This window comes from Noviherbaspirillum sp. (assembly GCF_036563305.1).
GTDB lineage: Bacteria > Pseudomonadota > Gammaproteobacteria > Burkholderiales > Burkholderiaceae_D > Noviherbaspirillum.
This window is the reverse complement of sequence record NZ_DATCMQ010000017.1, coordinates 169100-225544: the sequence shown is the minus strand read 5'-3', so window position 1 is coordinate 225544 and position 56445 is coordinate 169100. Positions and strand designations below refer to the sequence as shown.

Annotated in this window: 54 protein-coding genes (2 of these 54 only partly in view); 16 read left to right on the top strand and 38 right to left on the bottom strand. The window is 66.2% G+C overall.

What is annotated here, in order from left to right:
- Positions 1-1908, bottom strand: the 5' portion of a protein-coding gene (locus VIM12_RS20735; protein ID WP_331944328.1) for a bifunctional diguanylate cyclase/phosphodiesterase. The gene continues 765 nt to the left of window position 1, outside the view; 1908 of the gene's 2673 nt are visible here — the first part of the coding sequence; it begins with the start codon at positions 1906-1908; its stop codon lies beyond the left edge, outside the window.
- 281 nt (positions 1909-2189) lie between these two features.
- Between VIM12_RS20735 and ppnN the strand changes: the two genes are divergently transcribed.
- Positions 2190-3560 carry a nucleotide 5'-monophosphate nucleosidase PpnN gene (ppnN, locus tag VIM12_RS20730; RefSeq protein WP_331944326.1) on the top strand — a complete coding sequence of 457 codons (1371 nt, stop codon included), beginning with the start codon at positions 2190-2192 and terminating at the stop codon, positions 3558-3560.
- Positions 3561-3588: 28 nt separating this feature from the next.
- On the opposite strand, the gene VIM12_RS20725 is transcribed toward ppnN, so the two are convergent.
- The gene (locus VIM12_RS20725) at positions 3589-5913 is read right to left on the bottom strand and encodes a DUF1631 family protein (RefSeq protein WP_331944324.1); all 2325 of its coding nucleotides are present in this window, start codon (positions 5911-5913) and stop codon (positions 3589-3591) included.
- A gap of 129 nt (positions 5914-6042) precedes the next feature.
- Positions 6043-6759, bottom strand: a complete 717-nt coding sequence (locus VIM12_RS20720; protein ID WP_331944322.1) for a pseudouridine synthase — start codon at positions 6757-6759, stop codon at positions 6043-6045.
- 112 nt (positions 6760-6871) lie between these two features.
- On the opposite strand from VIM12_RS20720, the gene VIM12_RS20715 reads away from it, so the two are divergent.
- The 6 genes from VIM12_RS20715 to fnr all read left to right on the top strand — a co-directional run bounded on the left by VIM12_RS20715 (position 6872) and on the right by fnr (position 12148).
- Positions 6872-7360, top strand: coding sequence for a hypothetical protein (locus tag VIM12_RS20715; protein ID WP_331944320.1), 489 nt, complete (start codon positions 6872-6874; stop codon positions 7358-7360).
- Positions 7357-8694 carry a GAF domain-containing protein gene (locus tag VIM12_RS20710; RefSeq protein WP_331944318.1) on the top strand — a complete coding sequence of 446 codons (1338 nt, stop codon included), beginning with the start codon at positions 7357-7359 and terminating at the stop codon, positions 8692-8694. Before VIM12_RS20715 ends, VIM12_RS20710 begins: the two co-directional genes overlap by 4 nt.
- A 132-nt stretch (positions 8695-8826) precedes the next feature.
- Positions 8827-9789, top strand: a complete 963-nt coding sequence (locus VIM12_RS20705) for a thiamine pyrophosphate-dependent dehydrogenase E1 component subunit alpha (RefSeq protein ID WP_331944316.1) — start codon at positions 8827-8829, stop codon at positions 9787-9789.
- 10 nt (positions 9790-9799) lie between these two features.
- On the top strand, positions 9800-10795 hold the full coding sequence (locus tag VIM12_RS20700; RefSeq protein ID WP_331944314.1) for a pyruvate dehydrogenase complex E1 component subunit beta: 996 nt from the start codon (positions 9800-9802) through the stop codon (positions 10793-10795).
- A gap of 16 nt (positions 10796-10811) precedes the next feature.
- Positions 10812-11219, top strand: coding sequence for a hypothetical protein (locus VIM12_RS20695; protein WP_331944312.1), 408 nt, complete (start codon positions 10812-10814; stop codon positions 11217-11219).
- Between the two features lie 134 nt (positions 11220-11353).
- Positions 11354-12148 (top strand): fumarate/nitrate reduction transcriptional regulator Fnr, encoded by a 795-nt coding sequence (gene fnr, locus VIM12_RS20690; RefSeq protein WP_331944310.1) that lies wholly within the window; start codon positions 11354-11356, stop codon positions 12146-12148.
- Positions 12149-12176: 28 nt separating this feature from the next.
- On the opposite strand, the gene VIM12_RS20685 is transcribed toward fnr, so the two are convergent.
- The 12 genes from VIM12_RS20685 to VIM12_RS20630 all read right to left on the bottom strand — a co-directional run bounded on the left by VIM12_RS20685 (position 12177) and on the right by VIM12_RS20630 (position 24381).
- Entirely contained in the window at positions 12177-12416 is a 240-nt protein-coding gene (locus VIM12_RS20685) for a hypothetical protein (RefSeq protein WP_331944308.1), read from the bottom strand.
- A 190-nt stretch (positions 12417-12606) separates the two neighbouring features.
- On the bottom strand, positions 12607-13173 hold the full coding sequence (locus VIM12_RS20680) for a FixH family protein (RefSeq protein ID WP_331944306.1): 567 nt from the start codon (positions 13171-13173) through the stop codon (positions 12607-12609).
- 14 nt (positions 13174-13187) lie between these two features.
- On the bottom strand, positions 13188-14588 hold the full coding sequence (gene ccoG / locus VIM12_RS20675; RefSeq protein ID WP_331944304.1) for a cytochrome c oxidase accessory protein CcoG: 1401 nt from the start codon (positions 14586-14588) through the stop codon (positions 13188-13190).
- A 61-nt stretch (positions 14589-14649) separates the two neighbouring features.
- Positions 14650-15585 (bottom strand): cytochrome-c oxidase, cbb3-type subunit III, encoded by a 936-nt coding sequence (gene ccoP / locus VIM12_RS20670; RefSeq protein ID WP_331944302.1) that lies wholly within the window; start codon positions 15583-15585, stop codon positions 14650-14652.
- Complete coding sequence (locus VIM12_RS20665) at positions 15578-15760, bottom strand: cbb3-type cytochrome oxidase subunit 3 (protein ID WP_331944300.1); 183 nt, start codon at positions 15758-15760, stop codon at positions 15578-15580. Before VIM12_RS20665 ends, ccoP begins: the two co-directional genes overlap by 8 nt.
- Before the next feature lie 2 nt (positions 15761-15762).
- Positions 15763-16380, bottom strand: coding sequence for a cytochrome-c oxidase, cbb3-type subunit II (gene ccoO, locus VIM12_RS20660; RefSeq protein WP_331944298.1), 618 nt, complete (start codon positions 16378-16380; stop codon positions 15763-15765).
- A 24-nt stretch (positions 16381-16404) separates the two neighbouring features.
- Positions 16405-17832 (bottom strand): cytochrome-c oxidase, cbb3-type subunit I, encoded by a 1428-nt coding sequence (ccoN, locus tag VIM12_RS20655; RefSeq protein WP_331944296.1) that lies wholly within the window; start codon positions 17830-17832, stop codon positions 16405-16407.
- A gap of 293 nt (positions 17833-18125) precedes the next feature.
- Positions 18126-18305 carry a cbb3-type cytochrome oxidase assembly protein CcoS gene (gene ccoS, locus VIM12_RS20650; protein WP_331944294.1) on the bottom strand — a complete coding sequence of 60 codons (180 nt, stop codon included), beginning with the start codon at positions 18303-18305 and terminating at the stop codon, positions 18126-18128.
- Positions 18306-18315: 10 nt separating this feature from the next.
- Complete coding sequence (locus VIM12_RS20645; RefSeq protein ID WP_331944293.1) at positions 18316-20817, bottom strand: heavy metal translocating P-type ATPase; 2502 nt, start codon at positions 20815-20817, stop codon at positions 18316-18318.
- On the bottom strand, positions 20817-21599 hold the full coding sequence (locus tag VIM12_RS20640; RefSeq protein WP_331944291.1) for a sulfite exporter TauE/SafE family protein: 783 nt from the start codon (positions 21597-21599) through the stop codon (positions 20817-20819). The genes VIM12_RS20645 and VIM12_RS20640 overlap by 1 nt, the downstream gene beginning before the upstream one ends.
- A 49-nt stretch (positions 21600-21648) precedes the next feature.
- Positions 21649-23079: an oxygen-independent coproporphyrinogen III oxidase gene (gene hemN, locus VIM12_RS20635; RefSeq protein ID WP_331944289.1), complete on the bottom strand. Its 1431-nt coding sequence runs from the start codon at positions 23077-23079 to the stop codon at positions 21649-21651.
- Positions 23080-23226: 147 nt separating this feature from the next.
- Positions 23227-24381: a nitronate monooxygenase family protein gene (locus VIM12_RS20630; protein ID WP_331944287.1), complete on the bottom strand. Its 1155-nt coding sequence runs from the start codon at positions 24379-24381 to the stop codon at positions 23227-23229.
- 207 nt (positions 24382-24588) lie between these two features.
- Between VIM12_RS20630 and VIM12_RS20625 the strand changes: the two genes are divergently transcribed.
- Complete coding sequence (locus tag VIM12_RS20625; RefSeq protein WP_331944282.1) at positions 24589-25917, top strand: NAD(P)/FAD-dependent oxidoreductase; 1329 nt, start codon at positions 24589-24591, stop codon at positions 25915-25917.
- 21 nt (positions 25918-25938) lie between these two features.
- Here VIM12_RS20625 and VIM12_RS20620 read toward each other — a convergent pair whose 3' ends face one another.
- Positions 25939-26517 carry a Spy/CpxP family protein refolding chaperone gene (locus VIM12_RS20620; protein ID WP_331944276.1) on the bottom strand — a complete coding sequence of 193 codons (579 nt, stop codon included), beginning with the start codon at positions 26515-26517 and terminating at the stop codon, positions 25939-25941.
- A 218-nt stretch (positions 26518-26735) separates the two neighbouring features.
- On the opposite strand from VIM12_RS20620, the gene VIM12_RS20615 reads away from it, so the two are divergent.
- Complete coding sequence (locus VIM12_RS20615; protein WP_331944274.1) at positions 26736-27455, top strand: response regulator transcription factor; 720 nt, start codon at positions 26736-26738, stop codon at positions 27453-27455.
- On the top strand, positions 27452-28798 hold the full coding sequence (locus VIM12_RS20610) for a sensor histidine kinase (RefSeq protein WP_331944272.1): 1347 nt from the start codon (positions 27452-27454) through the stop codon (positions 28796-28798). Before VIM12_RS20615 ends, VIM12_RS20610 begins: the two co-directional genes overlap by 4 nt.
- 28 nt (positions 28799-28826) lie before the next feature.
- Here the strand turns inward: VIM12_RS20610 and VIM12_RS20605 are convergent, their stop codons facing one another.
- The 8 genes from VIM12_RS20605 to mltG form a co-directional block, all read right to left on the bottom strand.
- Complete coding sequence (locus VIM12_RS20605; RefSeq protein WP_331944270.1) at positions 28827-29531, bottom strand: ankyrin repeat domain-containing protein; 705 nt, start codon at positions 29529-29531, stop codon at positions 28827-28829.
- The gene (locus VIM12_RS20600; RefSeq protein ID WP_331944268.1) at positions 29531-30313 is read right to left on the bottom strand and encodes a TatD family hydrolase; all 783 of its coding nucleotides are present in this window, start codon (positions 30311-30313) and stop codon (positions 29531-29533) included. The genes VIM12_RS20605 and VIM12_RS20600 overlap by 1 nt, the downstream gene beginning before the upstream one ends.
- A gap of 153 nt (positions 30314-30466) precedes the next feature.
- On the bottom strand, positions 30467-30877 hold the full coding sequence (locus tag VIM12_RS20595; RefSeq protein ID WP_331944266.1) for a cache domain-containing protein: 411 nt from the start codon (positions 30875-30877) through the stop codon (positions 30467-30469).
- 141 nt (positions 30878-31018) lie between these two features.
- Positions 31019-31516 (bottom strand): N-acetyltransferase family protein, encoded by a 498-nt coding sequence (locus VIM12_RS20590; RefSeq protein ID WP_331944264.1) that lies wholly within the window; start codon positions 31514-31516, stop codon positions 31019-31021.
- A gap of 46 nt (positions 31517-31562) precedes the next feature.
- Positions 31563-31958 carry a PilZ domain-containing protein gene (locus VIM12_RS20585; RefSeq protein ID WP_331944262.1) on the bottom strand — a complete coding sequence of 132 codons (396 nt, stop codon included), beginning with the start codon at positions 31956-31958 and terminating at the stop codon, positions 31563-31565.
- Between the two features lie 7 nt (positions 31959-31965).
- Entirely contained in the window at positions 31966-33009 is a 1044-nt protein-coding gene (locus tag VIM12_RS20580; RefSeq protein WP_331944260.1) for a DNA polymerase III subunit delta', read from the bottom strand.
- A gap of 19 nt (positions 33010-33028) precedes the next feature.
- The gene (tmk, locus tag VIM12_RS20575; RefSeq protein ID WP_331944258.1) at positions 33029-33637 is read right to left on the bottom strand and encodes a dTMP kinase; all 609 of its coding nucleotides are present in this window, start codon (positions 33635-33637) and stop codon (positions 33029-33031) included.
- A 61-nt stretch (positions 33638-33698) separates the two neighbouring features.
- The gene (gene mltG / locus VIM12_RS20570) at positions 33699-34688 is read right to left on the bottom strand and encodes an endolytic transglycosylase MltG (protein WP_414691818.1); all 990 of its coding nucleotides are present in this window, start codon (positions 34686-34688) and stop codon (positions 33699-33701) included.
- A gap of 110 nt (positions 34689-34798) precedes the next feature.
- Between mltG and VIM12_RS20565 the strand changes: the two genes are divergently transcribed.
- From VIM12_RS20565 to VIM12_RS20555, 3 genes are read left to right on the top strand one after another with little or no spacing between them, the layout of a single operon-like run.
- Positions 34799-35851 carry a folate-binding protein gene (locus VIM12_RS20565; protein WP_331944254.1) on the top strand — a complete coding sequence of 351 codons (1053 nt, stop codon included), beginning with the start codon at positions 34799-34801 and terminating at the stop codon, positions 35849-35851.
- A 46-nt stretch (positions 35852-35897) separates the two neighbouring features.
- A complete protein-coding gene (locus VIM12_RS20560; protein ID WP_331944252.1) occupies positions 35898-36185 on the top strand; it encodes a DUF4936 family protein in 288 nt (95 codons plus the stop codon).
- Complete coding sequence (locus VIM12_RS20555) at positions 36176-36907, top strand: NRDE family protein (RefSeq protein ID WP_331944250.1); 732 nt, start codon at positions 36176-36178, stop codon at positions 36905-36907. Before VIM12_RS20560 ends, VIM12_RS20555 begins: the two co-directional genes overlap by 10 nt.
- On the opposite strand, the gene VIM12_RS20550 is transcribed toward VIM12_RS20555, so the two are convergent.
- The 10 genes from VIM12_RS20550 to VIM12_RS20505 form a co-directional block, all read right to left on the bottom strand.
- Positions 36900-37328, bottom strand: coding sequence for a GNAT family N-acetyltransferase (locus tag VIM12_RS20550; RefSeq protein WP_331944248.1), 429 nt, complete (start codon positions 37326-37328; stop codon positions 36900-36902). The genes VIM12_RS20555 and VIM12_RS20550 overlap by 8 nt on opposite strands.
- Positions 37325-37762, bottom strand: coding sequence for a thioesterase family protein (locus tag VIM12_RS20545; RefSeq protein ID WP_331944246.1), 438 nt, complete (start codon positions 37760-37762; stop codon positions 37325-37327). The genes VIM12_RS20550 and VIM12_RS20545 overlap by 4 nt, the downstream gene beginning before the upstream one ends.
- A 77-nt stretch (positions 37763-37839) precedes the next feature.
- Positions 37840-38736, bottom strand: coding sequence for an alpha/beta hydrolase (locus VIM12_RS20540; protein WP_331944244.1), 897 nt, complete (start codon positions 38734-38736; stop codon positions 37840-37842).
- Between the two features lie 11 nt (positions 38737-38747).
- On the bottom strand, positions 38748-39653 hold the full coding sequence (locus VIM12_RS20535; RefSeq protein ID WP_331944242.1) for an SDR family oxidoreductase: 906 nt from the start codon (positions 39651-39653) through the stop codon (positions 38748-38750).
- A gap of 24 nt (positions 39654-39677) precedes the next feature.
- Positions 39678-40607: a glutathione S-transferase family protein gene (locus VIM12_RS20530; RefSeq protein ID WP_331944240.1), complete on the bottom strand. Its 930-nt coding sequence runs from the start codon at positions 40605-40607 to the stop codon at positions 39678-39680.
- 25 nt (positions 40608-40632) lie between these two features.
- On the bottom strand, positions 40633-41628 hold the full coding sequence (locus tag VIM12_RS20525; RefSeq protein ID WP_331944238.1) for an NADP-dependent oxidoreductase: 996 nt from the start codon (positions 41626-41628) through the stop codon (positions 40633-40635).
- A gap of 75 nt (positions 41629-41703) precedes the next feature.
- Positions 41704-42138, bottom strand: a complete 435-nt coding sequence (locus tag VIM12_RS20520; RefSeq protein WP_414691814.1) for a PaaI family thioesterase — start codon at positions 42136-42138, stop codon at positions 41704-41706.
- Entirely contained in the window at positions 42138-42923 is a 786-nt protein-coding gene (locus tag VIM12_RS20515) for an SDR family oxidoreductase (protein ID WP_331944236.1), read from the bottom strand. The genes VIM12_RS20520 and VIM12_RS20515 overlap by 1 nt, the downstream gene beginning before the upstream one ends.
- 27 nt (positions 42924-42950) lie before the next feature.
- Complete coding sequence (locus tag VIM12_RS20510) at positions 42951-44765, bottom strand: acyl-CoA dehydrogenase (RefSeq protein WP_331944234.1); 1815 nt, start codon at positions 44763-44765, stop codon at positions 42951-42953.
- A gap of 107 nt (positions 44766-44872) precedes the next feature.
- Positions 44873-46051, bottom strand: coding sequence for an acetyl-CoA C-acyltransferase (locus VIM12_RS20505; protein WP_331944232.1), 1179 nt, complete (start codon positions 46049-46051; stop codon positions 44873-44875).
- A gap of 316 nt (positions 46052-46367) precedes the next feature.
- Between VIM12_RS20505 and VIM12_RS20500 the strand changes: the two genes are divergently transcribed.
- Complete coding sequence (locus VIM12_RS20500; RefSeq protein ID WP_331944230.1) at positions 46368-48032, top strand: MFS transporter; 1665 nt, start codon at positions 46368-46370, stop codon at positions 48030-48032.
- Between the two features lie 448 nt (positions 48033-48480).
- Here the strand turns inward: VIM12_RS20500 and VIM12_RS20495 are convergent, their stop codons facing one another.
- The gene (locus tag VIM12_RS20495; RefSeq protein WP_331944228.1) at positions 48481-50913 is read right to left on the bottom strand and encodes a penicillin acylase family protein; all 2433 of its coding nucleotides are present in this window, start codon (positions 50911-50913) and stop codon (positions 48481-48483) included.
- 124 nt (positions 50914-51037) lie between these two features.
- Between VIM12_RS20495 and nadB the strand changes: the two genes are divergently transcribed.
- Positions 51038-52639 carry an L-aspartate oxidase gene (gene nadB, locus VIM12_RS20490; protein ID WP_331944226.1) on the top strand — a complete coding sequence of 534 codons (1602 nt, stop codon included), beginning with the start codon at positions 51038-51040 and terminating at the stop codon, positions 52637-52639.
- 73 nt (positions 52640-52712) lie between these two features.
- Here nadB and nadC read toward each other — a convergent pair whose 3' ends face one another.
- Entirely contained in the window at positions 52713-53579 is an 867-nt protein-coding gene (gene nadC / locus VIM12_RS20485) for a carboxylating nicotinate-nucleotide diphosphorylase (protein ID WP_331944224.1), read from the bottom strand.
- A complete protein-coding gene (gene nadA / locus VIM12_RS20480; RefSeq protein ID WP_331944222.1) occupies positions 53576-54715 on the bottom strand; it encodes a quinolinate synthase NadA in 1140 nt (379 codons plus the stop codon). The genes nadC and nadA overlap by 4 nt, the downstream gene beginning before the upstream one ends.
- 320 nt (positions 54716-55035) lie before the next feature.
- Here nadA and VIM12_RS20475 point away from each other — a divergent pair, with 320 nt between their 5' ends.
- On the top strand, positions 55036-55587 hold the full coding sequence (locus tag VIM12_RS20475; protein WP_331944220.1) for a hypothetical protein: 552 nt from the start codon (positions 55036-55038) through the stop codon (positions 55585-55587).
- Between the two features lie 11 nt (positions 55588-55598).
- Here the strand turns inward: VIM12_RS20475 and VIM12_RS20470 are convergent, their stop codons facing one another.
- On the bottom strand, positions 55599-56445 hold the 3' portion of the coding sequence (locus VIM12_RS20470) for an ABC-F family ATPase (protein WP_331944218.1). Its footprint extends 752 nt past the window's final position; the window shows 847 of its 1599 coding nt (coding positions 753-1599); the start codon falls outside the window, past its right edge; its stop codon occupies positions 55599-55601.

Genomic DNA, 56445 nt, shown 5'->3' with positions numbered 1-56445 from the left:
GCGGGACTCGAGCGACAGCCGCTGGCTCATCCGCTCGTTCATCGCCGGCGTATAGAACTGGAAGTTGTTGCGGCCGCTTTCCTTGGCGCGGTACATCGCGGCATCGGCATTGCGCAACAGGGTGTCGGCATCATGCCCGTCGCGGGGAAAGAAGCTGATCCCGATGCTGCAACTGATGAAGAATTCGTGTCCGCTGACGCTGAAGGGCTTGCCGATAATGGAAAGTATGCGTTCCATGAGCTGCGTGATCCCGGCGTCGTCGTGCTGGCCGAGCAGCACGAAGGCAAACTCGTCGCCGCCATACCGGGCGACCGTGTCCTGCTCGCGAATGCAGCCGGCAAGGCGGGAAGCGACCTGCTTCAGCAGCTCGTCGCCCACGTTATGGCCGAGGCTGTCATTGATGAACTTGAAGTTGTCGAGATCGATGAACCCGACCGCCACCAGTTCACGGTGACGCGCCGCGGTGGCAAGCGCCTGCTTGATCCGGTCCTTGAGCACGCTCCTGTTCGCCAGGGCCGTCAGCGGATCGAAGTTGGCCTGCCGCTCCAGCTGCTCCTCGTAGCGCTTGAGACTGGTGATGTCGTTGAGCACCCCGACAAAATGACTCACTTCGCCTGTATGCGTCCGCACCGGCGCAATATGGACGTCGTTCCAGAACAGCTGGCCGTCCCGCCGGTAGTTGCGCAGCAGTGCCCCGCCTTCCTCCCGCCGCTGGATTGCGGTGCGGAGTACGTCCACGCCCGGCTGCTGCCGGTCGTCGTCCTGCAGGAACCGGCAGTTCCTCCCAATCGCCTCCTCGGCGCGGTAGCCGGTGATGCGCTCGAACGCCGGATTGACGTGCTCGATGTTGCCATCGAGGTCAGTGATGATGATCGCGTTGGTGCTTGCCTGAATTGCCCTGTCGCGCAGCCGCAGGGTCTCCTCGGCCTTGCGCCGGCGGGAGATGTCGATGCCCATGCCGGCAACGCAAGGAAGCCCGTCGATCTCGATCCGCAGGCCCGACAGGAAATACGGGATGGCGCGGCCATCGCGCGTGACGATCGATGCCTCGCTTTCGGCGCTGCCGGCTTCCAGCACCCGTGCCATCCGCTCCAGGATCAGTTGCCGGTCCGGCGGCGCAAAGAACTGCTCGGCATGCGCGTTGCGCAGATCGTCCGCGCTGCATCCCAGCACCTTTTCGAGGTTCCGGTTCCAGCGCAGGAAGCGGCGGTCGGCGCCAATGACATAGAAGATGCCGGGCAGGCTGTCGACGATGGCCTGCGCCGCCGCGGCTTCCCTCGCCCGTTCGTCGCACCGCATCTGCAGCGCGACGTTGGCGTCCTTCAGATCCAGCGTGCGCTCATGCACGATCTGTTCGAGCTGGCGATGGGAGGACAGCAGCAGTTTCTGGGCGCGGTCGCGCTCGACCAGCGTGCAGGCCTGCTCCCGCAGGCTCTTGCGCAATTCCAGTTCGGTCATCACCTGCCGCCCGAAGACCCGCAGCGCCTGTTGCTGCAACGGCGTCAGCGTCCGCGGGCGCACGTCCATCACGGCCAGTGAACCGACCGCATGGCCATCGGCAGTGAGCAAGGGCATGCCGGCGTAGAAGCGGATGCGGGGCGGGCCTTCGACCAGCGGGTTGCGTGCAAAACGGGTATCGGCCGCGGCGTCCGCAACCACGAACAGGTCAGGGCCGCCGATGGTGTGGTTGCAGAACGCAATCTCGCGCGGCGTCTCGATCACGTCGACCCCGACCTTCGACTTGAACCACTGGCGCCGCTCGTCGATCAGCGTGATGACCGCCATCGGGGCTTCGCAGATCGCTGCGGCGAGGGCGGTGATCGCGTCGAACTGCGGCTCCGGTCCGGTGTCCAGTACCTGGAACCGTCCAAGCGCTTCGAGCCGTAGGTCTTCGTCAGTTGCGGACATTGCTGGTCGCTCTCCAGTGCGGCGGCGCCGCCCGGCGCGGCCTGCGGTTCATTGTAGTCCCGGGCTGCCGCAAAATGCATATTGGATGTACGCCGGCCACGCTCATTCCTCCTCAAGCGACGGCATATGATCCATGTCATTCCGCCCTGGCCGGAAGAATGCTGCTTGATCCGTGTCTATCGGCAATCGGTCCCGCCTGTCCCGCCGGGCAAATATGCGTGTAAGCTAAGTGCCACAGGGATATCGTTTCCGCACCATCACCATTTCAAACAAGAGTCCGTATGGAACACCACGTAGTCGACACACAAATCTCTCCCGAAGGTCGCCTCGAAATCCTCTCCAAGGCCGAAGTCGCCAAGCTCCTCGACTCGAGCCAGGGCGGGCTGTACCAGGTATTCCGCAATTGCTCGCTGGCGGTGCTCAACAGCGGCAGCACGCTCGACGACGGCAAGGAACTGCTGGAGCGCTATGCCGCGTTCGACATCAGCATCCTCCAGCGCGAGCGCGGCATCAAGCTCGACATCAAGGGCGCGCCTGCCAGCGCCTTCGTCGACGGCAAGATGATCAAGGGCATCCACGAGCACCTGTTCGCGGTGCTGCGCGACATCATCTACGTCAACGACGAAATCCTCGGCAACCCGCGCTTCGATCTGGCGACGACAGAAGGCGTCACCGACTCGGTCTTCCATATCCTGCGCAACGCGGGCGTGCTGCGGCCGATGACCAACCCCAATCTGGTGGTGTGCTGGGGCGGCCACTCGATCTCCCGCGAGGAATACGACTACACGAAGAAGGTGGGTTACGAACTCGGCCTGCGGGCGCTGGACATCTGCACCGGCTGCGGCCCGGGTGCGATGAAGGGGCCGATGAAGGGCGCGACCATCGCTCATTCCAAGCAGCGCATCGCCAACGGCCGCTACCTCGGCATCACCGAGCCGGGCATCATCGCCGCCGAATCCCCGAACCCCATCGTCAACGACCTGGTCATCATGCCCGACATCGAGAAACGCCTCGAAGCGTTCGTCCGGGTCGGACATGGGATCGTGGTGTTTCCCGGCGGCGCCGGTACGGCCGAGGAAATCCTGTACCTGCTGGGCATCCTGCTGCACCCCGACAATGCCCACATCCCGTTCCCGCTGATCTTCACCGGCCCCGCCACCGCGGGCGAATATTTCGAGCGCATCGACCAGTTCATCGGCCGTACGCTGGGTCCGCAGGCACAGCAGCGCTACAAGATCATCGTCGACGACCCGGTCGCCGTGGCGCGGGAAATGCATGCCGGGATCAGGCAGGTGAGGGAATTCCGCAAGGAGCGCAGCGACGCCTACTACTTCAACTGGGGCCTGCGGATCGATCCGGAATTCCAGCGGCCTTTCCACCCCAGCCACGAGAACATGCGCAACCTTCACCTGCACAAGAATCTGGAAACGCACCTGCTGGCGGCAAACCTGCGACGCGCCTTTTCCGGCGTGGTCGCCGGCAACGTGAAGGACCAGGGGATACGCGCGATAGAGCAATACGGGCCGTTCGAGATCCACGGCGACACCAGCATCATGGAGCCGATGGACGCCCTGCTTGCGTCTTTCGTGGCGCAGCACCGGATGAAGCTGCCCGGCAAGCAGTACAACCCCTGCTACCGCGTCATCAGGTAGACCCGCGCCGCCGGTACGGCGGGCGGCGTCAGGCGGGCTGCGACTGCAGCCTGCCGGCGCCGAACAGCAGGGACTCCACCGCCCTCTCGAACACCGGCGCGTACTCCACCGGCATCAACGCCTCTTCGCGCAACGCTTCCAGCAGCGAAGCATAGGTATAGACCGCGAGGCCGTCCTTGCCCTCCTTGCGAAACAGGTAGAGCGAGCGGTGGGTGCTGATCCATACCAGCTTCCCCGGTTGCGGCTCCGCTCCCGCGGCCGCAAAGGCAACGCGCGTACCGAGCAGGTAAGTCTGTGCGAGGAACTCGCGGTCGGCCTGGCTGGCGCTAACCGCGCTGATGCCCAGGTGCAGCTCGGCGGGAATGCCGCGGCCGGCGAACACCTCCTCGATCAGGGCGCTGCGCGGCTGGGGCGGTTCCGGCTGTTCCCAGGACACCCGTTCCCAGCTCACCACCACCCGCGCGAACTCCTGGCGCAACTCGTCGAGCGACTTCTGCTGGCGTATCTCGCCCTTCGGATTGCCGCGCAATACCTGGGTGTGCATGTCGACCAGCAGGTCGAGCATCGCCTGGGTTTCCGCCTCTTCGGCCTGAATCAGGGCGAGGCCGCCGCGCAGGCGCTTGACCAGGCCGGGCAGCAGCCGGATGAGTGTGTTGCGTTCCAAAGGGTTCTGTTTCTCCTGCACGCTCCAGAGCAGCTCCGGCAGCAGGTCGTGATACTGGCGGTACAGGCTGTCGGGCTGGTCGCCTGCACGTCCTGCCTCGACATCCTGCCAGCAGGCATGCACCAGCACATGCGGCCATGCCTGGATGATGAAATCGGAAATCCGCTTGTCGACGTTGAGCGGCAGCAGCACGTCGCACAGCATGCCGGTCGTGCGCGTCAGCAGGATGCTGAACTTCTCGGCTGCCTCGACCGCCTCGGTGGCGCGCAGCGCCAGGCCATCGTCCTGCTTGAGATGGCCCGCCAGGAAATCCTCGAAGTCCTGCACACAATGGGCGAACACCTCGCTGTCGGCATCGAAATCGCTGAGCACCCGCTGCACCACCTTGCCGATCTCGCCGGCCAGCGCCTGCGCGCCCTCGTCCTGTTCGTTGCAATCCAGCGCCGCCGAGCTCAGGCGGTTGAGCAGCCGGCGCGCGGGATGTCCCTCGTTGTGCAGCAGGTCCGGCTCAAGTACGGCGGCCTTCAGCAGCGGAATCTGCAGACGTCCGATGGACTGGCGCAGCGCAGCGGGAATCTTCTCGTCCTCGGTGATGAATTCGAACAGCATGGATACGACATCCACCGTCATTCGCTCCATGACGGATGCCTTGTCGAGGCTGAGTTTCTCGCGTACGGCCGCAAGATCGGCGCTTGCCGTGCCCTCGCCTGATCCGCCGTCCGCGCTCAGCTTCTGGTAGCGGCCGAGTTCGGCGACGAGGAGATTGACCGGCTCCGGTGGCGGCGCCGCGCGCCCGAGGCCGGACAGGCCCTGCATTGCCCGTGGCGCGCTGAACATGCGCCGGATGAATTCCTGGATGTCGGCCGGCTGTCCCGGCGGGGCGCCGGCAGGCGCGGCGCCGAAGGAGACGGCGCCCTGCGAGGCCTGGAGCGTCTCCACCATTCGTTGCAGGCCGGGGACCAGGCGGGCCATCGCCGCCTCTGCGCCGGCGAATCCGGAAGCGCCGGCGCTGCCGTAGTGGCGTGCATTGTGCGCGTGGCGGGAACGCTGCGTGACGTACTTTCCCTGCACGCCGAAGGAGCCGAAGGTCTCCCGCACGGACTGGTAGAAGCCGGGCAGGTGCTGGACCAGCGCATTCGACAGGAAATCGAACAGCAGCCTTGCCCTCGCCTCGTCGCCGGCGGACTCCTTGATCGCCTCGTAGACCGCGCGTGCCAGCAGATACGGACGGAACGGATTCTCCCGTTCGCGCGCTTCGGTCTGTCCGTGCAGTTGCGCAACGATGACATTGAGCCGGCCGATGGTTTCCTCGTTGGCTTCGCGCATCCGCTCCGCGAGCCTGCCGACCTCGATCTGGTGATTGACGACCTCGTCATCGATCAGGGAAAGCTCATCCGCGCTCACCTTGCGCATGCCGGGGCGCATGTCGACGTACATGGTCTGGAATGCGCGGTCGAGGTAGCTGCGGTAGAGCCCGTCCGCGCGGCGCAGGAAGCCGGCGCTGTCCTGCCGCAGGAAATGCCGGACCGCCGTCAGCGCGGACCGCTCCGTACCCGACCGCGCCTCCCCCTGTTGTTCTCCGACCGCGCGCTCCGCGTCCTGTATCGCGCGTTGGACGACGGCAAGGAAGCCGAACAGTGCACGGTCTTTCGCCGACTGGATGAGGCGCTTGTATTCGGTGTCTGCCATGGTGATGCGCGGTTCAGGAGAGGTGGCCTATATAGTATGCGGAAACGCACAGGCTGTTACAGTTTTAGTCCGGGAAACAACATTGCCTTGAGGCAAGTCATGCCCGTCCCTCTCGTTCCCCTTCCGGCATCAGGCATTGCCGAGCAATGCGAGGTGTTCCTGCTCCAGGTAGCACCACTCGCCCTCTTCCAGTCCCAGGGCCGCCAGTTCAAGGCCGCCGATGGCGACACGGCGGAGCGCGTCGCAATGATTGCCTGCCGCCGCCAGCATGCGCTTGACCTGGTGGTACTTGCCCTGCTCGAGCACGATCTCGACCTGGCGCTCGTCGCGGCGCAAGCAGGACAGCGCGTGCAGCGGCGCCGGCTCGTCATGCAGCTGCACGCCGGCGAGGAGCTGGGCGACCAGCTCGTCCGTGACCGGCGCATGGGTCGTCGCCAGGTAGCGTTTCGGCACGTGTCGCCGCGGCGAGGACTGTGCGTGGATGAAGGCGCCGTCGTCGGAGAGCAGGAGCAGGCCGGTGGTGTCGTGGTCCAGCCGCCCCACCGGCTGCACGTCGCGCCAGGCGAACTGCTCGGGGAGCAGCGTCAGCACGCCGGGATGGTGGCTGGGCTTGCGCGAGCACTCATAGTTGGCCGGCTTGTTGAGCGCGACGTACACGCGCTCCCGGTACGCCCATTCCTCGCCGAACACGGTCAGTTTCAAACCGTTGGTATCCGGGGTTTTGCGATAATCGGTCACCGCTTCGCCGTTGACCGCGACTTCCCCGTCCTCGATCAGTTCGCGGCACCACTTGCGGCTGCCGAATCCCTGCGACTGCAGGATCCGGTCCAGTGTCAGTTTTCCCATGGGCGGCACTCTACCAGAACCCCGGCAGGCGTCACGGGGGGCGCGCGTACCGGACCGAAAAATTCCCGGTTATCATTCCGGCCATGTACCAGCCACCGCGCCTGCCCGCCCGATGATGACCGACCCGCCCCTGATCGACGATCCGCATGCCGCTTTCCTGCAGGACGGCGTCTCCATGTCGATCGGCGGCTGCGGCCCCGGCGCGGCGCCGACCCTGGCGCGGGGTGTCGGCTGCCGTGTGGCGCCCGACCGCCGGCAGGTGACGGTATTCGTATCGGCGGCGCAGGCGGCGCCGCTGCTCGCGTGCATCCGGGCCAACGGCATGATCGCAGCCGTGTTCAGCCAGCCGTCCACGCACCGCACCGTGCAGATCAAGGGGCGTGACGCGCGGCTCGTCCCGCTTGCGGAAGGCGACCAGGCGCTGCTCGAACGTTACCGGAAGGCGTTTGCCGCCGACCTCGCCCCGCTGGGCTTTCAGGAAGTCCAGGTGCAGGCTCTGGTTACCTGCGCCGATGTGGTCGCGGTCGCCTTCACGCCGGCGGAAGCCTATGTGCAGACGCCGGGTCCCAACGCCGGCGAACGCCTGGGGAATGCGCGGTGACGACCAGTCTCGACGCGATCCGCGAATGCCTGGAGGGCGTGATTCCCGGCACGATGGCGACGGCGTCGGCAGACGGCCTGCCGAATGTCGCCTACCTGACCCAGGTGCACTTCGTCGACAGCCGCCACGTCGCCCTTTCCTGGCAGTTCTTCAACAAGACACGCCAGAACATCATGGTCAATCCGCATGCGGCGCTGGTCGTGACCAACCCGTCGACCATGCAGCAGTACCGGTTGCGCCTGGAATACCTGCATACCGAGACCTCCGGGCCGCTGTTCGAAAGCATGAAGGCACGGCTTGCCGGCATCGCATCCCATACCGGCATGAGCGGCGTGTTCCGCCTCCTCGGCGCCGATATCTTCCGCGTGCACGAGGTGCAGGCGCTGCCGGGCACCACCCTTCCCGCGCCGCCGTCCGTCCGCAACCTGCTGGCGGCGCTGCGCGCCAGCAGCGCCCGCCTGGCCGCCTGCACCGACCTGGAGAAGCTGCTGGCCGAGACGCTTGCCTGCCTCGACGGCGAATTCGGCATCCGGCACGCCATGCTGCTCATGGCCGATGAGGCGGCGAAACGGCTCTACACCGTTGCCAGCCGGGGCTACGAGGAATCCGGGGTGGGATCGGAGATCCCTTTCGGCCAGGGCGTCATCGGCGTCGCGGCCCGCGAGCGCGCGCCGATCCGCATCGGCCACATGAACGCCGAGTACGGGTACAGCCGCGCGATCCGGCAGAGCGCCGCCCACAGCGGCTGGGCCGACGCACTGGAGACGGAGATTCCGCTGCCCGGCCTGCCGGAATCGCGCAGCCAGCTGGCGGTGCCGGTCCTGGCCGCGCAACGGCTGCTCGCCGTGCTCTACGTCGAAAGCCCGCAGGACCTCCGCTTCAGCTATGACCACGAGGATGCGCTGGTCAGCCTCGCCGCCCAGCTCGGCATGGCAATACAGTTGCTGCAGAGCGCCGCGGACTGCGGCGAAGACGCGCCGGCACCGCCCGGGCTGCCTGCGCGGCCGGACGGGGCGCCCCTGGCCGTCCGGCATTTCGCCGAAAACGATTCGGTGTTCCTGGGCGACGACTACCTGATCAAGGGCGTCGCGGGTTCCATCCTGTGGACCCTGCTGCAGGACTACGTCTCGCGGCAGCGGGTCGAGTTCAGCAACAGGGAGTTGCGACTCGACCCGCGCATCCGTCTTCCCTCTGTCAGCGACAACCTCGAGGCCCGCCTCGTCCTGCTGAGCCGACGGTTGGTCGAGCGCGACGCGCCGCTCCGGATCGAGAAGACCGGCCGCGGGCGTTTCCGCCTGCACGTCGCCCGCCCGGTGCGCCTGGCCGCGGACTGATTTCTTAAAACTTCATTCAACAATCCTTAAAAAATCCTTAAGCCCGCGCCGGCGGCGCATTTGCGCGCCCTCGGCGCGGTATTCTTCGCACCTGCGCCGAATTCGCGGCAGAAGACAGGTATAAGGATGAAGATGACGGCAATAAACAGCGAAACCGACCCGGTATCGATGCTCGAGTGCATGATGCTGATCCGCGCATACGAAGAACAGATGGCCGCGCTGCAGGCTGCCGGCAGCGCAGCCGGCACCTGCACTTCGGTCGGCCAGGAAGCGTCGGCTGTCGGCGTGGTCCGCGCGCTGGGCAACGCCGATCGCATCCTCACAAACCATCGCAGCGCCGGCCACCTGCTCGCGCGCGGCGCGGATCCGGGCAGGCTGATGGCCGAGGTCATGGGACGCAGCGACGGCTATTGCAAGGGCAAGAGCGGTTCGCTGCACATTTCGGCGCGCGAACTCGGCGTGGTCCTGACTTCAACCATCGTTGGCGGCGAGCTTGCGCTGGCCACCGGCGTCGCGCTGTCGATGCAGATGCTCGGCGAAGACGGCATCGTGGCCTGCTTCTTCGGCGATGGCGCCGCCTGCGAGGGCATTTTTCACGAGTCGCTCAATCTCGCGAGCGTCTGGCGCCTTCCGGTCCTTTATGTCTGCGAGAACAACCAGTGGCAGGCCTTCGTGCATCGCAAGGAAACGATGGCGGGCGACCATGTCAGCGAATGGGCCAGGGGCTACGGCATCGCCGCAAGGACGGTCGACGGCAACGATGCCGAAGCGGTGCGCATCGCGGCCAGCGAGGCGGTCGCCACCATCCGGCGCACGGGCGAGCCGTTCCTGCTCGAGACCTATACCTACCGGCTGCGCGGCCATTTCGAACCGGACGACCAGTCCTATGTGGATCGCGACGAACTTGCCGCATGGCGGCTGCGCGACCCGCTGGCGACGCTGCGCCGCCGCCTGATCGCCAACGGCGGCGTCGATGCCCGGGAGCTCGACCGCATGGAGCACAGGGTGAAGGAGACGATCGCGTCGGCCCTCGCCTTCGCCCAGGCGTCGCCCTACCCGGCGCTGTCCGAGCTGACCACCGATGTCTATGCATGAGGAGCCGGAGATGTCCCGGATGACAGTCAATGAAGCGATCGGCCAGGCGCTGGCCGAGGAGATGCGGCGCGATCCGCGTGTGGTGATGTTCGGCGAAGGCGTCGCCACCAAGCGCCGCGAGCTGGTCGATGAATTCGGCACGCGCCGCGTGCGCAATACCCCGCTCGCGGAGGGCATCATCGCCGGCACCGCGACCGGGGCCGCGGCGACCGGATTGCGGCCGGTGATCGACCTGCTGTTCGCGCCCTTCCTCTGCTTTGCCATGGACGAGATCGTGAACAGCGCCGGCAAGCTGCGCTACATGTCCGGCGGCCAGTTCTCCTTTCCGATGGTGGTGATTGCGATGACGGGCGGTGGCTGGGGCGTGGGCGCGCAGCACAACCACAACCTGGAGGCCTGGTTCGTCCACAGTCCGGGGCTGAAGGTGGTGATGCCGTCGACGGCGGCCGACTTCAAGTCCTTGCTCAAGGCGGCGATCCGCGATGACAACCCAGTGCTGTTCTTTGTCGACATGGCGCTCGGCGATACCGCGGGCGACGTCCCGGCGCCCGGGCAGGTGGCGCAGCTCGGCAAGGCCGCCGTGCGCCGCGAGGGCGACGACGTCACGATCATCTCGTACGCCAAGACCGTCGCCGCATCCCTCCAGGCCGCGGATGCGCTCGCGGCGCAGGGCGTGGAAGCCGAGGTGATCGACCTGCGCTCGCTCAAGCCGCTCGACGAGCAGGCCATCCTGCACTCCGTGCGCAAAACCGGCCGCCTGCTGATCGTGCACGAGGCCAGCCGCATGTGCGGCGTCGGTGCCGAGATCAGCGCGATCGTCGCCGAACATGCATTCGATGCGCTCAAGGCGCCGGTTCTCCGGCTGACGGGACCGGACGCCCCCGCCCCGTCCAGCCATGTCCTTGAACAGGCCTTCATTCCGCAGGCCGACGCCATTGCGGCAGCCGCCCTGCGCCTTACCGGCCATCCGGCCACTTCATCCAACCCGGCAGCAGTGGCTGCCTGAACCCGGGAGAATTCTCATGCAAACCCTGTCCCCCTCCGTCCCGACCCTGTCTGCGCGCGGCGTCCTCTGGCTCCGGCTCGCGGTGCTGTACCTGATCGTCGGCGTCGGCCTCGGCATCGTCATGGGCGCCAGCCAGAACTTCACGCTGCGACCGGTGCACACCCACGTCAACCTGCTCGGCTGGGCGACCATGGCGCTGGCCGGCGTGATCTACAGCGTATTCCCGCAGGCCGGTAACAGCAGGCTCGGACGGGCGCATTTCTGGCTGGCCAACCTGTCGCTGCCGGCCATGCTCGTCGGGCTCGGGCTGGTGGTGTCAGGACAGCGCCAGTTTACGCCCCTGCTGGCGGTGGCCGAGACCGTCGCCGCGATTGGCATACTGGTGTTCGCGGCGAACCTGTTCCTGAACCTCAAGGCGGACTGAGCGCGCGGCCCCGGAGGGCGCGTCGACGCCGCGCGCGGGCGCCTGGTATGCCTCTTGCATTGACCCCTTCAAGCCTGGCCGGTTTTCACCATCCGGCCGGGCATGGCCCCGATGACAAGAAAGCGCATACCCGAATGACACAGTACACAGCCGCCGCCTCCGACCTGACCTCCGCACAGCCCGCGCCGGCCTCCCTCTCCAAGCCGGCCGCGGAGCAGGATGCGAGCTCGCGCTGCGGCTCCTGCAGCATGCACCAGCTCTGCCTGCCAACGGGCCTCGGCGAAGCCGACATGGCCAGGCTCGACCGCATCATCGGTCGCCGGCGCAAGGTGGCGCGCGACAGTCACCTGTACCGGGTGGGCGACCCCTTTACCAACCTGTATGCGATCCGCCTCGGGCACTTCAAGACGATGCAGATCCACCCGAACGGCGACCAGCAGGTGACCGGTTTCCAGATGGCTGGCGAACTGCTGGGCATGGATGCGATCAGCACCGAGCGCCACCAGTGCAACGCGGTGGCGCTGGAGGACAGCGAGGTGTGCGAGATCCCGTTCTCGCGCCTGGAAGGTCTGTTTGTCGAAATGCCGGCGTTGCTTCATCACTTTCACCGGATGATGAGCCAGGAGATTACCCGCGAGCAGGGAGTAATGCTGTTGCTGGGGAATATGCGCGCCGAACAGCGCTTCGCCGCCTTCCTGACCAACCTGTCGTCGCGCTACTCGGCGCGCGGCTATTCGCCGGCGGCATTCCAGCTGCGGATGACGCGTGAGGAAATCGGCAACTATCTCGGACTCACGATCGAAAGCATCAGCCGCCTGCTTTCCAAGTTCAAGAAGCAGGGCTGGATCAAGGTCAACAACCGGGAACTGGAACTGCTGGATCAGCCGACCCTGAAGGCGGTCGCCGCCGGCACCCGCAGCTGCGGCTGAGGCTGCTGTTGGAGCCGATAAGCCCGCCTCAGAACGGGATGCGACGGTCGTCGGGCACGGTGCCCATATACCAGGTCAGCATGCTGGCAAGCGCACAGAATACCCAGAAGCAGAAGAAGCCGACGGTGTAGATCGCCAGCGGCGGCAACGCGACATGGGCGGTGCCGAACACGAGCTCGTGCGGGTCGAAGATCGAGAAGAAGAAGCCTTCCGCCACGATCGCCACCAGGAACGACGGCCACAAGACCACCATCATCAAACGCGCCATCGCGCCCCCCTCCTTTGTATTGCTCCAAGTGGCTTGCCAGTCCGGCAAGCCCGTTCCCGAATGCGGCCGGCATTCCCGATTCCGGGAAACGGATTCGCGAAATCGGGAAACGCCGCGGCATCCGGCGGCATCCTGCCGAGGCCGCCGCACGCGCTCCTGACGGCCGCCGCCACATCCGCGCCCTTCATGGTCACTGCCCGGGCGCCGTGTCGAGGCGGATCGTCCGGTCCTGCGGCCATTGCCAGGCACCGGCGAGACGCCATTCGCGGTCGTCCGGTTCGACGATCACCTGCCATTTCGCAATGTCGAGCATCGGGAGCGACGCCGAGAACATGCCGTTGGCGTCGGCCCGGACCGGCAGCCTGATGTCCTTGCCGGGCTGCGTCGAATGGACCAGCTGCAGCACGAAGGTGCCGGACAGCGGCCGGGTTCCGCTGCGCAGTTCGCCGCCGAGGCGACCGTTCGAGGCGTCATAGTGCAGGCTGGCGGAGAGGCCGAGGCTAGCTGCGGCGCGATCGCGCCGCAAGTCCTGGTTGATCGCCTTGCCCTGCTTGTAGTAGTCGTCGACCACCAGTGCGTCCTGGTGCGAGAAGGCGAGGAAGGTCGTGTGGATGCCGGCGGCCACGACTGCGGCCGGCCCCAGCATCAGCAGCCAGGGCCAGCGGTGCGCATACCACGGGGCGGGCGCCGTCCGCGGCCCACGGGGCGTCTGCGATGCTGCATGCGATGGCGCAAGCGCCTGTGTGTTGTTCTGCATGTGGTTCTCCATGTTCAGCGCGGTACGATGAATACCGCTTTCTCCGTGACCGCCAGGTCGTCCTCGTCGAGCGCCCTCACCGTGAAGGTGATCTTGTTCGAGCCCTTCTCCCCCTTGCCGTGGTCGATTCGCACCCGCACCGGCACCGCGCGCGATGCGGTGGCCGGCAACGCCACCTGGTCCCCCGACGCCATCGCGATGCTGTCGACGCCATTGACGCTGATCCGGTACCGGTGCGGCCGTTCGTCGGTGTTCATGATCTGCAGGCGGTAGACGTTCTCGATCATCCCGTCCTCCACCTCGCGGCCCATGGAGCCGCGGTCCCGGATCACGTCCACTTTCAGGTTGGTCCGGGTGGCAAGCGATCCGAGCACGCCGGCCACGATCGCGAGCAGGATCATGCCGTAGACCAGCACGCGGGGCCGCAGCGCCCGCCTGCGCATCTGCGACGGCGTCAGCTTGTTGCGCATCGCGTTTTCTGTCGCGTAGCGCACCAGGCCGCGGGGGGAACCGATCTTGTCCATTACCGAATCGCAGGCGTCGATGCAGGCGGCGCAGCCGATGCAGTCGTACTGCAGGCCGTCGCGGATGTCGATGCCCGTCGGGCAGACCTGCACGCACATGCGGCAGTCGATGCAGTCGCCAAGCTTGTCCGCCGAGGCCGCCGCATCCTTCCGGCGCGCGCCGCGCGGGTCGCCGCGGTCCTTGTCGTAGGTGACGGTCAGCGTGTCTCTGTCGAACATCGCGCTCTGGAAACGCGCGTACGGACACATGTACTTGCACACCTGCTCGCGCATCCAGCCGGCGTTGCCGTAGGTGGCAAAGCCGTAGAACAGGACCCAGAACCATTCCCACGGGCCGAGCGAGAACGACAGCGCGGCCGACCCCAGGGCGTCGACCGGCGTGAAGTAGCCGACGAAAGTGAAACCCGTCCACAGTGCGACCAGCAGCCACGCGAGGTGCTTGCACGACTTCCGTGCCAGCTTGTCCGCGCCCCACGGCTGGCGGTCAAGGCGCATGCGCGCGCTGCGGTCCCCTTCGATCCTGCGCTCGATCCACATGAAGATCTCGGTATACACCGTTTGCGGACAGGCGTAGCCGCACCAGAGGCGGCCCGCGATGGCGGTGAACAGGAACAGCGCATACGCGCAGATGATCAGCAACAACGCCAGGTAGATGAAATCCTGCGGCCACAGCACGAGGCCGAAGATGTAGAACTTGCGGGCAGCGAGATCGAACAGGACCGCCTGCCGCCCGTTCCAGGAAAGCCAGGGCAGGCCGTAGAAGACCAGCTGCGTGAGCCAGACGCAGAGCCAGCGCCAGTTGGCAAACCAGCCCCTGGATTCACGCGGGTAGATCTCCGCGCGCGCCTCGTACATCCGTATGACCGATACCTTTGGTGCCGGTTGGTTCATGTCGACTTTACTCTCAAGACGGCGGGACGCGGGACGGCCGCCCCCGCCAGGTTGCTGCATGTCAGTGCGGTACGCCGCCCTGCTGGCGACTGTCGTTGGACAGGCTCCATACGTAGGCCGCAAGCAGGTGGACCTTGGCCTCGCCGAGGAACTCATGGAACGCCGGCATGGTGCTGTTGCGGCCCTTGCGCACGGTCTCCATCACGGTCTCCGCGCTGCCGCCGTACAGCCAGATCTTGTCGCTCAGGTTGGGCGCGCCGAGCGCGGGGTTGCCCTGTCCAGCCGCACCATGGCACGCGGCACACGCGGCGAACTTCGACTTGCCGAAAGCGACCTTGAGCGGATCCGCGGTGGCCCCGGACAGGCTCAGCACGTAGTGCGCGACGTTCTCGACGTCCTTGTCGGAGCCGAGCGCGGCCGCCATCGACGGCATCACGCCGTTGCGCCCGTTCATGATGGAGGCCTTGATTGCTTCGGGCGCGCCGCCGTAGAGCCAGTCATGGTCGGTGAGGTTGGGATAACCCTTGTTGCCGCGGGCGTCGGAGCCGTGGCACTGCGCGCAGTAGGTCAGGAACAGGCGCTCGCCCACGGCCCGCGCCTGCGGGTCCGCTGCGACGGCCGCCAGATCCTGCGACTGATACCTGGCGAAGATCGGGCCGAAGTCTGCATCCGCCTTCTTCAGTTCGGACTGGTACTCGCCCGCCGACTCCCATCCGAGCTTGCCCTTGTAGGCGCCCAGTCCGGGGTACAGGACCAGGTACACGACCCCGAATACGATGGTGATGTAGAACAGCCACATCCACCAACGCGGCATTGGATTGTTCAGCTCCGTCAGTCCCTCGTCCCACGCGTGCCCGGTGGTCTCCGCGCCTTGCCCGGCCTCGATCACGATCTTCGCCTTGGATTGCTGCCACAGCAGCAGCGCACAGCCGGCGATGCCGATCACCGTCAGCACGGCGACATAGATGCTCCAGAATCCGCTAGTGAAATCAGCCATGATGTTCGTCCGCCTCCCGCCTTTCCATGTCGTCCGCGAACGGCAACCGCGCAGCCGCCTCGAATGCCGCGCCGCGGCGCCCGCTGTAGGCCCACAGCACGATGCCGATGAAGCTCAGGAAACTCAGCACCGTCACCACTGTGCGCGCGTCCAGGATGAAATGTTCGATGTCCATGCTTACCTCTTTGCCTTGATCTGTATGCCCATGCCCTGCAGGTAGGCAACCAGTGCGTCCTGCTCGGTCTTGCCGGCCACTTCCTTTGCGGCGTTGGCAATGTCTTCGTCGGTGTACGGATGGCCAAGCTTGCGCAGCGCCGCCATCTTCGGACCGACCGACGCCGGGTCCACCTTGGCGGACGCCAGCCACGGATACCCGGGCATGTTCGATTCCGGCACCACGTCGCGCGGGTTGTTCAGGTGGGTGCGGTGCCACTCGTCGCTGTAGCGGCCGCCGACGCGCGCCAGGTCGGGACCGGTGCGCTTGGACCCCCACTGGAACGGATGGTCGTAGACGAACTCGCCGGCCACCGAGTAATGGCCGTAGCGCTCGGTCTCGGCCCGGAACGGCCGGATCATCTGCGAGTGGCAGTTGTAGCAGCCTTCGCGCACGTAGACGTCGCGGCCGGCAAGACGCAGGGCCGAGTACGGCTTGAGTCCCGCGACCGGTGCGGTGGTGGACTTCTGGAAGAACAGCGGCACGATCTCGACGAGGCCGCCGATGCTGATCACCAGGAGGACCAGGCCGATCAGCAGCCATGGATTCTTCTCGACCAGTTCGTGTGTAAAGTTTTTCATTGCAGTTCCTTGGTTGCGTCCAGGTCACGCATGGCCCGGCACGAGCGACGGGATGCGCGCGACCACGGCCTTGCTGTCACGCAGGGTCATGAACGTGTTGTAGGCCATCAGGCACATGCCGGCGAGATACAGCAGGCCGCCGCCGAAACGGATCACGTAGTACGGATAGGTCGCCTTCACGCTCTCGACGAAGGTGTAGGTCAGGGTGCCGTCCGCATTCACCGCGCGCCACATCAGGCCCTGCATGACGCCCGCGATCCACATTGCGGCGATGTACAGCACGATGCCGATGGTGGCCACCCAGAAGTGGGCGTCGATCAGCCGCACGCTCCACATCTGCTGCTTGCCTGACAGGCGCGGCAAGAGGTAGTAGAGCGAGCCCATGGTAATGAAGCCGACCCAGCCGAGCGCGCCGGCGTGGACGTGGCCGACGGTCCAGTCGGTGTAGTGCGACAGCGCGTTGACGGTCTTGATCGACATCATCGGTCCCTCGAACGTGGACATGCCGTAGAACGACAGCGAGACGATCAGGAACTTCAGGATCGGATCCGAGCGCAGCTTGTGCCAGGCGCCGGACATGGTCATGATCCCGTTGATCATGCCGCCCCAGGACGGCGCCAGGAGGATCAGCGAGAACACCATGCCGATCGACTGCGTCCAGTCGGGCAGCGCGGTGTAGTGCAGGTGGTGCGGGCCCGCCCACATGTAGGTGAAGATCAGTGCCCAGAAGTGCACGATCGACAGGCGGTAGGAGTAGACCGGACGCTCCGCCTGCTTCGGGATGAAGTAGTACATCATGCCGAGGAAGCCGGCAGTCAGGAAGAAACCGACGGCATTATGGCCGTACCACCACTGGATCATCGCGTCCTGCACGCCCGCGTAGGCCGAGTAGGACTTGGTTGCGCTGACGGGGATTGCCGCGCTGTTCACCACGTGCAGCAGCGCCACGGCCAGGATGAAGGCGCCGAAGAACCAGTTGGCGACATAGATGTGCGGCACCTTGCGTTTGACGATGGTGCCGAAGAACACCACGGCGTAGGAAACCCAGACCAGCGTAATCAGGATGTCGATCGGCCATTCCAGCTCCGCGTACTCCTTGCCGGAGGTATAACCCAGCGGGAGCGAGATCGCGGCCGCCACGATCACTGCCTGCCAGCCCCAGAAGGTAAAGGCGGCCAGCCGGTCGGACAGCAGCCGTACCTGGCAGGTGCGCTGGACCACGAAGTAGGAGGTCGCGAACAGCGCGCAGCCGCCGAATGCAAAGATCACCGCGTTGGTATGCAGCGGACGGAGCCGGCCGTAGCTGAGCCAGGCAATGTCGAAATTGAGAGCGGGCCAGGCAAGCTGCGCGGCGATGAAGACGCCGACCAGCATGCCGACCACGCCCCACACTACGGTCGCGACCGCGAACTGCTTCACGACCTTGTAGTTGTAGTTGAGTGCGGTATCCACGTGAGATCTCCGTGTTGATGGGGATGGACGCGAGGTTACGAGTCGCACCCCCGAAAAACCTTGACCTGAATCAAATTGCTCCGAGTCGCCCTTCTGCCCCTGAAAAGCGGGGGCAATGTGCCTAACAGATAGGCAAATGGCGAGTGCGAACGACCATGAAAAGTGGCGGGCTTGAGACACGGCGCGCAGGAAGGGGAACTGCCTGCGCGGCCGCAGACAGCGTGGAATGAACGGCAAGTACGCGGCTGCCGGCAGGCCGCAAGGAAGGGATCGGGACAGGCCGGCGCGACGGGTCAGTCAGGCGTCTTCCCGCCCTCCGCCACCACCTCGCCGCGGTCGTCATCCTGGAGTATCCGCATGCCCGGGCCCACCAGGTCGTCGAACTGTCCGCCGTCGGACGCCCGAAAGAAAATCCAGATCGTGAGGAACACGATCAGCACGCTGAGAGGAATGAGCAGGTAGAGTGATTCCATCGTATTTCCCTTATGCGCCCTGCCCTGCAACGGCGGCCGCGCCGCCCGGCTCCTCCGGCGCCGATGCCCTGTGCGACGCACGGGGCATGCGCTGCAGGCGGAGTGCATTGGCGACCACCACCTCGGAACTGAGCGACATGCCGATGCCCGACAGCCAGGGATTGAGCAGGCCGAACGCCGCCGCCGGAATGGCGACCAGGTTGTACAGGGTCGCCCATGCGAGGTTCTGCCGGATCACCGCCATCGCCTGCGTTGCCGCCCGCGCCGCGTCGGCAACCGGGCCCAGCCTGCTAGACAGCAGCACGGTGTCCGCATGCGACTGCGCCAGCGCCGCACCGCCGCCCATGGCAAATGAGACGTCGGCTGCGCGCAGCACGGCGGCATCGTTGATGCCGTCGCCGACCATCGCGACCACGGCGCCCTCCGCCTGCAGCTGCTGCACGTAGGCCAGCTTCTCGTGTGGAAGCCGGCCGCCCAGGGCCACCGGTATCCCCAGTTCGTCGGCGACGCGCCGGGCCGTGCCCTGCTGGTCGCCGCTGAGCAGGATCACCTGCTTGTTGCATGCCTTGAAATGCGCAACCACCTCGCGCGCGTCCGGGCGCACCGCGTCGGCCAGATCGAAGCGCGCCAGCCAGCAGCCCGGTGTGCCGAGCCATACGGAGGTCATGCCGTCGTCACCGCCGTCCGGGGGCGGTGTGGCGGCGATGTCGGCGACGAAGGACGGCGATCCGAGCCGGATGCTGCGTCCCGCATACACGCCTTCCAGACCCTGCCCGGCGACCTGTCGTACCTCGCACGCCGCCGCGGCCGGACCGGCGTCGCCGGCGGCTTCGCGCAGCGCCCGTGCCAGCGGATGGGCGCTGCCCGCCTCCAGTGCGCCTGCCGCCCGCAGGCACCAGTCCCGGCCCTCGTCGCCGAACAGCGCGACGTTGCGCAACACGGGGTGGCCGCTGGTCAGCGTCCCGGTCTTGTCGAATACGACATGTGTGGTGCGGTGGAGCGTCTCCAGCACGTGCGGCTGCACCACCAGCACCCCCTGCCGCAACAGCCTGTCGGTCGCCGCCGCGAGCGCGCTTGGCGTCGCCAGCGACAGCGCGCATGGACAGGACACCACCAGCACGGCGATGGCGATCGCCCACGCGCGCGCCGGGTCAATCCACTGCCAGCCGGCGAACACGACCGCCGCGAACAGCAGCAATGCAACGACGAACCAGGCGGCGACCTTGTCCGCCCACAGCGAGAGCTGCGGCTTGGCCTGTCCGGCCCGCTCGACCAGCTTCAGCAGGGCCGAAAGCGTGCTTTGCGTCGCCGGCCGCACGACGCGCGCGACGACCGCCTGCGAAATGTTGACCGCGCCGCCCGCCAGCATGTCGCCGCACGCGCGCGGCTGCGGCTGGCTTTCGCCGGTCAGCAGCGACAGATCGATCTCGGTTTCGCCCTCGACGATCGCGCAGTCGGCGGCGACCGCTTCGCCGGGCTTGACCAGCAGGATGTCGCCTTCGGCAAGTTGAGAGGCCGGCACGACCACGGCGCCGCGGTCGGCCGGATAGCCGGCCATGCGCACGGCGGAGGCCGGAAGCGCATGCTGCAGGCGCTCCAGCGCCGAGACGGCGCGCCGGCGCGCGAGCAGCTCCAGGTAGCGGGTGCACAACAGCAGGAAGACGAACATGGTCACCGAGTCGTAGTAGACCTCGCCGCTGCCGGACAGCGTGGCGAAGACGCTGCCGGCGAAGGCGGCAGCGATGCCGATCGCGACCGGCACGTCCATGCCGAGCACGCGGGCACGGAGGCCGGCCCAGGCGCCGCGGAAGAACGGCAGCGCCGAATAGCAGACCGCCGGCAGCGTCAGCAGCAGGCTGGCCCACTCCATCAGCGTTTCCATGTCGGCATCCATCGTGCCGTCGGTCGCCAGGTAGACGGGCACGGCATACATCATCACCTGCATCATCGAGAGGCCGGCGATGAAGACCCGGCGGAACAGCGTCTTTTCCTCCCGTCGCAATTGCGCACCGTGGCGCGCGGCGTCGAACGGATAGGCGGCATAGCCGACCTCGCGCAGCGCGATCAGGATGTCGCTCGGCTTGCAGAGCGACTGCGTCCAACGCACCTTGAGGCGCCCGGTCGCGACGTTCAGGTTCACCGCACGCACGCCGTCCACGCGCGCTACCCGCCGCTCGATCAGCCAGACGCAGGCGGCGCAGCGGATGCCCTCGATGGAAAACCCGACCTCGGCCTCGTCGGCGCCGGCCGCGCCCGGCCCGGCATACTGGGCCAGCACGTCGGCGGTGTCGTACAGCCGGAGCTCGGCCGGTACCGCGTCGATACCGCCTCCAGTGCCGGCATAGCCTTCGCGGTGCAGGTAGTAGTCGGACAAACCGTTGTCGACGATCGTCTGCGCGACGGCGGCGCAGCCCGGGCAGCACATTGCACGCGGGGTGCCGGCGATCGGCACCGTCCAGCGCGCATCCGCCGCCACCGGCAGCCCGCAGTGAAAACAGGTCTCGGGATGCATCAACGTGCTCCTTGCGCATGGACGGCTGGCGGTGTCAGGCACAAGGCGTCCAGCCAGCCATGGGAGATGCCGCCGGCGGCGCGCGACAGACCGAGCAGCCCGAAGCAGAGCACGAGCAGGCCGGCTGCCATGCGCAGTCCGCGCTTGCGGCTCCACGCCTGCAGGCGGCTGCCGAGCATGCCCATGGTCAGCAGCAGCGGGAGCGTGCCGGCGCCGAAGGCCAGCATCACCATTGCGCCGGAAGCCGCCGAACCGGTCATCATTGCGCTCAGCAGCACGCTGTACACCATGCCGCACGGCACCCAGCCCCACAGCCCGCCGAGCGCGAATGCCTTGCCCGGCCCGTCTACCGGCAACAGGCGCTTCATCAGGGGCTGCACCCGGCGCCAGAGCAGCTGTCCGGCACCTTCCAGCCGGGCAAGGCCGTTCCAGGCGTTCATCAGGTATAGCCCGAGCGCCACCAGCATGAGGTTGGCCAGCCAGTAGCCCCCGGCCTGCACCGGCGACAGGAAGGACAGCGTCCGCGCGCCCTGCGCGATACCGCCGGCGATCGCGCCCGCGACCGCGTAGCTGGCCAGCCGCCCCGCGTTGTAGGCGGCCACGCGCAGCAGGTCGTCCGCCACGGTGGCGCGCGGGAACGCCGCCGTTCCTGCGGACACCGGGATCACGCGCCTGCCGGAGGCCACCGAGAAAGCGCCCACGATGCCGCCGCACATGCCGACGCAATGCACGCCGCCGAGCAGGCCGATGATGAATACGGAAACTAGGTGAAGGTCGGTCAATGGAGGATCCGGTGGGTGATCGGCCGCGATGCGGGGGTGCGCGCGCGCGTCAGATGGTCCTCGAGAAGCGCACTCGCTGCGCCGCATCCTCGCGCGGCCGGCCGATGTAGCGGTCGAAGACCATGCAGATGTTGCGGATGAGGAGGCGCCCTTTCGGCGTCACGGCGAGCCATTCGTCGTCGATCGACAGGAGGCCGTCGGCCTGCAGCGCCTGCAGTTTTTTCAACTCGTTCGCGAAGTACGCGCCGAAGCTGATTGGATAGGCAAGTTCCAGCGAACGGATGGACAGCGCGAAATTGCACATCAGCTGCTGGATGATGATGCGGCGCAGGAGGTCGTCGACGTCGAGCTTGCTGCCGCGCGCGATCGGCAGCTCGCCCTGCTCGATGCGCTCGTAGTACGCCTCCAGCGTCTTCTCGTTCTGGCTGTAGGTCGCGCCGACGGCGCTGATCGCCGACACGCCGACCGACACCATCTCCGCATCGGCGTGGGTCGAATAGCCCTGGAAATTCCGGTGCAGCCGCCCCTGCCTCTGGGCGACGCTGAGTTCGTCGCCGGGCTTGGCGAAATGGTCCATGCCGATATACACGTAGCCTGCGGCCGCCAGCGTACGGATGCAGAGCGACAGCATGTCGAGCCTGGTTTCCGCATCCGGCAGGTCCGCTTCCGCGATGCGGCGTTGTGCCTTGAACAGGGCCGGCATGTGCGCGTAGTTGTAGATGGATATGCGGTCGGGGTCGGCGGCGACGACCCTGGCCAGCGTCTGCGCCATGGTGGCGGGATTCTGCTTCGGCAGCCCGTAGATCAGGTCGATGCTGACGGAACGGAAGCCGGCGTCGCGCGCAGCCTGCATCACCGCCAGCGTCTGCGCTTCAGGCTGCACCCGGTTGACGGCTTTCTGCACATCCGGATCGAAATCCTGCACGCCGAGGCTGAGCCGGTTGAAACCCTGCGCGCGCAGCGCATGCACGCGCTCCGGCGTGACCGTGCGGGGATCGATCTCGATCGAGTACTCGCCGGCGGCGTCATCCGCAAACCGAAACCACTTGCGCAGGTGCGCAAGCAGGTCGTCCATCTGCGCATGGTCGAGATAGGTCGGCGTACCGCCGCCGAAGTGCAGCTGCTCGACCATGTTCATGCCGTCGAACAGCCTGCCCTGCATGTCGATTTCGCGCTTCAGATAGCCGAGGTACACCTCGGCCTTGCTGCGGTTCTTCGTGATGATCTTGTTGCAGGCGCAGTAATAGCAGAGCCGGTCGCAGAACGGGATGTGCACGTACAGCGATACCGGCTTGCGTCCGCCCATCGCGCGGGCAGTGCTCACCGCATGCAGGTAGTCGCCGGGCCGGAAGGCGTCGCTGAAACGGTCGGCGGTCGGGTATGAGGTGTAGCGCGGTCCGTGCAGGCTGAGCCGGCGGATCAGCGCTGCGTCGAACTGCACGTCGGTATTGGCGGTGTTGGCGGCTGCGGCCATTGTCATATCGGACTCCTGCTGGCGGCCCACACGGGACGCACTTGGACGGGCTGCAGTGTACGTTTCGGGGCGGAATCGCAACCTTGATCCAGGTCAAAAATGCCCGGGTCGTGCCGCGCGGAGCAGCTGCCGGAATGCCATCGCCGCCGGGGATCAGGCTGCGGACGCGGGGTCCCGGGGGCCGCACAGGAGCAATTCGACAAGCGTTTTCACCGGACGAATCTCGCTGCCGAACGGCAGCGGCTCAGAGCCGCGGAAGAACAGGCCGCGCTTGACGTCGCCTTCGAGTGCAAAGGCCAGCCGCGTATCGATGCAGAACTGGCCGGCCTTTCCGAGGCCGTCGCGCAGGCCGCATTGCTGCAGGCAATCGAAACCCACGGTGCACGGCTTCGGCCCCGCCTTCCCCTGCAGCTTCGCTTCCTTGCCCAGGTAGTTCTCCAGCCACGGCGTACGCACCGCGCGCGCGGGCAGCCCTGCCACGCTCATGAAGGTGACGATGTCCTCCGGTTTCGCCTCGGCCAGCACCTTCTTGAAGCTGTCGTGCGCGTCACCTTCCCGGGTCACGGCGAACGCGGTGCCCAGCTGGACCGCATCCGCGCCCATCCCGAGCAGCGCGCGCACCTGTTCGTGGCTGTGCACCCCGCCGGCGGCGATCAGCGGAATGGGAGCGATGCCAAGCTCCCGGAACAATGCCCGGGCGCCCTCCAGCACCGTCGGAAACGCGTATTGCGGCTGGTCGACGTCCTCCAGCCTGGGGGCGCCGAGGTGGCCGGCGGCGTAGCGCGGGTTCTCGATGACGATGGCATCCGGCAGGCGCTGCTTGCGCATCCACTTTTTCAGGATCAGGGCGATGCCCCGCACGTCCGACAGGATCGGTATGAGCGCGACATGCGGATGGTCCGCCGTCAGGTCAGGCAGGTCCAGCGGCAGGCCGGCGCCCACCACGACTGCGTCGATGCCGCTCTCGCATGCCTGGCGCACGTACGGCGCGTACTGCTCGACCGCCCGCATCACGTTGGCGGCCAGCATGCCCCTTCCCGCCGCAAGCTGGCGCGCCGCCCTGATCTCGCGGTCGAGCGCGACCAGGTTGGCGGCGTCGATCAGCGCCTTGTCGCGCGATTTTCCGGTCTGCGCCATGAGGTCCGGATGGTGCCGGCGCAGGTCCACGCTGGAAATGGTGCCGATGCCGCCGAGCGCCGCCACGCTCCCCGCCAGCCTGTGCGCGGAAACGCCGACCCCCATGCCGCCCTGGACTATCGGAAGCAGGGACTTGCCCTTGACGATCAGCGGTTTGAATGGGGTTTGCACTGCAGTCCTCCTGGCTTGATGGAGGACGGAATGTAGCAAAGCGGAAATGCAATTTGTTTGACCTCAGTCAAGTCTGTCAGACTTGACCAAGGTCGACAAAACGTCACCGCCTGTGCCCATCCGCTGCAAGGGAGGGAATTATCACCAGCCTAACTTGTCGTTTCGATAGCACGCGATGCGAAATCGCCATTTCCACAGGAGGACGGATTGAATCAAGCTACAGGTGCGACACCGCACCGGATTACCATCGTTGGCGGCGGTGCGGGGGGACTTGAGCTGGCAGTCAAGCTGGGCAGGAAGCTCGGCAAACGCGGCAAGGCCGTCATCACCCTGGTCGACGCGGCGCGTACCCACCTCTGGAAACCGCTGTTGCACCAGGTCGCGGCCGGCACGCTGGACAGCCATGAGGACGAGATGGAGTATCTCGCGCTGGCGCGCCGTCATCACTTCCAATTCCGCCTGGGCCGCATGGACGGGCTCAACAGGGCACGCAAGGAGGTCGAGCTGGCGGCGATGTACGACGAACAGGGCGAGGAGGTACTGCCGCGCCAGTCGGTGCCCTATGACACGCTGGTGCTGGCGCTCGGCAGCCAGACCAATGATTTCGGCACGCCCGGCGTGCACGAGCACAGCATCATGCTCGACTCCCCCGAGGCCGCCGAACGCTTCCACGAACGCCTGGTGAACGCGTGCCTGCGTGCACAGGCGAAGGCGCGCGCACCGGGCGAAGGCCGTTTTACCGTCACCATCATCGGCGGCGGCGCAACCGGGGTCGAGCTGTCGGCGGAGCTGCACATGACGGCCAAGATCGTGTCCAGCTACGGCCTGGCCAATTTCGACCCGGAGAAGGACATCAAGATCGTGGTGGTCGATGCCTCGCCGCGCCTGCTGCAGGCACTGCCCGAGAAGCTGTCGAGCGCGGTGGAGCACGAACTCGGACAGCTCGATATCGAGATCCACAAGAATGCGCGTGTGGTGGAGGTGTCGCGCGAGGGCGTGCGCATGGCCGACGGCAAGTTCATCGAGAGCGGCATCGTGGTCTGGGCAGCCGGCATCAAGGTGCCGGAGTTCCTGAAGGAGATCGACGGGCTGGAGACCAACCGGATCAACCAGCTCGTGGTACACAAGACCATGCAGACCACGCGGGACCCGTCCATCTTCGCGATCGGCGACTGCGCGGCGATACCCCAGGGCGAAGGAATGCCGCCGGTGCCGCCGCGGGCGCAGTCCGCGCACCAGGAGGCCGATACGCTGGCAAAGTCCCTCGCCCGCATGCTCAACGGGAAGCCGCTGCTCGAGTTCACCTACCGGGACCGTGGGTCCCTGGTTTCACTGGGCAACTACAGTACCGTCGGCAGCCTGATGGGAGCAATTGCCCGCGGCTCCGTGTTCGTCGAGGGCCAGCTCGCGAAGTGGATGTACTGGTGGCTGCACAAGCACCACCAGATCGTGGTCAACGGCTGGTTCCGCACGTGGCTGGGCACCTGGGCCGAGACCATCAACTGGGCGCGCAATCCGCGCATCAAGCTGCACTAGCAGCAAGCGGCCCTCACGATATCAGCTCGCGGCGCGCTCGGCGCCATGGTGCCGTCGATGATGACCATGGTGGCCATCATGGCCGTTGCCGCCATGGTGCGCATGGTGGCCCCGGCCGCCGTGCCGTCCCATGCCGCGCGCGAACTCGGCGTCGAAGACCTTCTGCTGCTCGGGGCTCAGCGTTGCATAGAACTCCCGGGTGGCGGCAATGTGGAGGGCCAACCGCTTTTCCCGGTCCTGCATGCGCTCAAGCATCTTCTGCATCCGTTCCGGCGCCGGAAGCTTGTCCAACGTGGCCCGGTCGAGCCGCGCCGGCGGGGTGGCGGGACGGATCACGTTGAGATAGGAATTCCAGGCCGCTTCCTGCCTGGCGTCGAGCTTGAGCTTGTCGTGCAGTTGCGCCTGGCGCTTGTCGAACCGCGCCTTCCTGTGCTCCAGCATCTGTTCCGGCGAGCGCTTCTGCTCTCCCTGGGCCGCATGACCGTGGCGGCCGCTGCCGGCCCCGGTGCCATCCTTCTGCGCATGGGCAGCCAGCGAGCCCGCACCGAGGGTCAGTGCCACCAGGCCTGCGATCATGCTTTTGCGTAGTTTCTTCATCATGCTTCCTTTGCGTCGGTGATTGTTCAGGTGTGCCGCCCTGGCACGGTTCACATAGTGCCGTTGCTTTGTATCCGCCCCTTGTCCGGCGGCAGGCCGGTTGTAGCTTCCGGTAGCGGCGGCCGGTCCCGCTTGTATCCTTTTGTATCGACTGGCACCGTGGAAACGGCGCGCTACAATTCGCAAAATTCTTCCGCCTGCCAATCGCCATAATGCCTTCCATGGACACCCCCGCACACATCCTCATCGTCGACGACGACCGCGACATCAGCTCGCTACTGGCCGAGTACCTCGAGAAGAACGGCTACCGCACTTCCACCGCGCCGGACGGCGCCGGCATGTGGAAAGTGCTTGATCAGGTGCGGATCGACCTGATCGTGCTCGACCTCAACCTGCCAGGCGAAGACGGCCTGACACTGTGCCGTACCCTGCGTGCCCGCTCCAGCCTGCCAGTGATCATGCTGACCGCGCGCGGCGAGCCGGTGGACCGCATCCTTGGCCTGGAGATGGGCGCCGACGACTACGTGCCGAAACCCTTCGAACCGCGCGAGCTGTACGCCCGCATCCGCAGCGTCCTTCGCCGTACCCATTCGCTGCCGCCGAAGCTGGAGGAACCCGCCGACCGGCTGGTGCGTTTCGCCGGGTGGACCATGGATTTCACCGCCCGCCACCTGGTCAGCCCGGCCGGCGTCGTGGTTGCCTTGTCCGGCGCCGAGTTCCGGTTGCTGAAGATCTTCGTCGAACACGCGAACCGGGTGCTCAATCGCGATCAGCTGCTGAACCTGACCCAGGGACGGGACGCCGATCCGTTCGACCGTTCGATCGACCTGCAGATCAGCCGCCTGCGGCAGAAGCTGGGCGAGGATGCGCGCTCGCCGCAGATCATCAAGACCGTGCGCAATGAAGGTTATGTGCTTGCCACCCCGGTGACCAGGGAATGAAATCACTGCTGCAATCCATGAGCACGCGGGTGTTCGTGCTGCTTTTCGCGGGTGTGCTGGTCACCGTCGTCCTGACCCTCGGACTGGCCCTCGGGGAACGCCAGCGCATGATCGGGCAATTCCGCGACTACAACGCCGTGGAACGCGTTGCCCAGTTCGTGCAGACACTGGAAACGGTGCCGCCGAAGTTGCGCGCGCCCTACCTCAGTGCGGCAGCCGGCCTCGGGATGCAGGGCGAGATCGTGGCCGGGGACACACCGGCGCTGGGCGAACGTACCCGCCTGGCCGGCCTGCTTCATGCGCGCCTGCCGGCCGAATACCGGATCGCCTCCACCGCCGCGCGCCAGGGCGACTGCCTGCCGCCAGCCGGCGCCGGCGGCATCAAGCACCATGCGGAGCGTGTCGGACGCTGCGAGGCGCTGCTGGTCTCGCTTGCCGACGGCAGCCGGCTGAGGCTGTCGGTATTGCCTCCGCGGCCACCGCCGCTGGCGCCGCGCATCGACTTCAACTATGTCCTGCTGTTCCTTGCCGGCCTGGGCGTGGTCGCCGCATTCGTCGCACGGATGACGATGCGCCCGCTGCAGAACCTCGCGCGCGCCGCCACGGAACTCGGCAACAATATCGAACGGGCGCCATTGCCGGAAAAGGGAGCGCTCGAAATCCGGCAGGCCGCTGCCGCCTTCAACGCAATGCAGGCGCGCGTACGCCAGCACATGCGGCAGCGCGCCCATATTCTTGCCGCCATCACCCACGACCTGCAGACGCCGCTGACCCGCATGCGGCTGCGGCTGGAAAAAATCGACGATCCACAGCTCAAGGACAAGCTCGCCGGCGATGTCACCGCGATGCAGAGCATGGTGCGCGAGGGTCTGGACCTCGTGCGCAGCATGGAGAGCAGCGAGAACATGCAGCGGATGGATCTCGATTCGCTGGTGGACAGCGTCTGCGACGACGCCGTCGATGCCGGCCAGGAGGTCACGTCCAGCGGCAAGACGCATGGCGCGCTGATGGCCAGGCCGATGGCGCTGCGGCGCTGCATCGGCAACCTGATCGACAACGCGGCGAAGTACGGGCAGCGGGCAGATGTGCGTGTCGCCCGCGAGGACGGGAAAGCGGTGATTCGGATCCGCGATGCCGGCCCGGGCATACCGGAGCAGGAATTCGAACGGGTCTTCGAGCCCTTCTACCGGGTCGAAAGCTCGCGCTCGCGCCACACCGGCGGGACCGGGCTGGGACTGACGATCGCCCGCAACATCGCCGAGCAGCACGGCGGCGACATCCGTCTTCGCAACCAGCCGGAGGGCGGACTGGAAGTGCTCCTGCGCCTGCCCCTGCTCGCCTAGGCGGCTTGTCGCCTTTCCGCGCGCGGAACTAGAGTTTCCCTGCCTTGCGCAACCGGTGGGTCAGCCCCTCGGCAATATCGGGATGATCGTGCTTGACGGCGAAGTCGATCGCATTCATCCCGAGCGCGTTCCTCAGGGTCGCATCCGCGCCCTCGTCGAGCAGCAGCTTGACGGTGTAGATCTTCCCGGCCATTGCGGCCATCATCATCGGCGTGGTCTTGTTCGGCGACTCGGCATCGATGTAGGCGGACTTGTCCAGCAGCAGCCTGACGATGTCGTTGTTGCCGGAGTAGGCCGCATAGTGCAGCGGCGTCCAGCCGGGCCGGTTGACCTCGGCGCCCTTCTCCAGCAGTGCCTGCACCGCGGGCAGGTTTCCCTTGAAGCAGGCGATCATCAGTGCGGTGTCGCCGTTGAACGCCTTCGCTTCGAGGTCGGTGCCCGGCGCCGCCAGCAGGACGCGGAACACATCCATCGCCTCTTCCCGCAAGGCCATGATCATGCCGGTATCGCCTCTTGATTCCTCGATGGTGTTCGGGTCGAAACCGCGCTGCAGCAGCTTCTTCACGGCCGGGCCGTCATCGATCCGGATGGCGCGGAAATAATCGACGTAGGCGTCGGCCATGGCGGCGGCCGGCAGCAGCGCCAGCAGGGGCAGGCCGGCCAGCCTTTGCAGCTGGCGACGGCGTCCCGCTTGCGGGCGGGAGCACGTTGCAACGGCGGTGGATGTTCGCATCACGCGGCGGCACCCTTGAAGAGTTTGAAGAAATTGGCGCTGGTCTGTTGTGCGACCTGCTCGACCGGCAGGTTCTTCAGCTTCGCGATGTACTCCGCCACGTGGCAGACGAAACCCGGCTCGTTGGTCTTGCCCCGGTGCGGCACCGGCGCCAGGTAAGGCGAGTCGGTTTCGATCAGCATGTTTTCCAGCGGCACCTCCTGCGCAACCGCCTGCAGCTCCTTCGCGCTCTTGAAGGTGACGATGCCCGAGAACGAGATGAAGAAGCCCATGTCCATGGCGGCCCGTGCCACCTCCAGCGACTCGGTGAAGCAATGCATGACGCCGCCGGCCCCGCCCGCAGTGGTGCCGGCGCCTTCCTCGCGCATGATGCGCAGGGTGTCGTCAGAGGCGGACCGGGTGTGGATGATCAGCGGCTTGCCGCAGGCGCGGGAGGCGCGGATGTGGGTGCGGAAGCGCTCCCGCTGCCACTCCAGGTCCCCTTCCAGCCGGTAGTAGTCGAGGCCGGTTTCGCCGATGGCAACGATTTTCGGATGTTCGGCCAGCCGGCACAGCTGCTCGACGTCCGGCTCGGGCGTGTCCTCGTAATCCGGGTGGACGCCAACGGAGGCGTAGACATTCGCATGCTGTTCGGCGAGGGCGAGCACTTGCGGGAATTCAGGCAGGTTGACCGAGACGCACAGCGCATGCGTCACCTTGTTGTCGGCCATCTTTCCGAGGATGTCGGGCAGGCGCTCGGCCAGCTCCGGAAAGTTGATGTGGCAATGGGAATCGATATACATGCCGGTATTTTACGACGCCCGGTCACGAACGGCAGGCGCCGGCGCGCCGCTATCCCTCCGCCTGCCCCCATTCCGCTTGCGCCCGCGCCAAAAGGAAAGACCCGCCGGAGCGGGTCATCGCATGGCCGGGAAAACGGGTCCCGCCGCGCCCGACTACTTGTAGTAGCCGCTGGAGAACACGAGGTCGTCGGCCTTTTCGAAATAGACCGTCTTGGCCTGGATTTCCTTGCTCACGGGGTTGGGCCACTTGTAGTCCGCATTGCCCTTGCCGCCGGCCTTCGCCTTGGACAGGATCTCCTTGATGAATTCCTTGCCGTCGGCATCCTTCAGCGCGGTGACATCCTTGCCGATCAACCTCGGATTCGTGCCGTGGGCCAGCACGGTGCCGTTCATGTCGTACACCGAGATGTAAAGGTCGCGGTCGACGAACTGGCCCTTCGCGTTCGAGACTTCGGCCAGGGTCTTTTCCTTGCCGTTGGCCTTGAGGAAGGCGACTGCCTTCCTGACCATGGCGCTTGCTTCCTCGGCGGTGCCGACATCCGCGGCGGCGGCCATCGAGGACATGAGAAGGGCGGCGGAGCAGCCGGCGATTGCTATTGCACGTCTCAACATCGTTCATTCACTTTTCGGTTGCGGGGAGCGTCACTATACCGGGAAATGTTTCCGGATGACAACTATTCCAACCGAGGATGCGCGGAACGACGATCAGGCGACCCGCTTGCCGAGAATGTCGAGGTCCCGCTCGATCCCGTCAAGGGTGGCCACGCGCGGCATGTGCGCCCAACGCTCGAAACCGAACTTGGCGAACAGCGCCAGGCTGGGTTTGTTGTGGCCGAAGATGAAACCCAGCAGCGTATGCACGCCGATGCTTGGGGCGAAGGCGATCGCTTCGGTCAGGAAGTAGCGGCCCAGGCCCTTGCCGCGCTGGTCTTCCCGGATGTAGATCGACAGCTCCGCCGTTCCCGAGTACGCGGGGCGCCCGTAGAAGTTCGAGTAGGACAGCCAGCCGACCACCTCCCCATCCTGTTCGGCCACCCACAACGGCCGCCTCTCGGGCGTGTGCTCCGCGAACCAGGCGTGCCGGGACTCGACGCTGACCGGTTCGGTATCGGCGGTCACTTCGCGGGAGGCGACGGTGCTGTTGTAGATGGCGACGATGGCGGGAAGATCGGCGGGAACGGCGAGGCGATGCGTGTATGACATGGAAGAACGGATAGGCTTGGTTGTTGTGGTTATGCCGGCAGGTCGGTTACAGCGTGTGGGTGGCGCGCGACGAGCGCAGCGCGGCGCCCAGCAATTCCTCGATGCGGGCGCGCACGCGCACCCCGCCCTCGTCGGCCGAGAAGTGCACGCCGATGCCCTGTGCCTTGTTGTTGTTGGCGGCAGGCGGCGTGATCCACGCGACCTTGCCGGCGATGGGGTACTTGGTCGGGTCGTCCAGCAGCGTCAGGATCAGGTAGATCTCGTCGCCGATCTTGTACGACTTGCTGGTCGGGACAAAAATGCCGCCGTTGGTGAGGAAAGGCATGTAGGCCGCATAGAGCGCCGCCTTCTCCTTGATCGGCAGCGACAGCACCGAAGGACGCGCGACGGCTGCGCCGGCGGCAGTGGCGGTCGCGGACGGTACCTGGGGGGTTTCGGCCATGGGAGTCCTACGCAAACAAGGATGAATATTCGAGCAACATGTCTTCGATGAAGAGCTTTGCCGCAAGCGGATGGTCCGCCACCGCCCGCCTTTCCTGCACCGCCTTCAGCGCGCGCAGCAGGCCAGCGACGTCGGCGCGCTCGCTGAGCGCGGCCAGCTCCTTCCGGTAGCGGGGATAATACCGGATTCTGCCGGAAAGCTTGAACGAAAACATGTCGTAGAGCCAGCGCTGCAGCCAGGCGACCAGGTCGGGCACCGGCGCCTTTTGCAGCTTCTCGGCAGTCTTCAGCGCGGCTTCCACGCCCGGCCGCGCGAGCTGCTGCAGGAAGGCGTCCAGGTGCTCCCGCACCTCGGTCTGCGCCATCTCCCGGGCCGCGATCGGCGCCCCGCCCTGCTCCGCCAGCCAGGCATCGGCATCGGTCACATCCTGCTCCTGCAGCCAGGCCAGCGCCTGCTGCGGCGCCGGCAGCGCCAGGGCGAACTTGCGGCAACGCGACAGGATGGTCGGCAGCAGGCGGTCGAGGCTGTTGGACACCAGCAGGAACATGGTCGCCGGCGGCGGTTCCTCCAGCGTCTTCAGCAGCGCGTTGGCGGCAGCGGTATTGAGCGCCTCTGCCGGATAAAGCAGCACCACCCGCATTCCCTGGCGGTGAGTGGATATGCTCATGAAATCGGCCAGCGCGCGCACCTGGTCGATCTTGATTTCCTTCGAAGGCTTGGCCTTGCCGGCCTTTTTGCTCTCGGGCGCGACGCCGGCCTCTGCGGCTTCCGCGCTCTCCGCCGCCTCTTCCTCGTCGAGCAGCTCGGGACGGATCCGGCGGTAGTCCGGGTGACTGTACTGGCTGAACCAGCCGCAGGCGTCGCAGCGCCCGCACGGCAGGCACTCGGCCGTCGGCGACTGGCACAGGAGCGACTGGGCGAAGGTCTCGGCAAAAGCGGTCTTGCCGATGCCCTGCGGACCGTGGAACAGGATGGCGTGGGGCAGCCGTTCGCGCAGCTGCCGGAGCTGCTGCCACGCATCGGCCTGCCAGGGAAAGAGCGGTGAGGTCATGGATGCTCCCGATCCGTGCTCACAGCGCACCGACGAGGTCGCGCAGCTCCGCCTGGATGGCCTCGATGCTGCGGGTGGAGTCGATGCGGCGGAAACGCTGCGGGAACTGCGCGGCACGGCGCAGGTAGCCCTGGCGGGTGTCCTCGAAGAAGACCGCCTTCTCGCGTTCGAAGCGGTCCAGCTCACGGGTGGCGTCGAGCCGCGCGCGCGCCACATCCAGCGGCACGTCGAACAGCAGCGTCAGGTCGGGCTGCCGATGCGGATGGACCCACTGCTCGAGCACTTCCAGCCGCTCGAACGGCAGCTTGCGGCCGCCGCCCTGGTAGGCGAAGGTGGCATCGGTGAAACGGTCGGAGATCACCCAGTCGCCGCGCGCGAGCGCCGGCTCGATCACCTGCGCCAGGTGCTCCCGGCGCGCGGCGAACATCAGCAGCGCCTCGGTCTCGAGGTCCATGGCTTCGTGCAGCAGCAGCGTGCGCAGTTTTTCGCCGAGCGGCGTACCGCCCGGCTCGCGCGTAAGGACCACGGTCTTGCCGGCGGCCCGCAGCAGCTCGGCGACGAATGCCAGGTGGGTGGACTTGCCGGCGCCGTCTATGCCTTCGAAAGTGATGAATTTGCCAAGTGTCATGGGTGCGTCGTTGTCGTTTGCACCCGGCATTATCGCTGTTTTGGGCCGCTTGTCCGCAGCCTCATCGCTGGTATTTGTCGACCGCGCGGTTGTGGTCCGCCAGGTTGTTGGAGAACTCGCTGGTGCCGTTGCCGCGGGCGACGAAATACAGCGCCTCGATCGGCGCCGGCGCCATGGCTGCTTCGAGCGACTCCGCCCCGGGCAGCGCAATCGGCGTTGGCGGCAGGCCCGGGCGGGTGTAGGTGTTGTACGGCGTGTCCGTCAGCAGGTCGCGCTTGCGGATGTTGCCCTGGAAGCGCTCGCCCATGCCGTAGATCACGGTCGGGTCGGTCTGCAGCAGCATGCCGCGCTTGAGCCGGTTGACAAACACCGCCGCGATCATCCGGCGCTCCGACTTCTGGCCGGTCTCCTTCTCGATGATCGACGCCATCACCAACGCCTCGTACGGATTCTTGTACGGCAGGTCCGGCTGGCGGCGGCGCCACGCTTCGTCGAGTCGCTTCTGCATCAGTGCATAGGCCTGCCGGTAGATCTGCAGGTCGCTCGACCCCTTGGCGAACAGATAGGTGTCGGGGAAGAACAGGCCTTCCGCCGCCTCGCGCCCCGGCGCCACCTTCGCCAGCAGTTCCTTGTCGCTCAGGTGGACGGTATCGTGCTTCAGCGCCGGGTGGGCGGCCACCGCCGCCCGCATCTGGCGAAAGGTCCAGCCCTCGATGACCGCCAGCGCCTCCTGCGCGAATTCGCCGCGCACCAGCTGGTCGACCAGGGCCATCGGCGAGCTGCCGGGCTTTAGTTCATAATTCCCGGCTTTCAGGCGTGTTGCCTTGCCGCTCAGCCGCGCCACCAGCTCGAGCAGCCACGGGTTGACCGGCACGCCGGCGGCCGATACCTGGCGGGTGCTGCTGCGCACGCTGCTGCCGGGTTCGATGGCGAAGGCGACCGGCGCCTGCCCCGGCGCGAGGATGGGGCGATGCGCCCAGTAGGCGACCAGGGCGGATGCCAGCAGCGCGAACGCGACGATGGCAAGAAACAGTTTCTTGAACAAGTGGATACCCTGCGGTGTATGTCGGCGAGGCCGGAGCGGTCGCCGGACGCGTTTTCAAGACGTCACTATAATCAAAAGCCGGAATGATACTGGCGAAACCGATAATTCCTGAGCGTATGACAGAATCGACAAATGCATGGTTGCAGTTCCTGGCGCAAAACGGCGCCCGGTTTGACGAGAACGAGCCGTCCGGCATCGGCGGGTTCGGCAATGCCCCGGTCGCGGCCCTGCCGCGCAACCTGGTGGCGCCGCTGACCGACCTCGGCCTGATGGCCGCCGACGGCGACGACGCCCCCGCCTTCCTGCACAACCAGCTGACCAACGATGTCGAGCACCTCGACGCATCCCACGTCCGCCTGGCCGCCTATTGCTCGCCGAAGGGCCGCATGCTGGCCTCGTTCCTGATGTGGAAGACGACGGGCACGATTTTCCTGCAGCTGCCGCGGACGATTCAGCCAACGGTGCAGAAGCGCCTGCAGATGTACGTGCTGCGCGCCAAGGTCAAGCTGCGCGACGCCGGCGAGGAGTTGGCGGCGCTCGGTCTGGCCGGCGAGGCCATCGGCGACGGCCTGAAGCGCTGGTTTCCGACGCTTCCCGCGTCACCTTACGCAAAGACCGAGAGCGATGCCGGCGTACTGCTCCGGCTCGCGGATGCCGCCGGCCTCCCGCGCTACCAGTGGATTGTGCCGCCCGCAACGCTGATGGCGGCGTGGCCGGAACTGGTGACGCTGGCGACGCCGGTTTCCGCTTCCGTCTGGCGCCTGACCGATATCCATGCGGGCGTGCCGCAGGTGACGCAGCCGACCCAGGAGCAGTTCGTGCCGCAGATGGTGAATTACGAACTGATCGGCGGCGTCAACTTCAAGAAGGGTTGCTACCCCGGCCAGGAAATCGTCGCCCGCAGCCAGTACCTCGGCAAGCTCAAGCGCCGCATGCTGCTGGCTTCGGTCGACACCGCCGACGTGCGCGCCGGGATGGAGGTGTTCTCCAGTGAAGACCCCGGCCAGCCCTCCGGCATGGTGGTCAACGCGGAACCCAACTTCGACGGTGGCGCCGACTGCCTGGTCGAAATCAAGATTGCCGCCGCCGAGGCCGGCCCGGTGCATCTTGGGGCCGCCGACGGTCCCGTCCTGCGTTTCGCCGCACTGCCCTATCCGCTGCCGGCCTGAAGCGCCGGCAGCGCGCATGACCGCCACCGCAGGAAGGAGTCGAGGCGTGGACCTTTACATCTACTACCGGGTATTGCCCGGCAACGCGGCCGTGCTGCAGGAGAAGGCCGCGGCCATGCAGCAACGCCTTTCGCGCGCGCATGGTATCGTGGCCGGATTGAAGCGCCGCCCGGAAGAGAAGGAAGGCAGGCAGACCTGGATGGAGGTCTACCACGACGTCCCTGCCGGTTTTGCGGACCTGCTGCAAGCCGCGGTGACCGAGGCCGGGCTGGACCGCCTGGCCGACGGCCCGCGTCATACCGAAATCTTTGTGGATGTCATCCCATGTGCCTGATCGTATTCGCCTGGCAGGTCGTTCCCGGAATTCCGCTGCTGGCGGCCGGCAACCGCGACGAATTCCTTGACCGCCCGGCGCAGCCGGCACAGTGGTGGGACGACAACCCGGACATCTTCGCGGGGCGTGACCTGCGTGCGGGCGGCAGCTGGCTGGGCGTGACGCGCGGCGGCCGCTTTGCCGCCGTCACCAACGTCAGGGCGCCCCTGGAGAAGCGCGGCGAGGCCGAAAGCCGCGGCGCGCTCGTCGCCGATTTCCTGCGCAGCCGCGCGAGCCCGGAGGCTTATGTAACCGAGCTGGCCGCGCATGCCGGCCGCTACAATCCCTTCAACCTGCTGGTGGCGGACCGCGATAGCCTGATCTGGTACACGAACGCCGGCGACGCCGGGGTGGACGCCCGCAACGGCAAGCCGCTGGCGCCCGGCATATACGGGCTCTCCAATGCGCAGCTCGACACGCCGTGGCCGAAACTGGTGCGCAGCAAGGCGCAGTTTTCCAGCCTGCTCTGCCAGGGGGCGCCGGAAGACGCCTACTTCGAGATGCTCGGCGACACCAGCCGCCCCAGCGACTGCCGCCTGCCGAAGACTGGCGTGAGCATCGAATGGGAACGCGTGCTGTCGGCCGTCTGCATCGACGCGCCGGGTTACGGAACCCGGGTCTCAAGCCTGGTGAGGTTGCCTGCCACCGGAGAACCGGTACTGCAGGAGCGTCTGGTCAGGTAGCAAATACATGGCGCATCCCGATGTGCGGGATGCCGGCCTCCATGAATTCCTCGCCCTCGCTAACGAAACCGAAGCGGACATAGAACGGCACGGCGCTGGTCTGCGCATTGAGCAGTACCTCCCGGTCGCCCCGCAATCTGGCGCGCTCCATCAGTGCCGCCAGGATGGCGCCGCCGATGCCGCTGCCGCGCGCATGCGGCAGCACCGCCATGCGGCCGATGTGCCCGTCGGGCAGCAGCCGCCCGGTCGCCACCGGCGCACCGCTGTCGTCGCATGCCAGTGCATGCAGGCAGGCCGCGTCCATCTCGTCCCACTCCAGCTCCACCGGCACCTGCTGCTCGACCACGAACACCGCGTGGCGCACTGCCTGCGCACCGGCCTTCAGCTCGTCCCACCCGCCCAGCCTGATCGTGGTGTTCATGCCGTTTCCGGCGCCACTTTCTCGAAACGCGCAATCGTCTCGCGCCATGCGTCGGGCCACGCCACACCCTTGCGTAGGGTGGTGTCGGCGTACACGTACACGAGCTCGCCGGAGATCAGGTGCTGCTCGCCGTGGAAAACCTCGACCAGGAAGCGCGCCGAGGACCGGCCGAACGCCGCGCAGCGCACGCCGATGTCGAGGACATCGTCGAAACGCGCCGGCGCGTGATACTCGACGGTTGCCTTGCGGGCGAACATCTCGCGCCCGTCGGCGGCCTGCTGCAGCACCCCGGGCAGTTCGGTGGCGCGCCAGTATTCGGTGAACGCAACGTCGAAATAAGTCAGGTAGTGGCCGTTGAAGACGATGCCCTGCATGTCGACTTCCGCCCAGCGTACCCGCAGCGAATGAAAGAAGGAAAAATCAGCGCGTGCCATGTTTGTCGTATCGGTTGTTGGTCTGCCGGTTTCCGGCAATGCGAATGCAGTCCGTCCCGTCCGCACCTTGCCGGTGCTCAGTCGGACAGGAAGCCCCTGATAAGCCGGTTGATGCGATCCGGCTGCTCGTGGATCACCCAGTGCGAGCCCTCGGGAATGCGTTCGACGCGCAGGTCGTCCACCACGTCTTCCAGTCCGTCGAGCAGCGTCTTCGGCAGCGCGATGTCGCTCTCGCCCCAGATGACCCGGGTCGGCACCCGCACCCGGAAATCCTCCGGGTTGAGCTGCAGGCGCAGCGGACCGGGATGGCCGTCGGTGGGCGGGTGCAGCGGCGACGCGCGATAGTAATTGACGCCGCCGGTGAGTCCGCGCGACCAGCACGCATGGTAGCGCTTGCGCACCTCGCCGGCGAACCACGGCGCCGGCGAGCGGCCCATGCCGGTCAGCAGGTCTTCCAGCTTGCGGAACTCGTCCTTCGCCAGTGCCGCTTCCGATCCCTCGGCGCGCAGCCAGTTCATGTACTCGCTTGCCGCCTTCTGCGCCGGATCCTCCGCCAGCGCCTTCATGAAGAGCCAGGGATGCGGCGCGTTGACGATCACCAGCTTGTGCAGCAGTTGCGGCAGCGCGATCGCGAAATTCCAGGCGACCGCCCCGCCCCAGTCATGCGCGATCAGCACGAACTTCTCGTAGCCGAGATGCGCGGCCAGGAGCCGCAGGTCGTCCACGATGTGCTTCGCCTTGTAGGCCCCGACATCCGCCGGCATATCCGACAGATTGAAGCCCCGCAGGTCGGGCGCGACCGCAAAGTGGTCGGCGCCGAACTCGGTCAGCTGCGCCTCCCATTCGTACCAGAACTCGGGGAAGCCGTGCACGAACAGCAGCAGCGGCTTGCCCTTTTCCCCGGCGCTCGCGTAATGCAGACGGGTACCGTTGGAGAGTGCCGCGTACTGTCCGCTTTCGATGGTGGCTGGCATGGGGGCCTCGCTTACTTGATGTTGAGCTTGGCCTGCAGCAGCTCGCGTACCTGCGGCGCCGCGGCAAACGGGTCGGTCGGGTTGCGCTGGGTGACGATGTCCTCCATGCGGGTCTGCACGTTGCCGAGCGCTTGCGGATGCGAGTAGACGTAGAACTGGCCATTGGCGATGGCATCGAAGGTGCGCTGCGCGACTTCGGTGGCGCTTACCTTGCCGGAGGTGACCGCCTTGTCGGAGACCGCCTGGGCGGCGATCTGGCTGGCCGTGGGGGCGGCGCCGTCCTTGACGTCATCGGGACGGTTGCGCTCGGAGCGATGGATGCCGGTGGGGACGAAGTACGGGCACAGGACCGAGGCGCCGATCGGCGCCTTCACCAGCTGCAGATCGTGATACAGGGTCTCGGAGAGCGAGACCACCGCATGCTTGGACACATTGTAGACGCCCATGTTGGGCGCATTCAGCAGGCCCGCCATCGACGCCGTGTTGACGATATGCCCTTCATACCCGGCTTCCTTCTTCGCGCACGCGAGCATCAGCGGCGTGAAGATGCGGACCCCGTGGATCACGCCCCACAAGTTAACGCCGAGCACCCACTCCCAGTCGGCCATCGAGTTTTCCCAGATGAGGCCGCCGCTGCCGACCCCGGCGTTGTTGAACACCAGGTGCACCGCACCGAACTTGTCCATCGTCGCATCGGCCAGCGCCTGTACCTGTTCGGCCTTGCGCACGTCGCAGCGCACGCCGATCACCTGCGCACCCATGCCCTGCAGTTCGGCGACGGTCTTGTCGAGCGCATCCTGCTGCACGTCCGCCAGCACCAGCTTCATGCCGAGGCGGGTGCCGATCAGGGCGAACTCGCGACCGAAGCCGCTGGCGCCGCCGGTGATGACGGCAACCTTGTCCTTGAAATTCTTCATGCTGTCTCCTTGTTGGTGGCTTTGTCAAAGTCGTTTCATCTGGAAGCCGATGCGCGGGAAATGCACATGGACGTCGCCTGCGCGCGGGTCGTTCCGCCGCACCGCCAGCGCGCTGGCGGTGCCGGCCACCAGTTCACCCTCCACCGGATCGAGCGCATAGTCGGTCGGGGTGACGCTGACGCGCTCGTCCCGCGCGATGCCGTGGAAGTCGATGAAAGGCAGGCCTTCGGTTGACGCCGGCGTCGCATCCCGGGCCACGGCCACGGCTTCTTCGCCGCGCATCGCCCGGCTCTCGTGATGGCCGAACGCGCGCATCTTCGCGGCCCACGCAAGCAGACGCGGGTAGTCGTCGAGGATGGCGGCCAGCGGCGTGGCCAGCTGCACGAACCAGATGCAGTGGTAGATCGAAAAGTCGGCGATCGTCGGTTCGCTGCCGAGCAGCCATCCGCTGCCGCTTTCCAGCATGGCGTCCAGCCGGCGCAGGTATTCGCGCAGCGCCGCCGTGCCTTCGGCTGCGCTCATGCGGGGTGCATTGCCGCGCATCGCCGCCCGGTCCGCGCTGAACGCCTTCATCTGTTCCGGCGACACGCCCCCCAGCAGGTAAGGCACGGCGGCCGGCTGGAACACGTAGGCGATCACGGTCCAGAACAGGGTAGCGTCGGCCCATTGGGCCAGCGTGCGCGCCTGCCCCTCCAGCGCAGGCGGATACAGCGAGGGCGCGGGCGCCATGCGCTCGAGCTGGTCGGCAATCAGCGCGGTATCGCAATAGATGTCCGCGCCGACCTGCAGCACCGGCGTGCGCCGGTAGCCGCCGGTCAGCGCCGTCAGGTCCGGCTTGGGCATGATGACCGGGATGGTCACCGAGACCCACTCCAGCCGCTTGTAGCCGAGGATCAGCCGGATCTTTTCCGAGAACGGCGAATTCGGATAATGGTGCAGGATCAGCGCGCTCATGTCGTCTCCCTGGCAGCCGCCCGGCTCAGATCAGCTTGACCAGCTGCTTGCCGAAGTTCTTCCCTTTCAGCATGCCGATGAAGGCTTCGGGCGCCGCTTCCAGGCCTTCCGCGACCGACTCGCGGAACTTGAGCTTGCCGGTGGCGACGAGGCCGCCGAGCTCCTGCAGGCCCTGCGGCCACAGGTCCATGTGCTCGGAGACGATGAAGCCGCGCATGGTGAGGCGCATCGTCAGGAAAACCCGTGCATTGGTGATCGGCATCGGCTCGCCGTCATAACCGGCAATGAGGCCGCACAGCGCGATGCGGCCGAACGGATTCATGCGCGCCAGGCTGGCGTCGAACACCTTGCCGCCGACGTTCTCGAACACCGCATCGATGCCGTCCGGCGTCGCCTTGGCCAGGTCGGCCTCGAGGTTGCCGGCCTTGTAGTCGATGCAGGCGTCGAAGCCCAGCTCATCGACGACATAGGCGCACTTCTCCGCACCGCCGGCAATGCCGACCGCGCGGCAGCCGCGCAGTTTCGCCAGTTGGCCGACCACGCTGCCGACGGCGCCGCTGGCCGCGGAGACGACGATGGTCTCGCCGGGCTTCGGCTGCATGATCTGGGTCAGTCCATACCAGGCCGTCATGCCCGGCATGCCGACCGAGCCGAGGTAGGCCGACAGCGGCACGTGGGTGGTGTCCAGCCTGCGCAGCAGGACGCCGTCCGACACGCCCATCTCGGACCAGCCGAACATCCCCTGCACCTTGTCGCCGACGGCGAACTTCGGGTTCTTGCTGGCGACCACTTCGCCTACCGTGCCGCCGACCATGGTCTCGCCGATCGCCTGCGGCGCGGCGTAGCTCCTCACGTCCTCCATGCGCATGCGCATGTAGGGATCGAGCGACAGGTAGTGGTTGCGGACCAGGACCTCGCCGTCCCGGATCTCGGGTACCGGCAGTTGTTCAAGACGGAAGTTTTCGGGCGTAACCTGGCCCTTCGGACGGGATGCCAGTACCAGGCGCTTGTAGGTGGTCATGTCTGCCTCGCTATCGTTGTGGTTGTCGGATATGTGTGTTGCCGGCCCGGCGCTACCGGGCCCTTTCCCCGGGCGCTATTCGCGATCCATCTTTTTCGCGGCGTCGAGACGCTTGAGGTACTTGAAGGTGCCCATCGCCTTGGCCACCAGCTGGTCCCCGTTCCAGACCTCGCCTTCGCAGAAACACATCGTGGTCGAGCGGTGGAAGGCCTTGCCCTTGGCGATGATGCGGTTGCCCGGCTTGCCGCAGGGCTGCAGGAAACTGGTCTTCATCTCGACCGTGACGCCGCCGCGGGCGTCAGGCTGCAGCGACCGTCCGGCCAGGGCCATGGCGACGTCGAGCAGGGTCATCGTGACGCCGCCGTGGGTGACCGTCCAGCTGTTCATGTGCCGCTCTTCCAGCCGCAGCGCGACCTGCGCCTCGCCGTCGGCCATGCCGAGGAACTCGACCCCGAGGTCATGCAGGAACGGGATGTCGGCCGGGAACGGCTTCGGTTGCGACATATCCATCAATGCACCGCCGAGACACCGCCGTCGACTGCCAGCACCTGTCCGGTGATGTGCTTGCCCGCGTCGGACGCGAACAGCAGCGCGGCGCCCTTCAGGTCCTCGTCGTCGCCGATGCGCTGCAGCGGGGCGCGCTTGCCCAGCTTCTCCTCGCCCAGCGCTTCGAGCGTCCCCTTGGTCATCTTCGACGGGAAGAAACCCGGCGCGAGCGCGTTGACGGTGATGCCGTGCGCCCCCCATTCGCCGGCCAGGGTACGGGTGAAATTCACCACCGCGCCCTTCGAGGTGTTGTAGGCCACCGTCTGCATCGATCCCGGGCCGTTGCCGGACAGGCCGGCGATCGAGGCGACGTTGATGATGCGGCCGTACTTGCGCGGGATCATGGACTGCTTGCCGACCGCCTGCGACAGCAGGAAGATGCTGCGGATGTTCAGGTTCATCACCTTGTCCCAGGCTTCCAGCGGGTAGTCTTCCGCCGGCGCGCCCCAGGTGGCGCCTGCATTGTTCACCAGGATGTCGATGTGGCCGAGGCGCTTCAATGCCTCGGCGACCAGCGGCGCCACGTTCGACTCCTGCGACAGGTCGGCGGCGATCGCGCTGGCCTCGATCCCGCGCTGCTTGAGGTGGGCCACCGCCTCGTCCAGGTCGGCCTGCTTGCGCGAGGACAGCACGACCTTCGCGCCCTGTTCGCCGAGCGCTTCGGCGATCTGCAGGCCGAGGCCGCGGGATCCGCCGGTCACCAGCGCGGTCTTGCCCTTCAGGTCAAACAATTGTTGTACGGTGCGCATGTCGTCTCCTTGTTCATGTCCGGTAAATCAGAACCACGCATCCTGCATGTCGAGCGTGGTGGTATCGATGCTTTCCAGCAGGTCGAGCTGGGTGTGCACCTTCGGCAGCTCCCACTTGAAGAAGTAGGCGCAGGCCTGCAGCTTGCCGCGGTAGAAGTCGGCGTCGTGGCCGTTCCTGCCGACGCACAGCAAGGCCTGCTGCAGCCACAGCCAGGCCACCATGGCATGACCGAAGGCTTCGAGGTAGGCGCTGGCGTTGGCCAGCGTCTTGTTCAGGTCGCCCGCCGCGTACAGCGTGCGCGTCACCTGCTCGATGCGTTCCAGCGCGGCGCCGAGCGATGTCGCGTAGCCCGACAGTTCGCCCACCTCCGCCGCCTTGCCGATCGTCTTGCGGATCTCCGCGCCGAGCGCCTTGAAGGCGGCGCCGTCCTGCATGACGACCTTGCGGCCGAGCAGGTCCAGTCCCTGGATGCCGTGCGTGCCCTCGTGGATCGGATTGAGACGGTTGTCGCGGTAGAACTGCTCGACGTTGTATTCGCGGGTATAGCCGTAGCCGCCGTGCACCTGGATCGCCAGGTTGTTCGCCTCCAGGCACCATTGCGACGGCCAGGACTTGGCGATCGGGGTCAGGATGTCGAGCAGCAGCGTTGCCTGCCTGCGCGCCTCCGGGGATTGCGCGGTGCGCTCCTCGTCGACCAGGCGGGCGCAGTACAGGTTGAGCGCGAGTCCGCCCTCGACGTAGGCCTTCTGCGCCAGCAGCATGCGCTTGACGTCGGTGTGCTGGATGATCGGAAGCTGCGGCTGCGCCGGGTCCTTGTTCATCGGATGACGACCCTGGGGCCGCTCGCGCGCATACTCCAGCGCATGCAGGTAGCCGGTGTAGCCGAGCATGACCGCGCCGAGGCCGACACCGATGCGGGCTTCGTTCATCATGTGGAACATGTTGGCGAGGCCCTTGTGCACTTCGCCGACGAGGTAGCCGACCGCTCCGGCCTTGCCGCCCGGCTTGAACTTGCCCTCGCCGAAGTTCAGCAGGCAGTTGGTGGTGCCGCGATATCCCATCTTGTGATTGAGGCCGGCCAGCACCACGTCATTGCGCTCGCCGACGCTGCCGTCCTGGTTGACCAGCTTCTTCGGCACGATGAACAGCGAGATGCCCTTTACGCCCGGGATCAGCTTGCCGTTCTCGTCCGGCACCTTGGCCAGCACCAGGTGCACGATGTTCTCCGACAGCTCGTGTTCGCCGGCGGAGATCCACATCTTGTTGCCCTTCAGGCGGTAGGTGCCGTCCGGTTGCGGTTCGGCGCGCGTCACGATGTCGGAGAGCGACGAGCCCGCCTGCGGCTCCGACAGGCACATGGTGCCGAAGAAGCGCCCTTCCAGCATCGGCTTGACGAAGGTCTCGATCTGCTCGGGCGTGCCGCACTTGAGCAGCGTGTTGGCATTGCCGATGGTGAGGAAGGGATAGGACGAGGTGCCGACGTTGGCGCCCTTGAAGTACGCGAGTCCGGCCTTCTCGATCAGCACCGGCAGCTGCATGCCGCCGAGTTCATAGTCCTGGCCCGCGGCCATCAGTCCCGATTCGCAGAAGGCTTTCAGCGCGGTCTTGACCTCGGGGATGATGTGCACCTTCTCGCCGTCGAAGTGCGGCTCCTCCTGGTCGTTCTTCTTGTTGTGCGGCGCGAACAGGTCGGTGGCGATCCGCTCGCAGGTATCCATGGCGGCGTTGAAGGTCTCGCGGCTGTGGTCGGCGTAGCGCGGACGGGCCGTGAGTTCCTCGGCTTTCAGCAGTTCGTAGAGGATGAAGTCGAGGTCGCGGCGGGAAACGATTTTCGATTGCATGATGATCAGTCCTGCGGATGGGGATGCCGCGGCAGGCCGGCGCCGCGGCGGAAATTGCTGGCTTCAATGTGCACGTGGGCGCCGAAGCGCCCACGTTGTTGCGATGCTCAGACCACTTCGAACAGGCCGGCTGCGCCCTGGCCGCCGCCGATGCACATGGTGACCACCACGTACTTGGCGCCGCGACGCTTGCCCTCGATCAGGGCGTGGCCGGTCAGGCGGGCGCCGGAAACCCCGTAGGGATGGCCGACGGCGATCGCGCCGCCGTTCACGTTCAGGCGGTCGGCCGGGATGCCAAGCTTGTCGCGGCAGTACAGGACCTGCACCGCGAATGCCTCGTTGAGCTCCCACAGGCCGATGTCCTCGACCTTCAGGCCAGCCTTTTTCAGCAGCTTCGGAATCGCGAAGACCGGGCCGATGCCCATCTCGTCGGGCTCGCAGCCGGCGATCGCGAAGCCGCGGTAAATGCCCAGCGGCTGCAGGCCGCGCTGCTCCGCCAGCTTGCCGTTCATCAGGATGGCGCAGGAGGCGCCGTCGGAAAACTGGCTGGCATTGCCGGCCGAGATCACGCCGCCCGGCAGCGCGGTGCGGATCTTGGACACGCCTTCCAGCGTGGTGTCGGCGCGGATGCCTTCGTCGGCGGCGATGGTGACTTCGCGCGTCACCAGCATGCCGGTTTCCTTGTCGGCCACGCCCATGATGGTGGTCATCGGCACGATCTCGTCATTGAACTTGCCGGCGGCCTGGGCGGCGGCGGCGCGCTGCTGGCTCTGCACGCCGTATTCGTCCTGGCGCTCCTTGCTGATGTTGTAGCGCTTGGCCACGGTCTCGGCGGTCTGCAGCATCGGCCAGTAGATTTCCGGCTTGTTCTGCTTGAGCCAGACTTCGGCCAGCATGTGCTTGTTCGCTTCGTTCTGTACGCAGGAGATGGACTCCACGCCGCCCGCAGCGTAGACGTCGCCTTCGCCGGCGATGATGCGCTGGGCGGCGGTGGCGATGGTCTGCAGGCCGGAGGAGCAGAAACGATTGATGGTCATGCCGGCGGTGGTCACCGGGCAACCCCCGCGCAACGCGATCTGGCGCGCGATGTTGCTGCCGGTCGCGCCTTCCGGCGTCGCGCAGCCCATGATCACGTCTTCCACTTCACTCGGATCGATCTTCGCCCGCTCCATCGCGGCCTTCAGCACATGGCCGCCCAGGGTGGCGCCGTGGGTCATGTTGAAAGCGCCTTTCCAGGATTTGGCAAGGCCGGTGCGTGCAGTGGATACGATGACGGCGTCAGTCATTTGAGGCTCCTTGAGTGAAGGTGTTGGCGTTCGAATCGGTGCTCGAGCTTAGTCATTTGTGCTGACACTAGGTCAACCTGAAGCGGCAGAATAGCATAGTTTTAGCACGATCGTTCGTAAAAAACCGGCGCCCCGCCGGCGCCGTTCCCGCCGCCATCCTCCTGCCGTTCCGCCCGCCCGGGATTGCGGTTCGGACATTGCCAGCCATGTAAGGTTCTGTAAGTTTGCAGCAAGGGTCGCGTAAGGTTCGCGTCGCACACTCCACCCGTGCCAGGACACCTGCGCATGCATTTTTATTATTAACGAGGAGATAAGCATGGCGACAGTACAAACAGCTGCTGCACGCGGCATGACGGCGGAGGAGCGGAAAGTCATTTTCGCTTCCTCGCTCGGCACCGTGTTCGAGTGGTATGACTTCTACCTGTACGGCTCACTGGCAGCGATCATCGCGAAGCAGTTCTTCGCCGGCACCGACCCGAACACCGCATTCATCTTCGCGCTGCTCGCCTTTGCCGCCGGCTTCATCGTCCGTCCGTTTGGTGCACTGGTGTTCGGCCGCCTCGGCGACATGATCGGCCGCAAGTACACCTTCCTGGTCACCATCCTGATCATGGGCATCTCGACCTTCATCGTCGGCCTGCTGCCCACCTACGCCTCGATCGGCATCGCGGCGCCGGTCATCCTGATCACCCTGCGCATCCTGCAAGGCCTGGCGCTGGGCGGCGAGTACGGCGGCGCGGCGACCTACGTCGCCGAGCATGCGCCGCACGGCAAGCGCGGCGCCTACACCGCCTGGATCCAGACCACCGCAACGCTCGGCCTGTTCCTGTCGCTGATGGTGATCCTCGGCACCCGCACCGCCATGGGCGAGGAAGCATTCGCCGACTGGGGCTGGCGCGTGCCTTTCCTGCTGTCGGTGTTCCTGCTTGCCATCTCCGTGTGGATCCGCCTGTCGATGAATGAGTCGCCGGCGTTCGCCAAGATGAAAGCCGAAGGCCGCACCTCCAAGGCACCGCTGTCCGAGTCCTTTGGCCAGTGGAAAAACCTGAAGATCGTGATCCTGGCGCTGATCGGCCTGACCGCCGGCCAGGCAGTGGTCTGGTACACCGGCCAGTTCTACGCGCTGTTCTTCCTGACGCAGACGCTGAAGGTCGATGGCGCCACCGCCAACCTGCTGATCGCTGCCTCGCTGGTCATCGGCACCCCGTTCTTCATCGTGTTCGGCGCGCTGTCTGACAAGATCGGCCGCAAGCCCATCATCCTCGGCGGCTGCCTGATCGCGGCGCTCACCTACTTCCCGATCTTCAACGCGCTGACCCACTACGCCAACCCGGCGCTGGAAAACGCGATCAAGAACGCACCGGTGGTGGTCACCGCCGACCCGGCCGACTGCCAGTTCCAGTTCAACCCGACCGGCACCAAGAAGTTCACCTCCTCCTGCGACATCGTGAAAGCCAAGCTGGCCGCCGCTTCGGTCAACTACTCGAACGAAGCCGCGCCGGCAGGTACCGCAGCCAGCGTGAAGATCGGCGACACGGTCATCCAGTCGTTTAACGCCGCCGGCCTGTCCAAGGAAGAAGCCGCCGCCAAGGAAAAGGCGTTCTCGAAGGAGCTGTCTGACGCGATCAAGGCAGCAGGCTATCCGAGCAAGGCAGACCCCGCCCAGATGAACAAGGGCATGGTCCTGGTGCTGCTGACGATCCTGGTGCTTTACGTGACCATGGTCTACGGCCCGATCGCCGCCATGCTGGTCGAAATGTTCCCGACCCGCATCCGCTACACCTCGATGTCCCTGCCGTACCACATCGGTAACGGCTGGTTCGGCGGCCTGCTGCCGACCACCTCGTTCGCACTGGTGGCGTTCAAGGGCGACATCTACTACGGCCTCTGGTATCCGATCATCATCGCACTGGTGACCGTCGTGATCGGCATGCTGTTCGTACGCGAGACCAAGGATCGCGACATCTACGCAGACGACTGACAGGGCAATCGTCACCGGGATCTCCAGGGATTTCCCGGACTTCGCAGGCCGCTGGCAACGCCGGCGGCCTTTTTTTTGCCTGTCTCGCCCACCACCACCGGCAGCAATGCGGCATCCACGCAAGACGGTCGTCGCCGTGCGCCACGCGCAAGCCATGCGGCGCGTTCCGATCCTCTGCGGCTCTTTCCACGCTGAAGCTGTTCCTGGCCAACGTTGCCCCATGCCCGTCCAAACCGGGATCGCGTGGACGCGCGGCGCCCTCGCCGCAGTCACTGCGGCCGCCATATGCGCACGACGCCGCCGCATTCCGGCGCAGCCGCATGCGACTGCCGCTGCTTCGGCTGCGGCATTACGAGGGGCATGACGGGAGGGGGAAGAACCCGCAGCGGATGCCGCGGGGCCTTTCAAGTGTCAGTTGGCGCGTGCAGCAACGCTGAAAAGGAAGATCTCAGGGCTGCAGCGTCAGCACGCCGAGCGCGCCCTGCTCCACCGCCGCCCGCTGCGTTTTCATCGGCAGGTAGCGCACCGCCGCCCAGCGCTCGGCGTAGTTGCGGTAAAGCGGCGACAGCAGATTGCCCGACTGCCCGGTCGAGTGGATGAAGCGGGAGCTTTCCGGATCGGCGAGGTCGTAGATTGCACGGAGGCTGGGCGCATGACGATTTGCGAACGGTTCCTTGTCGTCGCGCAGGTTGTGGCGCCCGACGTTGACGGTAAAGGTGTCCCCCGGCGTCGGCACCCGTATGTCGAAGAAGCGGGCGAGCAGGTCGACCCTGGCGAACGGCCGGTGCTCGGAGCGCGCGAAATGGGCGTCGCCCCAGCGCCAGTCCTGCATGTCGCTCCCGTAGCGCCGTTCGAGGTCCGACAGCGCCTCCTCCAGCGAGTGCGACAGCACTTCCGCACAGGTCTGTGGCCGGGTGGCGCCTGCGGCGCCGGTATCGACGCACCACTTGCCCTGTCCGTCCTTGTTGCGCAGCACGTTGATCATGGGCTGGTGCACATTGCGCTGCTCCCAGTAGTCCTTCAGCAGCGCATCGCCCAGTTCGTCCTGGAAGATGCGCCGCGAGGCCATGCGCATCCACGCATTGAAGATCAGTGGCTGAGCCCGGTCGGCCGCCATTGTCCCGTCCCAGCCGGCCAGCAGCTGCAGGGCGCGGCGCGCGCGCTCGGACGTCGGCGCGGTGGTCCTCAGCAATGGAAGGATCTCGGCGGCCGCGAGCGACAGATCATCCTTCTGGATGGCGGCAAAGCTGTCCAGGCTGTGCTTCGGCTGCGCGTCGAGCAAGGCGTCGATACGCTGGGCGCGGTACGGCAGCGTCCATTCGCTGGTCAGGAAATGCGGATAATCCGGGCCGACGATCTTGTGGTTCGCCGTCATCACTTTTTCCGACGACGGGTTGTACGAGCGCGGCAACTGGTCGAACGGGATGAAGCCGGCCCAGTCGTAGCGCGCATCCCATCCTGGCGCGGGCGCCAGTCCCTTCAGGTCGTTCTCCGCCTTGCGCAGCGGCACCTTGCCCGGCGCAACGAAGCCGACGTTGCCATCGACGTCCGCATACACGATGCTTTGCTGCGGCGCGCCGAAGTCGCGCGCCCCCTCCAGGAATTCCTGCCAGTTGCGGGCGCGGTTGAACTTGATGCCCGCCTGCAGCGTCAGGTCGTCGTCGCGCAATGCCGTCCAGGCGAAGGCGACGACATGCTTGCGTACGTCGAGCGCCGCCTTTTCCATGATCGGGAGCGCGCCGGTAATGACCGGTCCGTGCCGGCTCTCCCGCACTTCAAGCGTGACGTCCGGCTGTCCCTTGACCCTGATGGTCTCGGTGCGGGCCACAAAATCGGCCCAGCCGTCCGGCGTCCTGTACTGGCGCGGGTTGTCCGGATTCAGCTGTTCGATGTACAGGTCCTGCACGTCGGGCGCGGTGTTGGTGAAACCCCAGGCAATCCTGTCGTTGCGACCGAGCACGACGGTCGGAATGCCGGGCAGCGTGGCGCCGATCACATTGAGGCCGGGCGCCGACACATGCGCGAAATACCAGAGCGCCGGCGCCGACAGCCCGAGGTGGGGGTCGTTCGCCAGCAACGGCTTGCCGGTGGCCGAGCGACCGCCGCCGACCACCCAGTTGTTCGAGCCCATGCCGTCCACCAGCGAAGGCGGCGCCGCGGCTGCGACCCGGCCGAGCTGGGCGGTGGTGCCGGTCAGCTCGCGGTACAGGCGTGTGTAGTCGCGTGTCCGGAGCACTGCATCGCCCGGATAAGGCGGCAGGAATTCATTGATCTGGTCGAGCGACAGCCGTTGCGCGAGGCGCATGCGCAGCAGCTCCTGCGTCCAGTTGGCGCCGAGGTCCCAAGCCATCATGGTCTGCCACGAAACCGAATCCGCCGGCTGCCACGGCTCGGGCGCGGGCGCGCCGGTCAGCAGGAACTCCGGCGGCAGCGGTCCCTTGCGGGAAGAGAGATAGGCATTGACGCCGCGCGTGTAGGCGTCGAGTGCGGCGCGGGTCTCCGGCGCCAGCTTCCCGAGGATGCGCTCGGCATTGCGGCGCACGCCGAGCGTGCGCAGGAAGCGGTCGGCGTCGACCGCATTCGGGCCGAGGATCTCCGCCATCCGCCCGGCGGCGATGCGACGATTCATCTCGAGCTGCCACAGCCGGTCCTGCGCATGCACGAAGCCGAGGGCATGCCACGCATCCTCGGTCGATCCGGCGTAGATGTGCGGGATGCCTTCCGCGTCGCGCACGATCTCCACCGGCCCGCGCAGGCCGGCGACCGTCATCCGGCCGTCGACCTGCGGCTGGCTGGCCGCGCGATACCAGAGCAAGGCCGCCGCCGCAGCCAGCGCGACCGCCAATAACACGATCGCAACTTTCTTCAGAATTCCAGTCATAGTTGTTGTGCTCCTCCCGATTCCGGCGAAGCCGCAAGCTTAACAGGGCTGCCGGCTGCCAACTTTACCCGATGGTAAGATGTCGACTTCCGTGATGACCAATCAGTTGAATCAAGCCCATCTTATGAAATTTGACGTCGCGATCGTCGGCAGCGGACTCGCCGGCCTGTCAGTGGCGCTGCACCTGGCACAGACCCGCAAGGTCGTCGTGGTGTCGAAGCGCGGGCTGCTGGACGGTGCCAGCAACTGGGCGCAAGGCGGCATCGCCGCGGTGCTCGACTCGGCGGACAGCCATGAGCAGCATATCGCCGACACCCTGGTGGCGGGAGCGGGACTGTGCGACGAGGCCGCCACCCGCTACATCATCGAGCACGGCCGGGAGGCGATCGAATGGCTGATCGAACAGGGCGTGCCGTTCACGCCCGATCCCGCCGCCGAACTCGGATTCCACCTGACGCGCGAAGGCGGGCACAGCCAGCGCCGCATCATTCACGCGGCAGACGCCACCGGCCATGCGGTCCAGGTGACCCTGGAGCAGAAGGCGCGCGCCCATCCGAACATCACGATCCTGGAAAACCATTTCGCGATCGACGTGATCCGCTCCGACAAGCTGTCGCCGCAGCCCGGCATGCCGTACTGTGCGGGCCTGTACGTCCAGGACGTCAACACCGGCAAGGTGATGACACTCGCCGCCAACCATACCGTGCTGGCCACGGGTGGCGCGGGCAAGGTCTATCTGTACACGACCAATCCCGATACCGCGACCGGCGACGGCATCGCAATGGCGTGGCGGGCAGGATGCCGCATCGCGAACATGGAGTTCATCCAGTTTCACCCGACCTGCCTCTACCATCCCTATGCGAAGTCCTTCCTGATCAGCGAGGCGGTGCGCGGCGAAGGCGGCCTGCTGAAACTCCCGGAGGAAAGCGGCGCCGCCGCCGGCAAGCGCTTCATGCCGGAGCACGATGCGCGTGCCGAACTGGCGCCGCGCGACGTGGTCGCGCGTGCGATCGACTTCGAGATGAAGAAGCGCGGTCTCGACTACGTCGACCTCGATATCACCCACCAGCCGCCGGAATTCCTGAAAGAGCATTTCCCGACGATCTATGCGCGCTGCCTCGAGCTCGGCATCGACATCACCCGCCAGCCGATCCCGGTCGTTCCCGCCGTGCATTTCACCTGCGGCGGCGTGGTGACCGACATGTGCGGTCGGACCGACCTTCCCGGCCTGTACGCGGTCGGTGAAACCGCGTACACCGGCCTGCACGGCGCCAATCGTCTCGCCAGCAACTCGCTGCTCGAATGCCTGGTGCTCGGCCGCGCCGCCGCCCGCCATATCGAAGCGCAGCCGCAGCCGCAACCGATCGACCTGCCTGCCTGGGACGAAAGCCGGGTGACGGACGCCGACGAGGAAGTCGTGATCGCGCACAACTGGGACGAGCTGCGCCGCTTCATGTGGAATTACGTGGGTATCGTGCGCACCACCAAGCGCCTCGAGCGCGCGCAGCATCGCATCGGCCTGCTGCGGGAAGAAATCTACGAGTACTACGCGCACTTCCGCATCACGCGCGACCTGCTGGAACTGCGCAACCTGGTAGACGTCGCCTCGCTGATCGTCGACAGCGCGCTGTCCCGGCGCGAAAGCCGCGGGCTGCACTACAGCCAGGACTTCCCGGAAACGCTTCCCAAGGCGCTGCCCACGGTGCTGTCGCCGCAACGACGCTGAAAGAACGCGGCCGAAAAAAACGGCCTGCTTGCGCAGGCCGCTTTAGTATGCACGCCGGTTCGCGTCCTGCGGCCTAGCCGATTACCCGCAATGAGTAGTCGGTCGCCCGCACGTCCTTCGTCAGGCTGCCGATCGAGATCCGGTCGACCCCGGTTTCGGCGATCGCGCGCACGCTGTCCATGTTAACCCCGCCGGATGCCTCGAGAATCGCCCTGCCCGCGGTCAGCCGGACCGCTTCGCGCATCAGCCCGGTCGAGAAATTATCCAGCAGGATCGAGGTCGCCCCGGCAGACAGCGCCTGTTCCAGCTCGTCGAGGTTTTCGACCTCGATCTGGATCGACACGCCGGCGTTGAGCGCCAGCGCATCCCGCATTGCGGCGCCTATCCCGCCGGCCGCGGCAATATGGTTTTCCTTGATCAGGATGCCGTCATACAGCGCCAGCCGCTGGTTCTTGCCGCCGCCGACCCGGACCGCGTATTTCTGCGCCAGCCGCAGGCCGGGCAGCGTCTTGCGGGTATCGAGGATGGCGGCGCGGGTCCCGGCGACCAGTTCGACGTAGCGCCGCGTTGCGGTGGCGACGCCGGAAAGCAGCTGCAGGAAGTTGAGCGCGCTGCGTTCGGCGGTGAGCAAGGCCCGCGCCGGCGCCTCCAGCGTACAGACGGTGCTGTCGGCTGCCATCATCGCTCCCTCGGCGTAGTGCCAGGTGGTGCGTATCCGCTGGTCGAGCTGCGTCATCACGCCTTCGAACCAGGGCGCACCGCACAGCACCGCGTCCTCCCGGACCACGACGCGGGCTTCCACCCATTCCTGCTCCGGCACCAGGCGGCCGGTCACGTCGCCGGTACCGACGTCTTCCGCGAGAGCTGAGGCGATGTTCGCTTCGAATGCACGGGCCAGCGCCGGGTCGAACGGCGCAAAGGGATTTTGCAAGGTGCTCATGCCGGACCGATCCCCGCAAACAGTTTCTGCTCTTTCGCCAGGTCCGCGCCCGGGCGCACGTTCGCCTTGCGTGCCGCGGCAAAGTCCAGCATGCGGTCGATGCAGACCCGCGCCCGGCGACCGGTGTCCGGATCGACATGGATCTCGTTGCGACCGCTCTCCAGCACATCGGCCAGGTTCTGCAGCCCATTCATGGCCATCCACGGGCAATGGGCGCAACTCTTGCAGGTGGCGCTGTTGCCGGCGGTCGGCGCATCGATGAATCGCTTGCCCGGCGCCGCCATCCGCATCTTGTGCAGGATGCCGTTGTCGGTGGCGACGATGAATTCCCGTGCGTCCAGGTCCCTGGCGGCGGCGATCAGCTGCGAAGTCGAACCGACGACGTCGGCCTGTGCGACCACCGCTTCCGGCGACTCCGGGTGCACCAGCACCTTCGCATGCGGGTGCTCCTTTTTCAGCAGGTCGAGCTCGATGCCCTTGAACTCGTCATGCACCAGGCAGGAGCCCTGCCACAGCAGCATGTCGGCGCCGGTTTTCTTCTGGATGTAGCTGCCGAGGTGCTTGTCCGGCGCCCACAGGATCTTCTTGCCCTGCGCATGCAGGTGCTCGACGATCTCCAGGCCGATTGACGATGTGACCATCCAGTCGGCCCGCGCCTTCACAGCCGCACTGGTGTTGGCGTAGACGACGACGGTGCGGTCCGGATGGGCATCGCAGAAGGCGGCGAACTCGTCCGGCGGGCAGCCGAGGTCGAGCGAGCAGGTCGCGTCGAGGTCCGGCATCAGGATGGTTTTTTCCGGGCTGAGGATCTTGGCCGTCTCGCCCATGAAACGCACGCCGGCCACGACCAGGGTCCTGGCGGGATGGTCGCGGCCGAAGCGCGCCATTTCCAGCGAGTCGGACACGCAGCCGCCGGTTTCCTCGGCCAGGTCCTGCAGATCGGCGTCGACGTAGTAGTGCGCGACAAGGACCGCCTGCTTTTCCTTCAGCAGGCGCTTGATGCGCGCCTTGAGCTCCGCCTTCCGCGGAAGATCGAGCGGCTCGGGCACGCGCGCCCAGGCATGGGCGACGCAGCTGGTGCCGGTCTCCATCTGGGGGCGCTCGAATTCAACATTCTTGATGGGTACAGTTTCCATAGTGATAAGCCGCGCAAGGGCAACAGAAGCAGGAGTATGCCCGACATTTCGGCATCGGGCGCTGCGAGCGTATACCCGCAACAATGGGGTCGAACAACGCGCTTGCAATGCCGCCCGGGACTTTTCTTTACCTCCCGGAGTTTCGATAGCATACTAGGACTGACAAAAATCAATACAAGCTGCTTTTGGCGAATTATAAGTAGGTGGTTTCCCGAAAGAATTAAAACAAGAACAAGAAGAAGCGCATTGACAAGAACGAGACCGCGGCAGCGGCGACCAGGCGTATGCAATCACGCATGCATCTTCGGCAGGAGGAGACGATGGCAACAATCTACGACAAGACCGACAAGGGTCGGGAAGAGATCAGCACCCGCAAGTACGGCCTCGCCGCAAAACTGCGGCCGCTGCTTGTCATGGTGGACGGCAAGCACAGCGATACCGACCTGCTCGCGAAAGTATCCGGCCTCGGACTCGGGCCGGACAGCCTCGCCGAGCTGAGTGCCGCCGGCTTCATCCAGGCCCAGGCCGCACCGGCGCCGGCGGCACCGCCGGCGCCTGCCGCCACCCCTGCCGCCGCCGCCGAGGCTCCACCCGCGGAAGCCGCTCCGGACAACCGCTTCCTCGCGGTCTACCAGTTCTACAACGAGACCATCAAGAGCATGATCGGCCTGCGCGGCTACGCGCTGCAGCTGAAGGTGGAGAAAGCCTCGACGCTGGATGAGCTGCGCCAGCTGCGGCAGCCCTACCTGGAAGCGGTGCAGAAGGCCAAGGGCAATGAGACGGCACGCAGCCTGCGCACCCGGCTCGACAGCCTGCTCGGCCCGGCCGACCAGACGCAGCCGGCCAGCCTGGTCGACCTCGGCGCCGGCTGACCGGCCCGTCCTTACTCGATGCCCTGGCTGGCGAGGTACTCCTCGTAGCCGCCATGGAAGTCGATCACCTGGCCATCCTTGACCTCGAGGATGCGGGTGGCGAGCGAGGACACGAACTCGCGGTCGTGCGACACGAAGATCAATGTGCCGGCGTACTTCTCGAGCGCGATGTTGAGCGACTCGATCGACTCCATGTCCATGTGGTTGGTCGGCTCGTCCATCAGCAGCACGTTGTGCCGCCCCAGCATCAGCTTGCCGTACATCATGCGGCCCTTCTCGCCGCCCGACAGGACCATGACCGACTTCTTGACGTCGTCGCCCGAGAACAGGAGGCGGCCCAGGATGCCCCGCACGGCCTGGTCGTCGTCGCCTTCCTGCGTCCACTGGCCGATCCAGTCGGTCAGGTTGCGGTCGTCGGCGAACTCCTCGGTGGGATCCTGCGGCATATAGCCGATATTGGCGTGCTCCGCCCATTTGGCCACGCCGTGATCGGCCGCCATGCCGCACGCCTCGCCGCCGATGCAACGCAGCAGCGTGGTCTTGCCCGCGCCGTTGGCGCCGATGATCGCGATCTTCTCGCCGGCTTCGACCAGCAGGTCGACGTTGTTGAAGATCGTGCGGTCGTAGGTTTTGGAGAGCCCCTGCACTTCCACTGCCTGGCGATGGAGCTTCTTTTCGCCCTCGAACCGGATGAAGGGATTCTGCCGGCTCGACGGCTTGATGTCCTCGACCTTGATCTTGTCGATCTGCTTGAGGCGCGACGTAGCCTGGCGGGCCTTGGACTTGTTGGCGGAAAAGCGCCGCACGAAGTCCTGCAGGTCCGCGACGCGTTCCTTGGCCTTGGCGTTGGCCGCCATC

Coding starts and splice junctions, on each gene's coding strand:
- VIM12_RS20715 (WP_331944320.1), top strand. CDS start 6,872: ATGATGACCGACCCGCCCCTGATCGACGATCCGCATGCCGCTTTCCTG.
- nadC (WP_331944224.1), bottom strand. CDS start 53,579: ATGAGCACCTTGCAAAATCCCTTTGCGCCGTTCGACCCGGCGCTGGCC.
- VIM12_RS20500 (WP_331944230.1), top strand. CDS start 46,368: ATGGCGACAGTACAAACAGCTGCTGCACGCGGCATGACGGCGGAGGAG.
- VIM12_RS20720 (WP_331944322.1), bottom strand. CDS start 6,759: ATGGGAAAACTGACACTGGACCGGATCCTGCAGTCGCAGGGATTCGGC.
- ccoG (WP_331944304.1), bottom strand. CDS start 14,588: ATGAACCAACCGGCACCAAAGGTATCGGTCATACGGATGTACGAGGCG.
- VIM12_RS20510 (WP_331944234.1), bottom strand. CDS start 44,765: ATGCAATCGAAAATCGTTTCCCGCCGCGACCTCGACTTCATCCTCTAC.
- VIM12_RS20520 (WP_414691814.1), bottom strand. CDS start 42,138: ATGGATATGTCGCAACCGAAGCCGTTCCCGGCCGACATCCCGTTCCTG.
- hemN (WP_331944289.1), bottom strand. CDS start 23,079: ATGACAATGGCCGCAGCCGCCAACACCGCCAATACCGACGTGCAGTTC.
- tmk (WP_331944258.1), bottom strand. CDS start 33,637: ATGACACTTGGCAAATTCATCACTTTCGAAGGCATAGACGGCGCCGGC.
- VIM12_RS20535 (WP_331944242.1), bottom strand. CDS start 39,653: ATGAAGAATTTCAAGGACAAGGTTGCCGTCATCACCGGCGGCGCCAGC.
- VIM12_RS20645 (WP_331944293.1), bottom strand. CDS start 20,817: ATGCATCCCGAGACCTGTTTTCACTGCGGGCTGCCGGTGGCGGCGGAT.
- VIM12_RS20725 (WP_331944324.1), bottom strand. CDS start 5,913: ATGGCAGACACCGAATACAAGCGCCTCATCCAGTCGGCGAAAGACCGT.
- VIM12_RS20585 (WP_331944262.1), bottom strand. CDS start 31,958: ATGGCCGAAACCCCCCAGGTACCGTCCGCGACCGCCACTGCCGCCGGC.
- VIM12_RS20545 (WP_331944246.1), bottom strand. CDS start 37,762: ATGGCACGCGCTGATTTTTCCTTCTTTCATTCGCTGCGGGTACGCTGG.
- VIM12_RS20580 (WP_331944260.1), bottom strand. CDS start 33,009: ATGACCTCACCGCTCTTTCCCTGGCAGGCCGATGCGTGGCAGCAGCTC.
- VIM12_RS20680 (WP_331944306.1), bottom strand. CDS start 13,173: ATGCAGAACAACACACAGGCGCTTGCGCCATCGCATGCAGCATCGCAG.
- VIM12_RS20695 (WP_331944312.1), top strand. CDS start 10,812: ATGCAAACCCTGTCCCCCTCCGTCCCGACCCTGTCTGCGCGCGGCGTC.
- ccoS (WP_331944294.1), bottom strand. CDS start 18,305: ATGGAATCACTCTACCTGCTCATTCCTCTCAGCGTGCTGATCGTGTTC.
- fnr (WP_331944310.1), top strand. CDS start 11,354: ATGACACAGTACACAGCCGCCGCCTCCGACCTGACCTCCGCACAGCCC.
- VIM12_RS20495 (WP_331944228.1), bottom strand. CDS start 50,913: ATGACTGGAATTCTGAAGAAAGTTGCGATCGTGTTATTGGCGGTCGCG.
- VIM12_RS20685 (WP_331944308.1), bottom strand. CDS start 12,416: ATGGCGCGTTTGATGATGGTGGTCTTGTGGCCGTCGTTCCTGGTGGCG.
- VIM12_RS20515 (WP_331944236.1), bottom strand. CDS start 42,923: ATGCGCACCGTACAACAATTGTTTGACCTGAAGGGCAAGACCGCGCTG.
- nadA (WP_331944222.1), bottom strand. CDS start 54,715: ATGGAAACTGTACCCATCAAGAATGTTGAATTCGAGCGCCCCCAGATG.
- VIM12_RS20615 (WP_331944274.1), top strand. CDS start 26,736: ATGGACACCCCCGCACACATCCTCATCGTCGACGACGACCGCGACATC.
- VIM12_RS20620 (WP_331944276.1), bottom strand. CDS start 26,517: ATGATGAAGAAACTACGCAAAAGCATGATCGCAGGCCTGGTGGCACTG.
- VIM12_RS20700 (WP_331944314.1), top strand. CDS start 9,800: ATGTCCCGGATGACAGTCAATGAAGCGATCGGCCAGGCGCTGGCCGAG.
- VIM12_RS20530 (WP_331944240.1), bottom strand. CDS start 40,607: ATGAGCGCGCTGATCCTGCACCATTATCCGAATTCGCCGTTCTCGGAA.
- VIM12_RS20505 (WP_331944232.1), bottom strand. CDS start 46,051: ATGACTGACGCCGTCATCGTATCCACTGCACGCACCGGCCTTGCCAAA.
- VIM12_RS20590 (WP_331944264.1), bottom strand. CDS start 31,516: ATGTCATACACGCATCGCCTCGCCGTTCCCGCCGATCTTCCCGCCATC.
- VIM12_RS20540 (WP_331944244.1), bottom strand. CDS start 38,736: ATGCCAGCCACCATCGAAAGCGGACAGTACGCGGCACTCTCCAACGGT.
- VIM12_RS20705 (WP_331944316.1), top strand. CDS start 8,827: ATGACGGCAATAAACAGCGAAACCGACCCGGTATCGATGCTCGAGTGC.
- VIM12_RS20600 (WP_331944268.1), bottom strand. CDS start 30,313: ATGTATATCGATTCCCATTGCCACATCAACTTTCCGGAGCTGGCCGAG.
- ppnN (WP_331944326.1), top strand. CDS start 2,190: ATGGAACACCACGTAGTCGACACACAAATCTCTCCCGAAGGTCGCCTC.
- VIM12_RS20525 (WP_331944238.1), bottom strand. CDS start 41,628: ATGACCACCTACAAGCGCCTGGTACTGGCATCCCGTCCGAAGGGCCAG.
- VIM12_RS20605 (WP_331944270.1), bottom strand. CDS start 29,531: ATGCGAACATCCACCGCCGTTGCAACGTGCTCCCGCCCGCAAGCGGGA.
- VIM12_RS20555 (WP_331944250.1), top strand. CDS start 36,176: ATGTGCCTGATCGTATTCGCCTGGCAGGTCGTTCCCGGAATTCCGCTG.
- VIM12_RS20475 (WP_331944220.1), top strand. CDS start 55,036: ATGGCAACAATCTACGACAAGACCGACAAGGGTCGGGAAGAGATCAGC.
- nadB (WP_331944226.1), top strand. CDS start 51,038: ATGAAATTTGACGTCGCGATCGTCGGCAGCGGACTCGCCGGCCTGTCA.
- ccoP (WP_331944302.1), bottom strand. CDS start 15,585: ATGGCTGATTTCACTAGCGGATTCTGGAGCATCTATGTCGCCGTGCTG.
- VIM12_RS20610 (WP_331944272.1), top strand. CDS start 27,452: ATGAAATCACTGCTGCAATCCATGAGCACGCGGGTGTTCGTGCTGCTT.
- VIM12_RS20595 (WP_331944266.1), bottom strand. CDS start 30,877: ATGTCCTCGATGGCCGCCGCCGCGGATGTCGGCACCGCCGAGGAAGCA.
- ccoO (WP_331944298.1), bottom strand. CDS start 16,380: ATGAAAAACTTTACACACGAACTGGTCGAGAAGAATCCATGGCTGCTG.
- VIM12_RS20565 (WP_331944254.1), top strand. CDS start 34,799: ATGACAGAATCGACAAATGCATGGTTGCAGTTCCTGGCGCAAAACGGC.
- VIM12_RS20665 (WP_331944300.1), bottom strand. CDS start 15,760: ATGGACATCGAACATTTCATCCTGGACGCGCGCACAGTGGTGACGGTG.
- VIM12_RS20550 (WP_331944248.1), bottom strand. CDS start 37,328: ATGAACACCACGATCAGGCTGGGCGGGTGGGACGAGCTGAAGGCCGGT.